The following is a 57,671-nucleotide window of genomic DNA, read 5'->3' as shown; positions in this document are numbered from 1 at the left end:
ATTTTTCCACCATATCGTTTGGAGACAAAAAGTCGGTTCCAACTAATTCATAGGTGGCATTGGCATGGCCAGGTTCTGATAAAACTTTTGCAGCAACTTCTGCCACATCCACAATGTCAACATAACCTAGTTTGGTAGTCTTAGTGTAGAAGCATTGATAAGCGTTTGAGGCCCAAACCATAGGAATAGAAAAATTATGCATGTAATGCATGGGCTGTAAAATTGTATAATTGAGATTGTCCGACAATCCTTTGTAAACTAAATGTTCTTCGGCCTTTAGTTTTTGAGTATGCTGCGGCAAAGTCGACATGTTAGGATGGGTAACTGTCATCATCACGAATTGCTGTATACCAGCTTGAACTGACGCATCTACAAAGCGATTGGCAATTTCTGCTTCGTCATAAATGAACATTGGCGGAATATAAAGTACTTTATCGCAACCTGATAAAGCCTTTTCCACGTCTGCTAATAATCGACCGTCACCAACAAAAGTTTCTGTGGCACCAATTTCTTTGAGCTCTTCTACTTTAGGATTAATATCGAAAGCCCGAATAGTTAATCCTCTTTTCGCTAATTCGGTGACGACTTGGCGTCCTACGCCTCCTGCTGCTCCTGTTACTAAAATCATTTGTCCATCTCTCCTTTTTAATTTATGAAAACCGTTCTTGAATTTACGCTATAATCAAACTAAGAGGTGAAAAAGCAGAATGAAAATAGAATACCTTCAATCATTTGTAACCTTGTCCAATACGTTAAATTATACGAAGGCTGCTGGAAGTCTGTATATTACTCAACCAACCTTGAGCCGTCACATCCAATTGTTAGAAACAGAGCTTGGTTGTTCATTGGTTGCTCGTAATACACGACAAGTTCAATTAACTGAAGAAGGTCGTATCTTTTTGAACTATGCAACGAACATGATCTTTGATTACAACCGCGCCACTCGGCAATTAAAGGAACTTCGTTATCAACCTGAACATCAATTGACAATTGGCTTCTTGCGAGGTGGAACAGACCATTATCTGCTACCAATGCTTCAGGCTTTTATCAACGATTATCCAGGATTCGAACTGCAACTCCAGGCTGGTACACATGATGAACTGGTGACAGAGCTTAGAGCAGGCAAGTTGGATTTGTGTATGACTATGGCAACTACCCTGATCGGTATCGAAAAAATTAAGCTGCATAAGGTAGGTGACTTAGCACTGGTGTTGGTGGTGCCAGACGATCATTTTTTGGCTCAGCATGAAACGGTGACCTTTGCTGATTTTGCCGAAGAATCCTATTTGTGTGTACAAAAGCAGCAGACTAAAGCTTGGTATGATTACATCATTAGTCTATTTCTTAGCCAAGGGTACTATCCGCTAGTCAATGACAGCTGTTCCAGTGTCAAAACGTTGTTGATGCAAATTGCTTTAGGTAAAGGAATCAGTGTCCTTACAGAAGGCTGCCGAAGCTCAGCACCTTCAAATATCCGATTGATTCCAATTGGAAATGTACCAACAATTCAAATGGTACTTGGCTATCGTGAGGATAATGAAAACCTCAGCCTGGATTTGTTCATCAGTTGGCTAAAGGAATATCTTCGTTAAGTATATGTGCAGATTTGAGGTTAGTGAAATAGAGAAAAGGCTGGATTTATGCAAGATGTGCATAGATGGAATGAATTTTAGATCAAATTTTTTCAACGATAAAAAAGGCTAAGAATTATAGGGAGATGATTCCTAATTATCCTGTTAAGCAAGAAAGATTCTGTTCTTTCTTGCTTTTTGCATTGTAACGAAGCAATATTCATGTTAGAATAAATATGTGAAAAAATTAACAAAGGAGACCTTCCATGGATCATTTAATTGAAAAACCCAAACTGTCAAAGGCTACGACAAAACGCTTGTCTTTGTATTTACGCAGCTTAAAGGAATTACAAAAAGAAGGCGTACAGCGAATCAAATCCTCGGAATTTAGCCAATTGACCCATGTAGGCTCCGCAACGATCCGTCGGGATTTTTCGCAGCTAGGAGAATTAGGGCGAAGTGGGTATGGCTATGACGTAAATTATTTGATCAGCGTCTTCAGCAGCATACTTGATACGATTGAAGAAAAAAGAATTGCGTTAATTGGTTGTGGAAATCTAGGTCAGGCTTTAGTAAACAACAACTTTCGCCGTAATGATAATCTGAATATTGTTTGCGCATTTGATAACGATCCTGAGAAAATTGGTTTAATCTTTAATGGTGTCGAGGTTTATTCTATGGATCGCTTAGATGACGTTTTGAAAAAGAAAAAAGTAACGGTAGCAATTTCAACTGTGCCTAGTCATCAATCTCAGGCAGCTGTGGAAAAAATTGTAAACAATGGAGTCACAGCGATTTTAAGCTTTGCTCCAGATCCAATTAAAGTGCCAGAGGGAGTTACTGTTCACTATATTGATCTAACAACTGAGCTGCAGACTTTAATTTATTTTGACGAGTTGGCTCAATAACAATGGGGTAGGGCTTTACAACTAGGCGGCTTCATTGTACAATGACTCATACAAAGATCAAGAGGAGTACGATTTTTTCCTGTTATAGAGAGAGAATGATTGGTGGAACATTCTTACAGCAGAAATCGGAAGGTAGCTTGGGAGTATTGCTTTTTGAAAAAGTAGGAAAGCACGAGTCATGACCGTTAGTTCATGTTTGAGCGGCAGAAAAATTTCTGCAATTTAGGTGGTACCGCGTAGATTACGTCCTAAAACACACACGTGTTTTAGGACTTTTTTTCGTTTTACTGCTTATATACATACCATTAAGGAGGAAACAACATGTCTGAAAATTTAGCAACAAAATTTAACCCGCAAGAAGTTGAAGCAGGGCGTTATCAAAAATGGCTAGACGAAGATTTGTTCAAACCATCAGAAGACCAATCGGCTAAACCGTATTCAATCGTCATCCCACCTCCCAATGTAACCGGAAAACTACATTTGGGTCATGCTTGGGATACTACCTTGCAAGATATGATTATTCGTCAAAAACGAATGCAAGGTTACGATACGCTATGGTTGCCAGGAATGGATCACGCCGGAATTGCTACGCAAGCTAAAGTAGAAGAAAAGTTGCGTGAGCAAGGGATTTCCCGCTATGACTTAGGCCGTGAGAAATTTGTGGATCAGGTTTGGGAATGGAAAGAAGAATATGCTGGACACATCCGTGAGCAATGGAGCAAATTAGGTTTGTCCTTAGACTATAAACGGGAACGATTTACTTTAGATGAAGGACTCTCCGATGCGGTTCGTAAAGTATTTGTTTCTCTATACGAAAAAGAGCTGATTTACCGTGGGGAATACATTATCAATTGGGACCCGCAAGCGAAAACGGCCTTGTCAGATATCGAAGTAATCCACAAAGATGTTGAGGGAGCCTTCTATCATTTATCTTATCCATTGGCTGATGGCAGCGGTGCACTTGAGTTAGCAACTACTCGTCCTGAAACCATGTTGGGAGATACGGCAGTGGCAGTTCACCCAGAGGATGAACGTTATCAGGATTTCATTGGTAAAACTGTTATTCTACCTTTGATGGATAAAGAAATACCAGTTATTGCCGATGAGTACGTAGATCGTGAGTTTGGAACTGGTGTGGTAAAGATTACCCCCGCCCATGATCCTAATGACTTTGAAGTAGGAAATCGTCATGACTTGCCACGAGTAAATGTTATGAATGAAGATGGCAGTATGAATGACTTGGCTGGCAAATACACGGGCATGGATCGTTTCACAGCACGTAAAGCGATTGTCAGTGATCTGAAAGAAATGGGTCGATTGATCAAAATCGAAAAAATGGTTCACAGCGTGGGTCACTCTGAACGGACCGGCGTCGTAGTTGAACCTCGTTTATCTACTCAATGGTTTGTCAAGATGAAACCATTGGCTGATCAGGCGATTCAAAATCAAAATACCGATGATGCGGTGAATTTCTTTCCACCACGTTTTAATCAAACCTTCCTAAGCTGGATGGATAATGTTCATGATTGGGTAATTTCTCGTCAATTGTGGTGGGGGCATCGTATACCAGCTTGGTATAACAAGCAAACGGGTGAAATGTATGTTGGGATGGAAGCCCCTGCCGATGCTGAAAATTGGGAACAAGATCCAGATGTTTTGGATACTTGGTTTAGCTCTGCATTATGGCCGTTTTCAACTATGGGTTGGCCGGATACGGATAGTGCAGATTTCAAACGTTATTTCCCAACGAATACACTGGTAACTGGATATGACATTATTTTCTTCTGGGTAAGCCGGATGATTTTCCAAAGTCTGGAATTTACGAATGAACGACCATTTGAAAATGTCTTGATTCACGGACTGATTCGAGACGAACAAGGCCGTAAGATGAGTAAATCACTTGGTAACGGAATTGACCCGATGGATGTGATTGATCAATATGGTGCTGATGCGTTACGCTGGTTCTTATCAACTGGCTCTGCTCCCGGCCAAGATGTTCGTTTTAGTTATGAGAAAATGGATGCAGCTTGGAATTTTATTAACAAAATTTGGAATGCTTCTCGTTTTGTCATCATGAACATTGAAGACTTTACTATTGATAATATTGATTTGACTGGTGAAAAGACCGTAGCTGATCGCTGGATTTTAACGCGTCTAAACGAAACCATTGAAAAAGTAACTAAGTTGTTTGATCAATTTGAATTTGGTGAAGCTGGTCGTCAGTTGTATAACTTTATGTGGGATGATTTCTGTGACTGGTACATTGAGATGAGTAAGGAAATTTTATATGGTGAAGACGAAGCTGCTAAGAAGACTACAAAGAGTATTTTGATTCATGTATTGGATCAAACATTGCGTCTATTACATCCAATTATGCCGTTTGTAACAGAAACTATTTGGGAGAAATTACCTCATGAAGGTGATTCGATAGTAGTTGCTGCCTACCCAACGGTTGAGGCGGAGTACAACGACGAAAATGCAGCCAAAGGCATGGAAGTGTTGAAGGAATTGATTCGCTCAGTTCGAAACATTCGAGCGGAAGTGAACACACCACTATCTAAGCCAATCACTTTGTTAATCAAAACAAGTGATCTGGCAGTAAATGCTTTCTTATTGGAAAATACTAGCTATATTGAGCGCTTCTGTAATCCCGATGAATTGGTGATTGATAGTGAGATCACTGCACCAGATTTGGCGATGTCCGCAGTATTAACTGGTGCTGAAATTTATTTGCCATTGGCTGGCCTAATCAATATTGAAGAAGAAATTCAACGATTGGAAAAAGAATTGGCTAAATGGACTGGCGAAGTGAAACGAGTTCAAGGAAAACTTGCGAACGAACGTTTCGTTGCCAACGCACCAGAAAAAGTTGTTGAAGAAGAACGTGCTAAAGAAAAAGATTATCTAGAAAAGCAAACAGCCGTTAGTGAGCGAATTGAAAGCTTGCGAACCATTCAATAGGATTAAATGACTAGTCGAAGGACTAGTCATTTTTTCAATGGAAAGAAACTGCAAGTATTTTATAAGTATCTATCTTAGTGTTACAGTATATGTGGTGACCAGCTTCAAAACTGAACGAGTTTGCGAAGCCTTTCTTATTAACCAATATAAAACTCTGTTATACTAGTATCGAGGTGATCATCAGTGACAATTGAAGAGACAATCGACTGGATTCACAGTCGCAAGAAATTTGGTTCTCGCCCTGGATTGGAACGAGTTCAAGCATTATTAGATAAAGCCGGGAATCCTGAAAAGCAGGTTCCGGTCATTCACATAGCTGGTACTAATGGTAAAGGCTCTACTGTTGCATACTTGCGAAGTATGTTGGCAGCGGCAGGATTGACAGTTGGAAGTTTCACTTCGCCATACATCGAAGAATTTAATGAGCGAATTGCCATCAATGGTGAACCGATCGCCGATGATGAGCTGATTACTTGGGTGGAGCGTTTTCAGCCTTTAGTAGCAAATCTGGATGAACAGCCTGAAATCAACGGTATTACTGAATTTGAGGTTTTGACAGCTATGGCCTTAGATTATTTTCTTGATCAGCAGGTAGATGTGGCAATTGTTGAGGTTGGCTTAGGTGGGCTGCTGGATTCGACCAATGTTGTTGAACCAATCTTAACGGCTATTACCACTATTGGCTATGATCATACCGATATTTTAGGAGAAACCTTACCGGAAATTGCTCATCAGAAAGCTGGGATTATAAAAAATAAAATTCCAGTTGTTACTGGGAATATTCCAACAGAAGCTTTGACTGTAATCAAGGACAAGGCTGAATCTGAGCAGGCAGCGATCTATCAATATGACAAAGATTACCAGGTGAAATATTTGCAGCCAGATGGCAATTGGGGTGAGCGTTTTGACTTTACCTCAGAGAGCGGCCGCTTAAGTAAATTAAAGATCAGCCTACTAGGCCGCCATCAAATTGAAAATGCTGGAATTGCCATCATGCTTTACCAATTATATTGTCAGAAAAAGCACTTGCCCGTTGAAGAAAAAGCAATACGCAGTGGATTACTGGCTGCTCAATGGCCAGCACGAATGGAGAAAATCAGTGATGAACCGTTGATTATCTTAGATGGCGCTCATAACGATCATGCCGTCAAACGTTTGGTGGATAATATGAGGCGCGAATTTAGCCAATATACTATCCATATTCTATTTTCAGCCTTAGAAACGAAAGATGTAGACAGTATGCTGAAGGATTTACATAAAATCCCGCATGCACATATGTATATAACCACCTTTGATTATCCTAAAGCTCTGAATCTTAGTCAGTATGATGATCAGGAGACCGAACAGTTTTCGATTGTATCTTTATGGCAATTTGGCCTAGCGGAGATTTTGGAATCAATGGATGCTGAAGATTTACTATTAGTTACCGGTTCTTTGTACTTTGTTTCTGAGGTACGTCAATTATTATTAAATGTGGGAGGAAGCGATGAAAGAAATTAAGGGAGTAATTTTTGATATGGATGGCTTGATTTTTGATACGGAAGCGATCTATTATCAAGCACAACAGCAGGCGGCAGATCATTACGGGATTCCTTTTGACAAGGATTTGTATCGGGAATACATTGGGATTGCGGATGAGGAGGCTTGGGAAAGTCTGCATCAGCGTTTTGCGGAACATGGTAGGGAAACTGTGCAAAAGTTTATCGATGACAGCTGGGGGGATGCGCATAAAATTTTTCATTCCGGGGAAGTTGATTTAAAGCCAGGAGTATTGGAACTGTTGCAATTTTTGGAAGATCAGGAAATCCCCAAGATAGTGGCTTCTAGTAATGTACGTCCTGTAATTGAAATTTTACTGGAGCATGCCGGAATTCGAAATCAGTTTCAAGAAATTGTTTCGGCAGAAGATGTGAAGCTAGCTAAGCCAAATCCAGAGATTTTTAATATCGCTCGTCAGCATTTAGGAACTATTGCTGAGGAAACATTGGTGTTGGAAGATGCACAGCACGGCGTACAAGCGGCAATCAGTGCAGGTATTCCTGTAATTATGGTCCCGGATATGATCCAACCAGCAGAGGAATTATCGAAGCAAACAGCAGCAGTTTTATCAAGTTTACATGAAGTAATCGACTATATACAAAAATAAATTTGACTCCTTTGCGTATCTTATATAAAAGATGCAAAGGAGTTTTTACATGGAGAAATCATTATTATTGAAAGAATTACCGGCCAGTTCTTGGCCGCGGGAGCGTTTGTTGAAGGAAGGTGAAAAGCATTTGACAGATCAGGAGCTGCTGGCGATTATTCTAAGAAATGGTTCACGTTCTCAGCATGTCATGGATTTGGCCGGTTTGATTTTGATGGAGGTTCCTAATTTATACGACCTTAAACAATTATCCATTGAAGAGTTGATGAGCTTCAAAGGAATTGGTAAAACTAAAGCGATTGAATTAAAAGCGGTAATTGAGTTTGGTGCACGTATTCATCGGTCCACTCAACCAAAACTAGGACGGGTAAGTTCTAGTTTTGCTTTAGGCAATCATTTAGTCGAAGAATTGAAAGGATTACAACAGGAGCATTTGATTGCGATGTTTTTGAATACGAAAAATGAAATCATTCAGCAGAAAACGATTTTTGTCGGATCGTTAAACCAATCGATTGCACATCCAAGGGAAATTTTCCGTGAAGCTGTTCGAGTAAGTGCTGCTCGGATTGCTTTGGCTCATAATCATCCTAGTGGAAATCCTCAACCCTCCCGAAATGATCTAGATTTTACTGCACGAGTGAGAAAATGTGGAGAGATGATGGGAATTGAAGTATTGGACCATATCATCGTTGGCGAAAATGAGTACATCAGCTTGCGAGAAGAAAATTACTGGGAGTAGTCAAATGGGAACCCTTGCATATTTTGCAGAACAAGTGGTAAACTATTTATGTAATTTTGTTTGTTGGAGTTGAACACTCGTCTCACCTCTGTCGTACGAGCAATGTTACAATTCATTAGGTGCTTTTCGCACGAGGAGGATAAGATTCATGGAAAATGGAACAGTAAAATGGTTTAACGCAGAAAAAGGGTTTGGCTTCGTCACTCGCGAAGATGGTAGCGATGTATTCGTACATTTCTCAGCTATCCAAGGTGATGGATTTAAAACTCTAGAAGAAGGTCAAGCAGTAACTTTTGATGTTGAAGAAAGTGATCGCGGACCTCAAGCAACAAATGTAGTTAAACAATAATTCTGAATCCGAAAGAGGCTGTGACATAAGTCTTAAAAAAATGCCGGTGAAATGACGATTATCGTTCATTTTACTGGCATTTTTGGGTAAAATAAAAGAGTATAGGTGGCCGCCTATACTCAAACTTTAATCCTCGAAAGGACCAAAACACATGACTAATTATAACATGGCTCAGCTTACTTTGAATATATCTACTTCCTATGTTCCAAAAAAAGAGAATACTGCCTGGTTTATTCATGAATTAGTTGAGGCTCTTCAGTTCAAGGAACCTTATCTTTTTGGTAGACCTCGGGAGTACGATCTTAGTTTAATGCTAAAACTCGTTTTATTTGCTTATACTCGCAGCGTATTTACTAGCCGTAAAATTGAACAACTTGCGGAAGAAAGTTTGCCAGCACGCTGGTTGACGCAGGAACGTGTGCCTTCTTATCGCACTATTGCACGTTTCCGTATTTCCAACGATGTAGAAACGTTAGTCAATCAAAGTCTGGAATCATTAACCAGCTATTTACGGGAACGTCAATTAATTGATGACGCCCTCTTTATTGATGGCACAAAGATTCTAGCCGATGCGAATAAATACAGTTTTGTTTGGAAAAAGAGCACACTTCGGTATGATCAAATGAATCGTGAAACGATCTTGACCTTGATGACCGAGTTAAAAGAAGCCTATCAAGTAAAACATATTCCTGAAGGTTCAGACCTTACCTTGGACCGATTGGATGAAGTTTTAACACGGTTAGAGCTGCGTTTAGAAGAGGTAGAACAGGAAATACAAGAGACCAAAAAGGTCTCTCCTAATCCTGCAAAACAACAACGTCGAACAGTGAAATCACAAAAACGAAAACTAACGGAACGTCGCGAAAAAATGGCTGAACATCACCTTCGTCTCACTCTTTGTGGAACTCGCAACAGTTATTCAAAGACGGATGTAGATGCTACTTTCATGCGGGTTAAAGAAGATCCCATGCATAATGGCCAGTTGAAGCCGGCCTATAATCTACAGCTGGCCACTTGTAATCAATATATAGTAGGTTATGATGTTTATCAAAATCCGACAGACACAAAAACGTTACTTCCATTTTTAGACAAAATGGATTTGGTTGAAGAAACCGTGATTGTTGCTGATGCAGGATATGGGTCAGAAAAAAATTATCGACAATTAGAGGATGAGTACGCACAGTATACTGCATTGATTCCTTATGCAACAATGCTCAAGGAACAAAGTAAGAAATGGAAAACGGATGAGCGAAAAGTCATGAACTGGACCTATTATGAAGAAGCCGATTATTACGTGGATCCAAAGGGTGTTCGTTTCAATTTTCATGCCTACCGTCAACGAATAGATGATGAAGGGTTCGTAAAAGATTTTAAAGAATATCAAGCGGAGAAATACGATCAGAATAAGCAAATTATTCCAGCCGCATTAACAAAAAAAGGATATACCAGAAAAATAAGTGTCAACCCTTCCTGGGAATATTTTAAAGCGAAACAAGTCACACTGCTTTCAACTCCTGAAACAGGAAAAATCTATGCACGAAGAAAAATCGACGTAGAACCTGTTTTTGGTCGGATGAAAGCTTGTTTAGGTTTCACTCGTTACCATGTTCGAGGTATGGAAAAAGTGAAGAGAGAAACTGGCCTCCTCGTGTTGGCCCTCAATATGATGAAGTTGGCAGTTGCAGGACGAACTTCAGGACTTCTTACATAGAAAAAATGACCCCCTCACTGAAAATCATTGATAGATTTTCGGGAGGTGGTCATTTTTTTATTCGTTTAGAGACTATTTATGTCACAGCCTCTTTTTGATAGTTCAACTATTTATTCATTTAACAAGGCTTGAAAATCATCGGTTACTTGATGATTTTCAGGAGTAGCGATAGCCAATACAGCTTTTCCGAGAACATATTGCCAGTAAACATTAAACAGATGTTCAGCGTATGGCTGTTGGAGCTGGTTGAAACTTTTCAGTGTGATCTCTTTAGACAACTGAAGAGTTGTGTTGTCTTGTAGAAAAAATCGATGAAACTCTTCAGGATAATCAGTAGAGTAGCTGATAATTGATCTAGTCAGTTGACTAAGTGTATGCGGTTCTTGATCTTCAAGAAAATCTTGATATTTATTCAATGTGCGTCTAACCATGAAAGCCCTCAAACTGGAAAGGTTCTCAAATTCACGATAGATTGGCTGTGGGGAACACTGCAGTCTTTCAGCGATGTTGCCAACGCGAAATTTTCCAAATCCTTCATCAATAATTAAGTTGTAGGTCTCTTCAATTATTTTTTCACGTTTTATTTTTGGTGTTCTCACCATAATTATCTTCCCCTAAATTGATTTAAAGACTCGCTACTCTTTTAAAATAACGAAAGTATTTAAATTATAGTTTTTCTAATCCTTATTGTGCAAATTATTCATACATTTGTCAATTGAAATACCTAAATAAAGTATTCAAAATATCGTAAGAATATCGTTAGAATTAAGTATTTAGACTAATTTACCAAATATTTTATTTTTTTGAAAGAAAAATACTCAAAAAGGATAAAAACCAAAAAAAACATCTGCCCTTAAAAAGAGCAGATGCTTTAGATTTATTGGTCTGGGGTCATAATCATTGGAATGATCATTGGGTGACGCTCTGTTTGGTCAAACAGGAATGGCTGCAAAGCTGAAACCATTGCATCTTTGAGTTTAGATTCATTGCAGGCTTTGTCATTTAAAGCTTCCCGCAAAGCATGGAATAAAATGCGTTGGCCTTCACTAATCATGTCACCAGATTCACGCATGTATACAAAACCTCGTGACAAGATATCCGGACCAGCTAGGACTTCTTTTTTTGCAATATCGATAGTAGCAACTGCTAAGACCAAACCTTCTTCTGAAAGAATACGGCGATCACGTAATACAACATTTCCTATATCACCGATGCCGCTTCCATCTACGTAAACATCATGGGCATTAAAATGACCAGCTGGACGGGCGCTGTCAGCAGTCAGTGCCAGCATATCACCATTTTCCATGATGAAGCAATTTTCCTCTGGAACGCCAGTGTCTTGGGCTAAACCAGCATGAATTTTCAGCATGCGAAATTCTCCGTGAATTGGAACAAAATATTTAGGCTTCATTAAGCGCAACATTAATTTTTGTTCTTGCTGACTTCCGTGTCCGGAAGTATGAATATTATTCACTTTACCATGGATGACATTTGCACCTGCTTCAGACAGCAGGTTAATCAAATGATTTACACTGGTAGTATTACCAGGGATAGGTGAGCTGGAAAAAATCACCGTATCATCTGGCTGAATTTGAATTTGACGGTGAGTTCCGTTGGCAATGCGTGACAAAGCTGCCATTGGTTCACCTTGAGACCCGGTACACAGAATCATTAATTCGTTGGCAGGAATTCGATTGATCTCATGTGCATCAACAAAAGTTTCATCAGGAACAGTGATATAGCCTAAGTTGCGGCCATTAACAATCGCGTTCTCCATACTGCGGCCAAAGACAGCAATTTTACGTCCAGTTGCAACAGCTGCTTCAGCTGCTTGCTGCAGTCGAGAAATATTGGAAGCAAAGGTAGCAAAAATGATGCGGCCATCCACTTTTTCTACAATTCGCTGGATGGACATGCCAATTGTTTTTTCTGATTTAGTGAAGGTGGGAACTTCTGCATTTGTACTGTCAGACAATAAACAAAGAACGCCTTCTTCACCTAATTTTGCCATTTTGTGCAAATCGGCAGGTTGCCCTACAGGTGTGAAGTCAAATTTGAAATCGCCTGTTTCTACGATATTGCCAGAAGGTGTTTTAACTACCACACCTAAAGGATCAGGAATACTATGGGTTGTACGGAAGAAACTGACCGATGTCTTACGGAAACGAATAACTGTATCTTCATCAATTTCGTGAAGTTCAGCATCCCGCAACAGGCCATGCTCATCTAATTTGTTTTTAATTAGTGCAAGAGCTAATGCACCTGCATAGACTGGTATATTGGCTTGCTTCAGTAAATAGGGTACGCCCCCAATGTGGTCTTCGTGACCGTGGGTAATAACAACTGCTTTTACCTTATTGATATTTTGAATGACGTAACTGTAATCGGGAATCACGTAATCAATTCCTAAAAGATCATCTTCTGGGAACTTGATCCCAGCGTCGATGATGATAATTTCATCTTGGAACTGAACCCCATACATATTTTTCCCGATCTCGCCTAGTCCGCCAATGGCAAAAACGCCAGTTTCGTTGTTTTTCAGCGAGAGTTTCATATTAAAACTCCGTTAGCTTAAAGTCGGCATTTTCTTTTTCATAATTTAAGTGATTGCCGTCCAAAGCTTGAATATATTCAACGTTATATGGGGTATTGTCACGCATCAAGTTATGAACAGCTTCTTCACTCTCCGCCTCTACATAAAGAGAAAGAGTTTGCTCACGTTTTGGGTTACGCTCTTTGTTTTCTTGGTAATAAACTTTATAAATCATTACATAATCTCCTTTATCTGCTCTCGCAGTTTTTTCCACAACAAAATGAGGGGGCTGAGCCACCTGAAAATTTATGCTCGAATGTTAGTCAATCTAACATTGCGAGAGGAAGCCTCGACTTTGCTTCCTGAGCTTACAAGCATTTTCACCGTACGTTGTGTTGTGAGTACAACAATTATATGTAGTTTATCATAGAATAAGAGAGAAGTATAGAAACTAGGTAGCGGAAATCTCTTGTAGTTGAAAAATTTCAGAAAACTAAAGAAAAAGAGAAAAGAAATTCATGAGAAGTACGGGCAAACCATTTTAATTTATGCTATATTGGAGACATTACGGTATAGAAAGAGGCGAGATGAAATGAAGTTAATGTGGCGTTACACACTACGCTATAAAAAGCTTTTATTCTTTGATTTTATTAGTGTTTTTGGGTTTATTCTAATTGAGTTAGGATTGCCTACCATTTTGGCAATGATGATTGATCAGGGAATAAGCAATCAAGATTTTGATTATATCAAAAGAATGGGAATATTGATGGTTGTAATTACGGTAATTGGGATCATCATGAGCATATCACTGCGCTACTTTAGCTCGCAGATCACTTCGCGCATGGTAGCAGCTATTCGTGATGACTTGTATGCGAAGGTGCAGACATTTTCTCATACTGAGTATGAAAGCATTGGAGTCTCCTCTTTAATTACTAGAACCACCAATGACGCCTATCAAATCATGCTCTTTATGCAGAATATTTTAACGGCTGGGTTTATGACACCGATGATGTTTGGCATGAGCTTGTACTTGATTATTCGGACAAGTCCTAGTTTGGGAATTTATGTGCTGGGATCACTACCGGTCTTATTGTTGGCAGTTATATTGATTGCCAAATATTCGGAGCCTTTATCCAGCAAGCAGCAAAAGAATTTGGATAATATTAACAGTATTTTGCGGGAAAATCTTTCAGGTTTACGAGTTATCCGAGCTTTCGTAAACGAAAAATTTGAAGAAATGCGTTTTCGTAAGGTAAATAATGCATATACTGATAGCTCTAAGAGCCTATTTCATTTAATGGCGGTTGCTCAGCCAGGATTTTTCTTCCTATTTAATGTAGTGATGGTTTTGATTATTTGGAATGGAACTATTCAGATTGATAGTGGACAATTGGAAGTGGGAACGTTGATTGCCTTTATCGAATATATTTTTCATGCCTTGTTTTCATTCATGATGTTTGCGACTGTGTTTATGATGTATCCAAGGGCTAACGTTTCTGCGTTGCGGATTCAAGAAGTTTTTGACCGCGACCCTGAAATAAAAGATAATCCCGAAGGCATTGAAATGCCAGAACAAAAGGGCTACGTAGAATTTAAAAACGTGACCTTTGCTTATCCAGGACACTCTGAAAGTCCAGTTATTCGTAACGTCAGTTTTACTGCAAGTCCAGGAGAAACAGTCGCATTTATTGGTAGTACCGGTTCTGGGAAATCAACCTTGATTCAGTTGATCCCACGATTTTATGATGTAACTGAAGGACAGGTATTGGTAGACGGCGAAGATGTTCGGGCATACAAATTGAAGGATTTACGTGAAAAAATCGGTTATATCCCTCAAAAAGCCCAACTATTTACCGGAACGATTGCTGAAAATATGCGCTACGGTAAGGAAGATGCTACTCCAGCTGAAATGCGCGAAGCGGCGGACATTGCTCAAGCAACAGATTTTATTTCACAAAAGCCAGATGGCTATGATGAAATATTATCCGAAGGCGGAAGCAACTTCTCTGGTGGTCAAAAACAACGTTTAGCTATTGCTCGTGCGGTAATTCGTCGTCCAGAAATTTATATTTTTGATGACAGCTTTTCAGCTTTGGATTATCAAACAGATGCTAAACTACGTGCTCGTCTGAAAAAAGAAACGACGAAATCAACAGTGATGATTGTAGCCCAACGTGTAGGAACAATTATGCATGCTGACAAAATTATTGTTTTAAATGAAGGTGACGTAGTCGGTATTGGCACACACCGTGAATTACTTGAAACTTGTCCAATTTATTATGATATTGCAGCATCACAATTATCAGAGGAGGAATTAGCATGAAAAAAACCCTCTCTTCTTTAAAACGACTGATGCACTATGTAAATCCTTACAAAGGAACTTTCGTATTAACACTGATTTTAACAATAGTTACTTTAGTCATGAATACCTTAATGCCTTATATATCAGGACTGCCGACAACTGAAATTACTCGGAATATCCAACAAAATGAAGCAATTAACTTTGATTATGTTCTTAAATGTTTAGTTGCTATTTTAATTGTAGGGGTAGTCTACAGCGGTGCGCAATTGGGCAGCGGCTGGCTGATGGCTAACGTTGTCCAATCAGCTATGCGAGATTTACGGGAAGACATTGAAACGAAAATTAATCGTTTGCCAGTTTCTTATTTTGATCGTAATCAGCAGGGGAATATCCTCTCTCGTATCACTAACGATGTAGATGCTGTCAGTAATGCAATGCAGCAGGCGATCATCAAATTGGTCAATGCAGTATTGGGTATTATCTTTGCAGTTAGTATGATGTTTTATATTAACCCAATGATGGCGGTTATCTCGATGGTTATGATTCCTGCCTCATTGTGGATTTCAAAAAAAATTGTTCATATCTCTCAAAAGGACTTCCAGTCGATGCAAAATGCTTTGGGGGATATGAATGGTTATGTGCAAGAAAACATGACAGGCTTTAGTGTATTGAAATTGTATGGCCGTGAAGAAGAAACCTTGGAAGGGTTTAAAAAAGTCAATCATACTTTACGGCGTTATGGTTTCCGGGCGGCCTTTGTTTCTAGTTTGATGCAGCCGTTAGTTCAATTAACTGCTTATGCGACTTATATTGTTATTGCCGTATTAGGAAGCTGGAATGTTATTGCAGGTGTGATTTTGGTAGGTCAACTGCAAGCTTTTATCCAATATATTTGGCAAGTAAGTCAGCCAATGGGTGAAATTACCCAGCTGTCATCAATGATTCAAAGTGCCTCAGCTTCAGCAAAACGAGTATTTGAGATTTTGGATGAAGCAGAAGAAAGAGAAAACAAAGTAGATGAGCAACTTCCTGAACCAGTTCATGGCAATGTTGTCTTTGACCACGTGAAGTTCAGTTATGATTCGAAAAAACCATTGATTGAAGACTTGAGCTTTGAAGTCAAAGCTGGGGAGACTGTAGCAATTGTTGGGCCTACAGGTGCCGGCAAGACGACGCTAATCAATCTTTTAATGCGCTTTTACGATATTGACAGCGGAGGGATTCTGATTGATGGAGTAAACACCCAAGATATGAATCGTTCAGATGTTCGGTCACTTTTTGGCATGGTACTGCAAGATGCTTGGCTGTATGAAGGATCAATTGCTGATAATATTCGTTTTGGACGTTTAGAAGCTACTGATTATGAAGTGGTCGATGCTGCTAAAACGGCGAATGTAGATCACTTTATTCGTACAATGCCTGGTGGATATGAAATGACTATTAACTCTGAAGGTGACAATGTCTCCTTAGGACAGAAGCAATTACTAACCATTGCTCGGGCGGTTATCTCTGATCCGAAAATCTTGATTCTTGATGAGGCAACCAGTTCAGTGGACACTCGATTGGAAGGCTTGATTCAAAAGGCAATGGATCGCGTGATGCAGGGCAGAACCAGCTTCGTAATTGCTCACCGATTGTCAACAATCCGCGATGCAGATTTGATTTTAGTTATGAAAAACGGCTCGATTATCGAACACGGAACACATAATAGTTTACTAGAAAAAGGCGGCTTTTATGAGCAGTTGTACAATAGTCAATTTGCTGAAGATGCTGAATAAATAAAAAAGTGGCTCGAAATGTCAATTGGCGTTTCGAGTCACTTTTTTATAGCTCTATCAAGTAAACCAGGGAGAAATTTTGCCAATAATAGAAAACGGATTTGAACTCGACCCTTTTTTATGTTTATCTTATATAGAAGAGCATTTGACAGGTGTTTCGTAAGCGAATACACTGAACTTATTCTAGGAAGAGGGTTTGTATATGAAATTTTGCACGTTTCGCCAGAAAGATGTAGAGCAAGTCGGCATAGTTTCGTCAGACAATCGGGCTGTTTATGCGTTAAAGGAATTAAACACCACTATCAATAAAATGGAAGAATTGATTGAAAACTATACGGCTTTAAAAGAAGAAATTTTAACAAATCGTGATCAATTGACACCAATTCCTTTAGACCAAGTGGAGTTACTCGCACCAATTCCTCATCCAAAGCATGATGTACTTTGTGTCGGCTTAAATTATCAGCTGCATGCCTTGGAGTCTGCTAAATTTGCTGGTAGAGAATATCAAAAACCAGAGCATCCGGTATATTTTTCTAAACGTGTGAATCAAGCGGTAGGCCCAAATGGTAGGATTCCTGCTCATGCAAACATTACAGAAAAATTGGATTATGAAGTAGAATTGGCAGTAATTATGGGCAAAACATGTTCCAAATTAGCACCAGAAGAAGTGTTTGATGCAATTTTTGGCTATACTATCGCCAATGATGTCTCTGCTAGAGATATTCAAATGGCTTACGGTCAATATACGTTTGGAAAAGGATTAGACGGTTTTGCACCAATGGGTCCCTGGATTGCTACCAAAGATGAATTTCCTGAGCCACCTCATTTGAATTTGAAAACGTACGTTAATGGAGAGTTGCGACAAGATAGCAATACCTCTGATTTAATATTTGATTTACCTTATATGATCAGTGAATTATCACAGGGTATGACCCTAGAGACAGGGGATATTTTAATGACCGGAACACCAGCGGGAGTTGGGATGGGCTTTATTCCGCCTAGATTTTTAAAGGCTAGAGATGAAGTAATTTGTGAAGTTGAAGGCATCGGACAATTAAGAAATACTGTTGGATAAGAAAGAGGTATAAAAAATGACACAATTTATAGCAGGCAGTGCTGATATATACGGGGATGTTACGATTGGCAAAGGTTCAACAATCTGGTTTCAGTCAGTGATTAGAGGAGACAGCAACTCGATAAAAATTGGCGAGATCACTAACATTCAAGATGGTACAGTTGTCCATGTGGACCATGATGCATCAGTTGTTATTGGGGATTACGTGACCGTGGGACATGGCTGTATTATACATGGATGCACAATTCATTCAGGAGCCTTGATCGGTATGGGAAGTACCGTCCTAAATTACGCAGAAATTGGGGAAAATAGTCTAATTGGTGCCGGATCATTAGTTACTGAACACACAATAATTCCACCAAATTCCTTAGCTTTTGGTTCACCAGCGCGTGTAGTTCGTGAGCTAACACCTGAGGAAATTGATAAAAATCGTCAAAATGCTCTGCACTATCAAGAACAGGGAAATGCTTATTTAGCACGACAGTTCTCTGCTTATTCAGGTGACATGTAATGAATGAGGATGGATTTCTTCAATTGTACTGCGAACTGCAAAAAATCTTTTCTGAAGAAGATTTGCAGGAGTTATTAATCTATCCTGATGATCAGCAACGTTTTTTAGTTTTCCATGAGAAGGGCATGTATGTATTAGAGAATACAGTCAAAAAACCTTTTCGCTATTATCCAACTAGTTTGTTGAAGCCTTGCAGTGTCTATTCCTGCGGGGGGAGCTTTCAATTGGTCATCGAGACAATTGGCGGACATACATTTAAACTCCTATTTGAAGAGCAGTCTAAAGCTTATCAGGTAATGATTGCCTTAATGGAAATTATGATCTGATGGACACTTTAATGTATCTTTTTTTGAATAATTGATATAATTAAAAAAAAGGAGAGAGCTGACTATGAAGGGCAATCAAATAAACGGGGAAGCCGTTACGGCAGAAATGCTAGAAGCTGATGGTTATAAGAAGTATCATGGTGAAGATATTGATATCTACTACAACAAAGATATTTGCGCACATATTGGCAATTGTGTACGAGGTAATCCAGACGTATTTGAGGTTGGCCGACGACCTTGGATCATTCCTGATAATGGTAGTGCAGAGAATGCCGCTTACGTGGTGGAAACTTGTCCAAGTGGTGCATTAAAGTTTATTCGAAAGGAAGCTTAAGCATGGAAATAAAAGAAGAAAAAAATCGCTTAGTTTTACTAAATGAAGAAGGTCAAGAAGCAGGCGAAATGACTTGGTCTGATGCAGGAGAAGAGATTATGATTATTGATCATACCTTTGTTGATCCTGCCTATCGTGGTCAAAAATTAGCTGAGAGTTTAGTACGCAAAGGTGTTGAAATTGCGCGTCGTGAGCATAAGGAAATTATCCCTTTATGCCCATTTGCTAAACGTGAATTTGAGCTGAAAAGCGAATACAGTGATGTATTAAGAAAATAAACAAAAAGCGACTCCCCCTAGTCAAACGCTCAGAATTGTGCTAAAGTAATTCTGAGATAGTTTGGGATAAAGGAGGAGCTTTTTTGTACAATATTATTTTAGGTGTGATTTTGGTATTATCAGTCATTATTATCATTACGATCATGATGCAACCAAGCAAACAAAATAGTGCGGCAAGTGCATTTACTGGAGGAGCCGATCAGTTATTCGGTAAACAAAAGGCACGTGGTTTTGAAGCAGTAATGCAGCGGACTACAGCTGTTTTAGGTGCAGTTTGGATGATACTTTTATTCGTTTTGATGTTTTTATCAAGCAAATAAAGCAAAAACCTCTCGCTAAGGAGAGGTTTTTTTATTTGATGGAACCCAAATAGTTACTCATTTGTTGAAACAAGTTCGATTTTTTCAATCGAATTTCCCGGTAATTGTGGCGGGATAGACATTGTCATAATAGGCAGTCCCTTCAGAGTGCACTGAATGCGGCTCCCTTCTGACAGTTGTTCAGGGGTCAATTCTCCGAGGTTGTCAGTAGACACATGTATAATCACTCCATCATTTTCAAAGGCGGGAACGATGGAATCAGGATCACTGACCGCTTCGACTGAGCGAAGAACAACACTCACCATAGAAGGATCGGACTCTGTTGTAAATGAAGAAGTAATTTCACCTGTAAACACTGTTTTCATAGCAATCGCCTCCGTGGATGATGATGTTTGCTCCGTTGCTTGAGTATGTTTCTGTTCAGATTGCTTATTGCTGCAAGCTGTTAATGAAAGCAAAGCAAGCAGAAGGATAAGGTGTTTCATATAGTGCTCCTCCAAATCTCTCTTTAAGATTAGTCAATTATACGAGAAAAGATTTCAAATTTACAATAATATATCTTTTAATATAGGGAGAAATTTTTCAGTAATATAGCGTTTTTATTCACTGAATCGTAAAAATAAAGTATCATCAAAGGTGTGTTAGAATGAATCGAGGAGTTGAGTGATATGATCCAAATGAGAGCGCCAAAAACTATTTTTTTGCCCCACGGATCCAAAGCTGTTCTCTTACTGCATGCGTATTCTGGAAGCCCCAATGATGTTCGTATGTTGGCTCGCGCATTGGAAAAGCTGGACTATACGGTTTATGCACCTATGTATGCGGGACATGGAACGACAGATCCATTAGATATTTTACAACAACCCCCTGAAATCTGGTGGCAGGAAACCAAAGCGGCAACAGCTTTTCTACAAGATAAGGGCTATGCTAAGATTGCTGTTTTTGGTCTTTCGATGGGTGGAGTGTTTGCCTCTCGGTTGCTAACTGAAAATCAGGCTGGGATAATCGGTGGTGGCTTTTTCTGCTCACCCATTGCACCAGTAAAAACCACAGTAGTAGAGAGCTTTTTAGCTTATGCTGAGCAACTTCTAGAGGATAATGAACCTGCAGATACAGCGGAACGTTTAAGAGAATATCAACCGTTAGTAACAAGACAGTTGGCAAAAATCGAAGAACAGGGGAGTCTAGCATATCAAAGACTATCAGAGGTTCAACAGCCATTTTTTATGGCCCAAGCTGGACAGGATCAAATGATTGAGCCAGAAGGGGTATTTAAAACAGCTGAAGAATTGAAACAAGCCCGTTTTCAATTAAATTGGTACCCTGAGAGCGGTCATGTAATCACTGTTGGTCCAGAACGAAGACAATTAGAGCAAGATGTGGCTGATTTTTTGGCCGTTCTTGATTGGAGAGAATGAAATGACAAGAAAAACAATTAAGGAAGAAATTATGAACTTTTTGCATGAAGCAAAGAAAAAGAGCTTCTCAGTGGAAGAGCTAGCTCAACACATGGGCATGCAAAAAAGTAGTGACTATAAATTACTTGTTCAAACAATTGCGCAAATGGAGCGAGAAAAAAGTATCGAATTTAATAACAAGGGGAAAATTAAACTGCCATTTGTACCTGCAATGGTTGAGGGGACTTTTCGGATGAATGAACGAGGCTTTGGTTTTGTAACCATTGATCCGGAAGAGCCCGACGTGTATATTTCCAGCGATGCGACTAATTATGCGATGAATGGCGATACGGTTATGATTGATATCGTGAAGAACGCTGATCCATTTGGTGATCGTGGTGCAGAAGGTCGAGTGGTCTCAATTAAGAAGAGGGCCATCCAGCAAGTGGTGGGTGAATTTACCGCTTACACACCAGCTGAGAGAGAGGAAACTGATCTTTATGGTGTCGTAACACCGAAAGATAAGAAAAATGCGCCATTCAAGGTATTTGTAGCCGCTGAAGGGATTCAGCCTGTGGATGGAAGCATCGTCGTTGTAGAAGTAACTCATTATCCTGAAAAAGGTTATGCCTCCAGTTTGGAAGGATTAGTAAAGAAAGTAGTTGGACATAAAAATGATCCTGGAATGGATATTTTATCAGTAGTAGTTGCTCAAGGTATACCTACCAGTTTTCCTGACGAAGTTCTGGAAGAAACTGACCAAGTACCTGACCAAATTAGGGATGAAGATCTTACTGGCCGTCGTGATTTGAGGAATCAAACGATTGTAACGATTGATGGAGCTGATGCTAAAGATTTGGATGATGCAGTAACGGTTCGCAAACTAACCAATGGAAATTACTTCTTAGGCGTTCATATTGCGGATGTTTCATATTATGTCACTGAAGACAGCCAATTGGATCGTGAGGCTTTTGAGCGTGGAACCAGTGTCTATTTAACAGATCGAGTGATTCCTATGATTCCTCAGCGCTTATCTAATGGTATTTGTTCCTTGAATCCGCAAGTGCCCAGGCTGGCGATGAGCTGCGAAATGGAAATTGATAGAAACGGTAAGATTGTCTCTCACGAGATTTTTCCAAGTGTCATTCAAACAGCGGAAAGAATGACCTATTCTGCTGTAAATGGAATACTGGAAGAGGAAGATGCGGAGTTAATTAAACGCTATGAACCTTTGGTACCTATGTTTACTCTAATGAAGGAATTGCACGGAATTTTAGAAGCTCGCCGTGTTAATCGTGGGGCAATAAATTTTGAAGATCGCGAAGCCAAAATTTTAGTGAACGAAGAAGGCGCGCCATTAGCAATTGAGATACGTTCTCGTGGCGTAGGTGAAAGGCTGATTGAATCATTTATGCTAGCAGCCAATGAAACTATTGCGGAACACTACAATCAATTGAAGCTACCATTTATTTATCGGATTCACGAACAGCCGAAGGAAGAAAAAATGCAGCGTTTCTTTGACTTTGCTGCAGCACTGGGTATTTTAGTTAAAGGTACGAAGGAGAGTATTACCCCTAAAGACTTGCAGCAGGTAATTTCAGATGTAGAGGAAAAACCAGAGTCAGCAGTTATCAATACAATGTTGTTAAGAAGTATGCAACAGGCACGTTATTCTGAGGATAATTATGGACATTATGGACTGGCTGCAGAATATTACACGCATTTTACCTCTCCGATTCGCCGTTATCCAGACTTAATCGTCCATCGGCTAATTCGTACCTATGAGAAGAATCAAAGCGAACAGGTTAAGGAAAAATGGGCAGACGCCTTGCCGGAAATTGCTAAACACAGCTCAGACATGGAGCGTCGTGCAGTTGATGCCGAGCGGGAAGTAGATAGCTTGAAGAAAGCAGAATATATGGCTGATAAAGTTGGGGAAGAATTCGATGGAATCATCAGCTCTATTACTAAATTCGGTATTTTTGTTGAATTACCGAATACGATTGAAGGATTAATTCACTTAAATGAGTTAAAACAGGACTATTTCCATTTTATTGAGAATCAATTAGCATTGGTTGGGGAACGAACTCGCCAAACCTTTAAAATTGGTCAAAAGGTAAAAATTAAAGTAACGAAGGCTGAACCAGAAACACGGGAGATTGACTTTGAACTTCTAGAAGCGGAAGAAATTCCTGCTTTGGAGCCACCAACCCGGAATCGTCGCCGTGAACGTAAAGAAAAGACTTCTAATAAGAAAAATAATAGAGAGAAAAACCAACCACGCAAGAATAAGAAAAAACCAAAAGGGAAAAAGCCTTTTTACAAAACCGTAGCTAAGAAGAAAAAAGGCGGCAGAAAGAAGGGGTAGTATGCCAAAAGGTGAAGGAAAATTAATTGCACAAAACAAGAAAGCTCGTCATGATTATACGATCATTGATACCGTTGAAGCAGGTATCGTTTTACAAGGAACTGAGATTAAATCAATTCGTAATAGTCGAATCAATTTAAAGGATGGGTTTGCTCGTGTGCGTAATGGGGAGATGTATCTATACAACGTGCATATTAGCCCTTACGAACAAGGCAATATCTTTAACCATGATCCTCTGAGAACTAGAAAGCTACTTTTGCATAAGAAACAAATTGATCGGCTAGTAGGCGAAACGAAGAATACTGGGGTAACCATCGTGCCATTAAAAGTGTATTTAAAGGATGGCTATGCTAAGGTGTTATTAGGCTTAGCAAAAGGAAAGCATCAGTATGACAAACGAGAAGCGTTGAAACGAAAAGATGTAGACCGACAGATTAGCCGTACACTGAAAAATTATAGCCGCTAAATAAATATCCTTTTTCGCATATTTGATAAGAATTTCTTTACTTAATTATGAATTTTGATACGATTAGTAATTATCATAATAGCTCTATTACGGGCTAAAATGCTTGGTGTTATCACTTTTTTTCGTGAGTCTCTTTCTATTAAAAAAAGAAATAGATTTTATTCGTTTTTTTTCATGAAAATCCTTTGAAATTTACGGACGATGGTGGTAACATACGGTAGTATTTTGCCTGGTATGCCAAATACGACGAATACGAGCATCAGGTTACTGGGAAAAGAGGTGAAATGGATTGGATGAAAAATCTTGGGTTTTTCATATTGGTCCAATATGGTTTGACGGGACTGTAACAACAATGATTCTGTTGACTTGCTTGATTGTTTTTCTTCTAGTGTTCTTTTTTACGAGAAAGCTTTCAATGAAGCCAACAGGCAAACAAAATGCTATTGAGTGGTTGGTCGATTTTACCTCAGGAATAGTTGGCGACAATATGCCGCGAAAAGAAGTGAATAATTTCAGTCTTTTATCTTTTACACTATTTCTATTCATTTTTGTTGCCAACCAGATTGGTTTGGTTACAAAGATCGTTACACCAAATGAGGTATCTTTATGGAAGAGTCCAACGGCTGACCCCTTTGTAACAATGGGATTGGCAATGATGGTATTAGTATTATCGAACCTCCTAGCATCAGAACGCTTTGGCCTTCGCGGGTATGTTAAGAATTCGTTCTTATCGCCGATGCCAATGCTGTTGCCGATCAAAATTATGGAAGAGTTCACGAATGTAATTACGTTGGGACTACGTCTTTACGGAAACATTTATGCCGGCGAAGTATTACTGACATTGATTGCCAGCATGATAACAAGTCTAGGCTGGATCGCTATTCCAATTGCTATTCCATTGGAAATGATCTGGATTGCATTCTCATTATTTATTGGCAGTATCCAAGCATTTGTCTTTACCACTCTATCTATGGTGTACATTAGTCACCAGATAGAAGTAGAAGAATAATCAAGAAAACAAACATTTTAGGAGGATTTTTAATTATGAACTTTATCGGTGCGGGAATCGCAATTTTAGGAGCAGCAATTGGTGCTGGTTATGGTAACGGAAAAGTTATTTCAAAAGCAATCGAGTCTATGGCACGTCAACCAGAAATGTCAGGTCAAATTCGCTCAACTATGTTTATTGGTGTTGGTTTGATCGAAGCTGTGCCTATCTTGGGTGTCGTATTAGCTATGCTAATGGTCTTCAACAGCTAATAGTAACGAATTTCGTTGCTATTTTTTGTCTAAAAGCAAGATGTTACTTACCAGAAAGGAAGACCGAGTATGCTGAATCTAGTTATCGCTGAAGCTCCCAACACTACGCTCGGTAACTTAATTGTCGTTACAGGATCATTTTTGATCCTTTTACTTCTATTAAAGAAATTTGCTTGGAAGAGCGTTATCGAGATTTTAAAGAAACGGGAAGAAAAGATCGCCAATGATTTAGATTCTGCTGAACAATCACGCATTAAAGCAGCGCAATTAGCGGAAGAACGTGAAACACAATTGCAAAGCTCTCGCAGTGACGCAGCAGACATCATCAAGAATGCCAAAGAAAACGGTGAATTAAGCCGTCAAAACATCATCAAGGATGCGAAAGAAGAAGTAACTCTTTTGAAGGATCGCACAAAAGTCGAGATTCAAGAGGAACGCGAAAATGCCTTAACGTCTGTTAAAGATGATGTGGCAGACCTTTCCTTGCAAATCGCTGAGAAACTTTTGAATAAAGAATTATCTGGCGATGCGCATCAAAAGTTAATCAATGAGTACATTGATAGACTAGGAACAACTAAGCATGAAGCTTGATAAATACACAGTTGGTAAACGTTATGGCAAAGCTTTGTTTGAGCTGGCGGTCGAAAAACAGGCTACCAATGACATTTACAACGATTTATTGACGATTCGTCAAATTTTTAAAGAAGTACCGGATTTAGGTAACATCCTATCCGATGTACGCTTAACTGGTGATGAAAAAGAAGCGATTATGCAAAAATTTGCCCAAGGTTTTGAAGGAATTATTAATAACTTCTTATGGGTTGTTTATGACTATAATCGAATCGATGATCTTTTGTTTATGATCGACGAATATGAGCGTCGCTACGACAGTTTAAATCAAGTTGCTTTAGGAACGATTACCACAGCAGTGCCGCTCTCTGAAGAGAAACAACGAGAAATTGAAGCAAAAGTCGCTGATATTTTTGGCTACAAGAAGGCCAATCTAACCCCCTTAATTGATTCAACGATTATGGGCGGTGTCATTGTGGAAGCCGATCATCGAGTGATCGACGGCAGCCTCGCCAGCCAATTAAATGGCCTACGAGCAGCACTTAGCAAAAAGTAAGAAGAGGTGAAATGAATGGCCATCAAAGCAGAAGAAATCAGTGCATTGATCAAAGAACAGATCGAGAACTATGATAACAAACTGTCTGTGGAAGAAATTGGCACAGTCACATACGTAGGGGACGGGATCGCTCGTGCCCACGGACTAGAAAATGCAATGAGCGGCGAGTTGTTAGAATTCTCTAACGGCTCTTACGGAATGGCCCAAAACTTAGAAAGCAATGATGTCGGTATTATTGTTTTAGGAGAGTTTGAAACCATTCGTGAAGGCGACAAGGTAAAACGTACCGGAAAAATCATGGAAGTCCCTGTTGGGGATAATATGATCGGCCGAGTAGTAAATCCTTTAGGCCAACCAGTCGATGGGCTAGGTCCAATCGAAACAAGTAAAACACGTCCAGTTGAAACATTAGCGCCAGGCGTTATGCAACGTAAATCAGTTAGTGAACCAATGCAAACCGGTTTAAAAGCAATTGATGCATTAGTTCCAATTGGCCGTGGTCAACGAGAACTGATTATCGGTGACCGTAAAACTGGTAAAACTTCTATTGCAATTGACACAATTATTAATCAAAAGGGACAAGACCTAATTTGTATTTACGTAGCAATTGGTCAAAAAGAATCAACTGTCCGTTCACAAGTTGAAACGTTGCGTAAATTTGGCGCATTGGATTATACAATTGTAGTAACGGCAGGGGCTTCTCAACCAGCACCATTACTATATATTGCTCCTTACGCTGGAACGGCAATGGGCGAAGAATTCATGTATAACGGTAAGCACGTATTAGTTGTTTTTGACGATCTGTCAAAACAAGCAGTAGCTTATCGTGAATTGTCTTTACTATTGCGTCGTCCTCCAGGTCGTGAAGCTTATCCAGGGGATGTTTTCTATTTGCATTCACGCCTATTAGAGCGTGCAGCAAAATTATCTGATGAATTGGGCGGCGGTTCTTTAACTGCTTTACCATTTGTTGAAACACAAGCGGGAGATATTTCCGCCTATATTCCAACTAACGTTATCTCAATTACTGACGGACAGATTTTCTTGGAAAACGATTTGTTTTATTCAGGAATTCGTCCAGCTGTAGATGCTGGTTTATCTGTTTCCCGGGTGGGTGGTTCTGCACAAATCAAGGCAATGAAAAAAGTTGCTGGTACATTACGTTTAGATTTGGCCAGTTTCCGTGAATTAGAAGCCTTTACTCAGTTTGGATCAGACTTGGATGCTGCAACACAAGCTAAATTGAATCGCGGACGTCGGACTGTTGAAGTACTAAAACAACGTTTGCATGATCCGCTGCCAGTGGAAAAACAAGTGGTGATTCTTTATGCACTGACTCATGGTTTCTTAGACAGTATTCCAGTGAACAATATTTTAGATTTTGAAGCACAATTGTTTGAATACATGGATGCGAATCATCAAGACTTATTTGATACTATTCGTACAACGAAAGATTTGCCTGATACAGATCAGTTGGATCAAGCAATTCAAGCATTTAAAGATATTTTTGATGCAGCAAATACTAAACAAAACCCAGCATAATCGAGGTGAAATAGCTATATGGCATCCTTAAATGAAATCAAAACGCGAATAGCGTCAACTAAAAAGACCAGCCAGATCACTAATGCGATGCAAATGGTATCAGCTGCAAAATTAACTAAATCGGAAGCCTATTCTGCCCGTTTTCAGATTTATGCCTCAAAAGTGCGGGAAGTACTGACTCACTTAACAGCTAGCGAATTGGAAGAAATTGCAACAGCCGACCATGAAATCAATGGTATCAATTACCATAGTATGTTGATTAACCGTCCTGTTAAGAAGACTGGCTATATTGTAATCACTTCTGATGGCGGTCTTGTAGGCGGCTATAACAGTTCTATTTTGAAACAGACCATGACTATGCTGGAAGATGACCACGATTCACAAGATGAGTATGTCTTGTTAGCAATCGGTGGTACAGGTGCGGACTTTTTCAAGACTCGTGGGGTGAAACTGGCCTACGAATTGAGAAACTTATCTGACCAACCCAGCTTTGACGAAGTTCGTAAGATTGTTTCTATGACAACTAGCATGTATGAGAATGAAGTGTTTGATGAGTTATATGTTTGTTATAACCATCATGTGAATTCGTTGTCTAGTCAATTTCGAGTAGAAAAAATGCTGCCAATATCCGATTTAGATCCGGATGAAGCAGAAACTTATACACAAGAATATATTTTCGAACCTTCTAAAGAAGCGATATTGGATCAATTATTGCCACAATATGCTGAAAGTTTGATTTATGGAGCGATTGTCGATGCCAAGACAGCGGAACATGCTGCAGGTATGACAGCGATGAAGACGGCGACTGATAATGCCAAATCAATTATTGGTGATTTGACTATTTCATACAACCGTGCACGTCAAGCGGCGATCACTCAAGAAATAACGGAAATTGTTGGCGGGGCTTCCGCGTTAGAATAATTTCGAGATTGGAGGAAAAAACATGAGTTCAGGCAAGATTGTTCAAGTAATTGGTCCCGTTGTTGACGTGGAGTTTTCTTTAGACCAATCCTTACCAGATATCAACAATGCGTTGATCGTATACAAAAATGACAAAAGTAAAGTCGTACTTGAAGCGGCATTAGAACTCGGCGATGGTGTAATTCGGACCATTGCAATGGAATCTACAGATGGTTTGCAACGAGGCATGGAAGTTGTGGATACAGAAAAGCCAATCTCAGTCCCAGTTGGAACCGAAACATTAGGACGGGTATTCAATGTCTTAGGGGAAACAATCGACAACGGAACACCATTTCCTGAAAATACTGAAAAAAGCGGTATCCATAAAAAGGCGCCAGCTTTTGATGAATTAAGCACTAGCAATGAAATCCTAGAAACAGGGATCAAGGTTATTGATTTACTGGCACCCTACCTTAAGGGTGGTAAAGTGGGTCTTTTTGGTGGTGCCGGTGTAGGAAAAACAGTGTTAATTCAAGAGCTGATCCACAACATTGCGCAAGAACACGGCGGAATTTCTGTGTTTACCGGAGTTGGTGAACGAACTCGTGAAGGTAACGACTTATACTTTGAAATGAAGGAATCAGGCGTTATAGAGAAAACAGCCATGGTTTTTGGTCAAATGAATGAGCCACCAGGTGCTCGGATGAGAGTTGCATTAACTGGTTTAACCTTAGCTGAATATTTCCGTGATGAGCAAGGACAAGATGTTCTATTGTTCATTGACAATATTTTCCGCTTTACTCAAGCTGGTTCAGAAGTATCTGCCTTATTGGGGCGGATGCCATCCGCTGTTGGTTATCAGCCAACCTTAGCGACTGAAATGGGACAATTGCAAGAACGGATTACCTCGACTAAAAAAGGATCAATTACATCTATCCAAGCAATTTATGTTCCAGCGGATGACTATACGGATCCAGCTCCAGCTACTGCCTTTGCCCATTTGGATGCGACAACCAACTTGGAACGTAAACTAACCGAGCAAGGGATCTATCCTGCGGTGGATCCATTGGCATCATCTTCTAGTGCTTTAGCACCTGAAATTGTTGGCGATGTTCACTATCAAGTGGCGACTGAAGTCCAACGTGTCTTACAGCGTTATCGTGAATTACAGGATATTATTGCGATTTTAGGGATGGATGAATTGTCAGACCAAGAAAAAGTAATTGTTTCTCGCGCACGTCGAATTCAATTCTTCTTGTCACAAAACTTTAATGTTGCTGAACAGTTTACGGGACAACCAGGATCATACGTTCCAGTTGAAGAAACTGTTAAGGGATTTAAGGAGATTTTGGAAGGCAAGTACGATGATCTTCCAGAAGATGCCTTTCGTAACGTAGGGAAAATCGAAGAAGTAGTCGAAAAAGCAAAATCTTTAGGCTACTAGAAAGAGGTGCCCTATGGAAAATAAAGAAGTGCTTAATGTAAACGTAGTGACGCCTAACGGGCTTATTTACGACCACCATGCAACAATTGTAGTGGCTAAGACTGTCTCAGGTGAACTGGGAATTTTACCAAAACATGCACCGATTATTGCGCCATTGTCGATTGATGAAGTACGTATTCGTAGAACAGACGCAGACACTCATGTGGACTGGATTGCGGTCAATGGTGGTATTTTAGAAGTTCGGGACAACCAGGTAACCATTATTGCCGATTCGGCAGAGCGTGAACGTGATATTGATGTCTCACGTGCCGAACGTGCTAGACAGCGTGCTGAACAACGTATACAGGAAGCAAAAGCACAGCAAGACAGTGATCAGCTTAGTCGAGCTGAGGTTGCTTTGCACAGAGCAATGAATCGAATTAAAGTATCAAAGCATACGTAAAAAAAGTGCAGATTCTAAAGTTGGAATCTGCGCTTTTTTGATTTTGGTTGCGTTACATAGATATGACAAAAAATGAGAAGAATGAATTTCTATTTTCTAAAAGTTTTTTTAAAGTCTTATAGAGCTTTAAACCATTCTACTTTCTTAAAAACTATGATATAATCCGTTTGTTGATTTTTTTGAAAGGAAGAAAAAGATGCAAGTATATGGTATGGATGCAATCATTCGAATTGTTTCACATTTTGCTTTTATTTACTTGGCCTTTTGGGCATTGCGTTCGATAAGGACAGAAAAGCTGTTTAAAGCATTCCATGAAACACAGATCCGAATGGTCATCATGATGGCATCTGTAGCACTGGGTTTTATATTCAGCACTTTCTTTTTAGAAATTATCATCTTATGTAAAAATATCTTTTTAAGTTATCAATAATACTAACTAAGTACATACAAATGTGTGAATCGGTTATAGCGATTTTTTTGGAGGGAACGTAATGGAAGAGATCATCGTTCGAGGTGGCAGAAAATTAAACGGTACAGTAGAGATCGAAGGTGCGAAAAATGCGGTATTGCCTATCTTAGCTGCAAGCTTATTGGCTGAAGAAGGAATAACAAAATTAAGCAATGTACCGATATTATCTGATGTATTTACGATGAATCAAGTGATTAGTTACTTAAATACAGAAGTAGAATTAGACGAAACAGCAAAAGAAATTACAATAAATGCAACAAAACAATTGGAAGTTGAAGCTCCCTATGAATATGTAAGTAAAATGCGAGCTTCGATTGTTGTTATGGGTCCTTTATTAGCCCGTAATGGACATGCCAAGGTTGCTCTGCCAGGTGGTTGCGCTATTGGCAAACGTCCGATTGACTTGCATTTGAAAGGATTTCAAGCTTTAGGTGCGAAGATTATTCAAAAAAATGGTTATATTGAAGCAATTGCTGATGAGTTAACAGGCAGCAATATTTATTTGGATTTTCCAAGTGTTGGTGCAACACAAAACATCATGATGGCTGCTGTTAAGGCTAAAGGAACGACTGTCATCGAGAACGTGGCTCGCGAACCTGAAATTGTTGATTTAGCGAACTTTTTAAATAAAATGGGTGCTCGTGTCTATGGTGCGGGTACAGAAACAATGCGTATCGAAGGTGTGACTCATTTGCATGCAGTAACACACCCAATTGTACAAGATCGAATCGAAGCGGGTACGTTCATGGTAGCTGCAGCTATGACTGAAGGGAATATTCTCATTGAAGAAGCCATCTCTGAACACAATCGTCCGTTAATCTCAAAATTAATGGAGATGGGTGCAGTAATCACAGAGGAAGAAAATGGCTTGCGTATTGTTGGACCTAAGAACATCAAAGCTACTGATGTGAAGACAATGCCTCATCCTGGCTTCCCTACAGATATGCAAGCACAAATGACTGCTATTCAAACAGTCGCTGACGGCATCAGTACAACGGTTGAAACAGTATTCGAAAATCGGTTCCAGCATTTAGAAGAAATGCGTCGAATGAATGTCGATGTAAAAATCGATAATAACGTAGCAATTATTAAAGGCAATACCAAACTACAGGGAGCGGAAGTGTACGCGACTGATTTGCGCGCAGCAGCAGCCTTAATTTTAGCTGGCTTGCGTTCTGAAGGTATCACACGTGTGCGCAATTTGAAATACTTGGATCGTGGCTACTATAAATTCCATCAAAAATTACAATTACTTGGTGCAGACGTTGACCGAGTAGATAGCGAAACTGGTGAAACTGTAGTACAATCTGCTGTTTTTTCTTAAGGAGTGAAGACTTATGAGTTCAAGTGATCATATTTTACGTAGTCTAATAAAGATTGTCGGTATTTTGTTGGCAGGTGTTATCCTGTTTATTGTCGGCAGTATGATCGGCTATGGAGTCATGGGCGGTGGAAACCCTTTTGGTGTATTACTTCCAGGTGTTTGGCGTCACATTTTAGATTTTGTTCAATAAAGGGCCTAGCATAGGCCCTTTTTTACTTTTTGAAAGGAAACTTCAGAATGATTAAGAATGGATTGATTTTGCTTGTACGAGGCTATCAGCGCTTTATATCACCTTTATTTCAACCATCCTGCCGCTATTACCCTTCGTGCTCCAGTTACATGATTCAAGCCTTGAAGGTTCATGGAGCGATTAAGGGGCTTTTAATGGGGATTTCTCGTATTCTAAGATGCAATCCATTTGCCCGGGGTGGAATTGATTATGTACCAGTAAATTTTTCTCTACGTAAAAATTTATTAGATGAAGAGCCGCCCAATTATGACGAGAAAAAGAAATGATTCGTTTTCTAAGTTAACTTGAGGAATGTTCTAAAGGATTACTGCTGACTGACCACGAAAAGAAAGGTTGGCGATCCTTGTATGACGGACAGTTTCATTTTTGTTGCTTAAAGTATCCAATATCTAATCAGCAATACTTTTCTACAAAAAAATCATCAGTATATTAGATAGAAGAAAAAATTGTAGTTGCGGTAGTTTATCGGAATAAAGATAGTATACAAACTTTGTTTGCCCAACTTTTCATGTAAGTAAAACAACTTTAGAAATTTGAAGGATATTGATTAGGACAGGTGAGACATCGGAGCATTAGTAAAGGTTGAAGGTCACAAAAGTGGATTGCAAGTCAGATCATTTTATAAGGCAGCAGCAGGAACTGGTTTTTGAAGTGATAAACGAGAAAGCGAACTAAATAATTTTAGAAAAATCTGTACATTTGAAAATCACGTGTACAGGTTTCTTTTTTTATTCTTGGACATTTGTAAGCGGTATGAATTATTCAATATTCGCGAATTATTAAAATATTCAGAAAATTTAATTGACAGTGAGAAAGAAATCCGATATATTGATACTTATCTTACCGTTCTATCATTATTTTATTAGGGGGAAATAGGATGAAAAAAAGTGTATTTGTTGCGTTAGCAGCAGGATTGTTCTTGTTTGGCGCATGCGGCTCACCTTCAGCAAATTCTAATGGAGACAGCGGTGGCGGCAGTAGTGCTGACAGCGATACAATTAAGATTGGTGGAAATTTCGAATTATCAGGCGCGACAGCAGCTTACGGCGAAGCTGAAAAAGAAGCGGTTGAATTAGCAATCGAACAAATTAATGCGGATGGCGGAATTTTAGGCAAAGAAGTTGAATTTGTTTCTAAAGACAATAAATCAGACAACAATGAAGCAGCTTCGGTTGCAGCAAACTTAACAACTAAGGATAACGTAGTAGCAGTTGTAGGACCCGCTACTTCTGGTGCAGTAAAAGCAACCCTACCAAACTTAACAAAATCTGAAATTCCAGCAGTAACACCTTCTGGAACCGATGATGCGATTACTGTGCAAGGAGACAAAGTACAGCCATATATCTTCCGTGCCTGCTTCCAAGACAGCTTCCAAGGGGTTGTATTAGCGAAATATGCACAGGAAAATATGAATGCACAAAAAGCAGTTATCTTTGGTGACAACGCTAGTGATTATGCTGATGGTTTAACTAAAGCTTTCAAGAAAACTTATAAAGGTGAAATTGTTGCTGAAGAAAAATTCTCAGCTGGCGACAAAGATTACCAAGCAATGTTGACAAAAGTTAAGGACAAAGATTTTGATGTCATCTTCATTCCCGGTTATTACACAGAAGCTGGTTTGATTATCAAGCAAGCACGTGAAATGGGAATTGACAAACCAATTATTGGTGCAGATGGATTTGGTGATGAGAAATTAGTTGAAACAGCCGGTGCCAGCAACGTATCTAACGTTTACTACACTGGACACTTCTCAACTGAAGCTCCAGCGACTGACAAGGTTCAACCATTTATTGAAGCCTTCAATAAAAAATATGGACGTCAGCCATCTTCATTCAATGCTTTAGGTTATGATGCTGTTTACATGATCAAACAAGCAATTGAAGATCAAAATGAAGCTTCACCAGCTGCAATTACTGAAGGATTGGCAAACTTGAAAGACTTTGAAGGAGTAACGGGAAAAATCACAATGGATAAAGAACATAATCCTGTGAAATCAGCCGTAGTTCTTGGTCTAACAGATGGAAAAGAATCTTCTGCTGAAACTGTAAATCCTTAATTGTTTAAGCAGGCAAGGCAAGACAAGCATGCTTGTCTTGCCTTTATTATTTGAAAAGAGAGTGATTAGATGGAAATATTCATCCAGCAATTAGTAAACGGCCTGTTCCTAGGCAGTATTTATGCACTGATGGCTTTAGGATATACCATGGTTTATGGAATTATCAAACTGATTAATTTCGCCCATGGGGATATTTATATGATTGGGTCGTTTATCGGCTATTTTTTGATTAACCAATTTAATATGGGATTCTTTCCAGCACTGATTTTATCTATGCTTGGAAGTGCAGTACTGGGAATCGTAATTGAATTTCTAGCTTATCGACCATTAAGAAATTCAACGCGTATTGCCGCATTGATTACGGCAATTGGGGTGTCTTATTTACTGCAGAACACCATGATTTATTTCTTTAGTTCAACAACGAGACCTTTCCCGCAAGTTATTCCGTTGCAGACTTATCATATCGGATTTTTGCAGGTATCGAATATTCAATTATTAATTTTGGGCATTTCCTTATTGTTAATGATCTTATTGAATTTAATTGTACAAAAGACCAAAATGGGTAAAGCAATGCGGGCTGTGAGCGTTGATGCTGATGCAGCACAATTAATGGGGATTAATGTTAACCGGACGATCTCATTTACTTTTGCCTTAGGTTCAGCTTTAGCAGCTGCTGGCGGGATGATGATCGGTCTTTACTATAACTCAATTGACCCAATGATGGGCTACATTCCAGGTCTTAAATCATTTATAGCTGCAGTATTAGGTGGTATTGGACTGATCCCTGGTGCAGCAATCGGAGGGTTTGTGATCGGTTTGATTGAAACCTTAACAACAGCACTTGGTTTTTCTGATTTTAAAGATGCTGTTGTATACGCAGTATTGATTTTGATTTTGTTGGTACGTCCTGCCGGAATTTTAGGCAAGAACATCAAAGAGAAAGTGTAGGTGAATCAAAATGAAAAAGAATTTAAAATACAATTTGATTTGGCTCGCTTTGATCATTATTGGCTACTTAGCTTTATACATTAGTTATTCGGCTGGAATGATCAATTTGTTTTTAGATAATATCATTGTTCAAATTGGAATTAATGTTATTTTAGCTGTAGGATTAAATTTAATCATCGGTTTTGCTGGACAGTTTTCTTTAGGTCATGCTGGATTTATGGCAATCGGCGCTTATGCTGCTGCTTTAATATCAATGAGTAATCCAACCTATGCTGGATTCTTTTTGGGAATGGCTGTAGGGGTTGTCTTAGCTGGTGTCGTAGCGGTCGTTGTGGGAATTCCAACCTTGCGTCTAAGCGGAGATTATTTGGCGATTGCTACATTAGGTGTTGCGGAAATTATCCGTATTTTGATTATTAATATGAAAGACATCACTAATGGGCCTTCAGGTATCTTTGGTATCTTACCATTTGTTGACTGGCAGATGGTTTACGGTTTTATGGCAGTAACAACATTGATTGTCGTCAACTACATTCATTCTGGTGCTGGTCGAGCAACTACGGCCATTCGTGAGGATGAAATTGCGGCAGAATCAATGGGGGTAAACACCACTAAATATAAAGTAATTGCTTTTGCGATTGGTGCAATGACGGCCAGCGTAGCTGGAGCGCTTTATGCTGGGTACTTGCAGTCAATTGCGCCCAAAGATTTCGCCTTTACGAAATCCATCGATATTCTCATTATGGTTGTATTAGGTGGTATTGGTAGTGTTACCGGCAGTTTTATCGCAGCGATTTTACTTGGAGTTATCAATATGTACTTGCAGGATTTTGGTGCACTTCGTATGATTATTTACGCATTGGCTCTGATTATTCTGATGATCTTCAAACCTGGTGGCTTATTAGGTACAAAAGAGTTGTCGGTGAAGAAAATTTTCAACAAGTTTAAAAAAGGAGATGACCAAAATGCCTCTATTGGAAATTAAAGATTTGACAAAAAATTTCGGCGGGCTGGCGGCTGTCTCTAATGTAAATATGCAATTGGACAATAATCAGCTGATCGGCTTGATTGGACCAAATGGTGCAGGAAAAACCACGCTGTTCAACTTGATCACGGGCGTTTATGAACCAAGTGAAGGTGATGTGCTGTTAGAAGATAACGGCCAGGCTGTGCGCTTGAATGGCAAGAAACCATACAAAATTGCCGATTTAGGATTGGGCCGTACCTTTCAGAATATTCGTCTTTTCAAAGATTTAACGGTATTAGATAATGTATTAATTGCCATGAACAGTAAAAATCCAGAAGGTTTTGTTTCTAGCATCTTCCGTTTACCCAGCTTCTACAAAAAAGAAGACAGCTTAAAACAAGAAGCTATGAAATTGTTAGCAATTTTCGATCTGCAGGGCAAAGCAGATAACTTAGCTAAGAATTTGCCTTATGGGGAGCAGCGGCGTTTGGAGATTGTTCGTGCCTTAGCTACCCATCCTAAAATTCTTTTTTTGGATGAGCCGGCAGCTGGTATGAATCCTCAGGAAACAGCTGAACTAACTGAATTAATTCGTAAAGTTCAAAAAGAGTTTCAAATTACAATTCTTTTGATTGAACACGATATGAGCTTAGTTATGGAAGTATGCGAACGTATTTATGTTTTAGAATATGGGCGAGTACTGGCTGAAGGAACACCGGATGAAATTAAATCCAATCCAGAGGTAATCAAAGCCTATCTGGGAGGTGACCTATAATGCTGAAAATTGAAAAACTTTCTGTACATTATGGTGTAATTCAAGCAGTTCGTGACGTGAATTTTGAAGTAAATGAAGGTGAAATTGTTTCATTAATCGGAGCCAATGGTGCAGGTAAAACAACTATTTTGCGGACAATTTCCGGCTTGATCCAACCTTCAAATGGTAAAATTACTTTTGAAGGAGAAGAAATTCAGAAGCGTCAGCCGCAAAAAATTGTTGCCAAAGGAATTTCTCAAGTTCCTGAGGGCCGACATGTTTTTTCAGGGCTAACGGTACAAGAAAACTTGGAGATGGGAGCCTTCTTACGTAAAGATGGCAATTTAAGTGCTGAATATGAGGCGATTTTCCAAAAATTCCCAATCTTGAAGGAACGTCGTACACAGGATGCTTCTACTTTGTCTGGTGGGGAGCAGCAAATGCTGGCAATGGGTCGGGCACTAATGTCTAAACCGCGTTTGTTACTTTTAGATGAGCCTTCTATGGGCTTGGCACCAATCTTCATTAAAGAAATATTTAATATTATCCAAGAAATCCAGCAACAAGGAACAACGGTTCTGCTGATTGAACAAAATGCAAAAATGGCTCTATCAATTGCTAATCGTGGATATGTGTTGGAAACCGGCAAAGTTGTTTTAGAGGGGACTGGCGAAGAGCTCTTGGCTAGTGATGAAGTGAAGAAAGCATACTTAGGAGGATAAAAATGAGCGTAAAAGATTTTATGTCCGCTGATTTAATTGTGGTTGATCCGCAAACCAAGATCTTTGATGCGGTGGATTTGATGAAAAAGCATGATATTCATCGTTTACCAGTTGTAAACAACGGTAAATTGGTAGGTTTGATTACTGAAGGTACCATTCAAGAGGCTTTACCTTCTAAAGCAACTTCCTTAAGTGTTTATGAAGCAAATTATTTGCTAAACAAAACAGTTGTTGCTGATGTAATGATTAAAGAGGTAAAAACGATCCAACCTAAAGCTCAGCTGGAGGATGCAGTCTATGCGATGCGTCAAAATAATATTGCTGTGTTGCCCGTTTTAGACGAGGAAAAATTGGTAGGGATTATCACCAATAATGATATTTTTGATGCTTTCTTGAAGCTAGCTGGCTATTATGAGGGTGGCAGCCGTATTCAAGTACGGATTCAAGAAGACAAGAAGGGTGTCTTGGCAGAAATTGCTAAGGTTTTAGCCGATAATGATTACAGTATTCTAACCGTAATTATTGATCACGTCGAAGGTGCAGCGATTGTTGAATTACAAATGCAGGCGAAAGAGCCTGAGAAAATTAAAGCTCTACTGGAACAAGCAGGCTTTGAAGTAACCGAAGCCGTATTAACTAACCCTTAAACCATTAAACTAACTGACTGCCTTCAGCAGTCAGTTTTGTTTTCAAATGCAGGTTATGCTACAATGGATTTCGCGAGGTGAAAGAAATGGCAAAAAAAAACAAAGACATCCAAGTACAGATTCAAGATGCTCAAAAGCAAGTGAACGGAAAAATTATCGAGATAGTTCAGTTGGTGATTGGTAAAAAAGTAATTGGTGAGCTGGTTCCAGATGGAAAAAATTTCCAAATTTTTGCTGACGGTAATTCTTTAGGTAGTGCAAAGTCCCTTGATGACGGGATTGAAGCTGTTATTCGCAATTGGAATCTTCACGATTAAAAAAATGAAGAAAAGTACTTGCATTTTATTTTGAAATTCGGTATTATAACTGAGTCGGGTTTTTAAGAAACCTTTCTGAGAATGCAAGTTCTAGCTTTGGGATTTGTTTTAAATATGGAGGAGTAGCGAAGTGGCTAAACGCGACGGACTGTAAATCCGTTCCTTAGGGTTCAGTGGTTCGAATCCACTCTCCTCCATCATTGGGGTATAGCCAAGCGGTAAGGCAAGGGACTTTGACTCCCTCATGCGTTGGTTCGAATCCAGCTACCCCAGTACTTTCAGTCAGACAATGGTCTGGCTATTTTTTTACCATTTTTTGCTTTTCTCAGTTTACAAAAGTAGTACTAGTTTAGAAAGTTCAATCAAAAATGCAACAATAAAAAATAGTAAACGAGAAATTGATATGAAATGAATACTTAAGCAAGCTCCCTCTGTTACACATAATTTTCCTTAATCAGCCGTTACCTAAGCGCTAAAAAACAAAATATAGTAAAATAATGGTAAGGAAAGAAAAATCTATATTTTATGTCGGGGGCGATTAAGATGGAACGAGCAAAGAGAATTAAGGAAATAGTTACTGAAACAGCAGAGCACGTATATGAACTGTTAAGGGACAACCAAGTGGAGGTAACGTTAGATACTAAAGATAGAAAAGGTGTGAAGGTACGAAAAATACGTCCTACACAACATACGATTAAGTGGAGAGCTAAAAACCATTAGTTAAAAAAGCGGCGAACAAAAAATTTTTGTTCAGCCGCTTTTTAATGTTCAATTTCAATTCCTAGAATAGTTAGATGACCATTACCTACAAGCTTGATAACTAGTTTGGCTAAATGATCGGCAGGCATTTCAGTATCGCTAGTAATCCACCAGTGCAGAGTACCTACAAAAATAGAGGTCATATATTCTAAGATGAAATCCATAGGTACTTCAATATCATTTTCTGTAATTTTTAATCGATTAAAGATATGAGCATATTTTTCATCTAAAATATCCTCAATTTGTTTTCGCAGCATTTCATTCGCAGAACTATCCATGATTGTAAGAAAGAATTTACGATTTTCTTGAATTCTTTTATAGATATTGGTCAAGACAATTTGAATCTGTTTGACTTTTAATCGATTGCCTTGAACAATTTGATCGGGATCCAGCACAGAAGCAAAGGCTTCAACAGCATTGTGAAAAATATAGTCATACAAATCTTGTTTATCTCTAAAATGAGCATAGAAGGTAGCACGGTTAATCATTGCTTCATCTGCAATTTCTTGGACTGTAATATTTTCGTATCCTTTTTGCTCCACAAGGTGAACAAATGCTTCGACAATCATTTTATGAGTGCGCTTTACACGTAAATCTAATTTTTTTGCCATGTAATTTCCTTTCTTTTTAACGACAGGTAGTTGTGAAATGTTGCTTATCTCACAGATGTAGGCGTTTTGCTTGTTGCTTTCTAATCAAAATCTTTTTAGAATATACGTGAGTAGTATAACAAACACGATGTAAGATAATCAACATGTGTCGCAAAAAATAGAAGGTAGGAAATAAAATGACATTACGTGCCGGAATCGATGTTGGCTCAACCACAGTCAAACTAGTCATTCTAGATGAAGAGAATCGGAGCCTGTTTTCAAAATATGAACGTCATTTTTCAGATGTGAAAGCTGCCACAGAAAGGGTTCTGAGAGAAGCACAGACAGTGGTACAGAAGCGTTCGTTAACGATGAATATTACTGGATCTGGTGGTATGGGCCTAGCTGACGTGCTACAGATTCCCTTTGTACAAGAAGTAATCGCCTGTACTCGAACAGTGGAAGAGGTAATTCCTCAAACAGATGTAGCAATTGAATTAGGCGGGGAAGATGCAAAAATTACTTTCTTTGAAGGTTCCTTGGAACAGCGGATGAATGGAAGCTGTGCGGGAGGAACAGGGGCCTTTATTGATCAGATGGCTGTTCTTTTGAAGACCGATGCGAATGGTGTAAATGAATTAGCCAAGAATTATAAAACCCTTTACCCAATCGCTTCGCGTTGTGGTGTGTTTGCCAAGACAGACGTACAACCTTTAATTAATGAAGGTGCTGCTAAAGAAGACCTTGCAGCGAGTATTTTCCAAGCAGTGGTCAACCAGACAATTGCGGGATTAGCTGCTGGACGTAAAATTAAAGGGAACATTGCATTCTTAGGCGGCCCTTTGTATTTTATGTCAGAATTGCGTAAACGATTCATTGAAACGCTGGATATCGCACCTGAAAATATTGTATTCCCAGAAAATCCACAATTATTTGTGGCGATGGGCGCAGCTTTTTATTCAGAGGATGCTGAAGCTACGACACTTGAACAATTGATTAATTATTTGACTACGGCTGACGAAGGACACTTGTCACCTTCAGATCGATTGACTCCTCTATTCAAGGATGAAAAAGAATTAGAAGAATTTCGTACTCGTCACAGTCAAGCGCTGGTTGAAGAGAAGGATTTGCAAAAGCACCATGGAGTGGCCTTTTTAGGGATTGATGCCGGATCAACGACAACAAAGGTTACCTTGATTGATGACAGTGGTCGTTTGATGTATTCCTTTTATGGAAATAATCAAGGCCAACCTTTAGAAACAACGATGACAGTGCTGAAGGATCTATATAAGAAACTTCCAAAAGATGTTTTTATCGGAAAAGCAGCGGTTACTGGCTATGGTGAGCAGTTAATTAAAAATGCTTTAAAAGTAGATATTGGGGAAGTAGAAACAATGGCCCATTACAAAGCGGCCAATCATTTTCAGCCTGGTGTGGATTTCATTTTAGATATCGGTGGTCAGGACATGAAGGCAATGACTATAAAGGATGGTGCGTTGTCTTCGATTCAGCTGAATGAAGCGTGCTCCTCAGGGTGTGGATCTTTTATCGAAACTTTTGCCAAGTCGTTAAACTATAAGGTAGAAGATTTTGCTCAGGCGGCTGTGAAATCACAAGCACCAGTTGATCTGGGTTCTCGCTGTACAGTGTTTATGAATTCTAAAGTAAAACAGGTTCAAAAAGAAGGTGCTTCTGTGGGGGATATTTCTGCAGGACTTTCTTATTCAGTTATAAAAAATGCTATCTACAAAGTAATCAAAGTACGTCGACCAGAAGAACTGGGCGCTAAAATTGTCTGTCAAGGTGGGACCTTTTACAATGAAGCGGTTTTACGGGCTTTCGAGTTAGTGACTGAGCGAGAAGTAGTTCGTCCATCAATCGCTGGTTTGATGGGTGCTTATGGAGCAGCTCTGATCGCTTTGGAAAATTACGAAGTTGGGGTAGTCAGTCAGACACTTTCATTAACTGAATTGGATGAATTTACTGCGGAGAAAGAATTTACTCACTGCGGATTATGTGAAAATAATTGTATGATGACTGTGACAATTTTTTCTGATGGACGAGAATTCATTACAGGAAATCGTTGTGAACGAGGAGCACGGATTAAAATCAAACGTGAGGATCGTAAAGTAAACTTGATCGACTATAAATACCGTCGACTGTTTAAGTACCGTCCGTTACGTAAAAAAGAAGTTACTCGCGGCACAGTAGGGATTCCTCGGGTTCTGAACATGTATGAGAATTATCCACTGTGGCATACTTTCTTTACAGAGTTAGGGTTCAAAGTAGAGCTGTCACCACGTTCAAACAAAGAATTGTATGAACAAGGAATGGAAACTATCCCAAGTGATACGGCTTGTTACCCAGCTAAAATCGCCCATGGTCATATTCAGGCTTTAATCGACAAAGGGATTCCCATGATTTTTTATCCCGGAGTAGTTTTCGAACGGGAAGAATCAAAGAATGCGGACAATCATTTTAACTGTCCGATCGTACAAAGCTATCCTGATGTTATTCGTAATAATGTGGATGACATTCGTGAAGGAAAAGTGGATTATCGCAATCCGTATTTGAATTTAGGCAATGAAGCTGCTGTTGCTAAAGTATTGAGTCGTACCTTCCAAGATTTGGGAATTACCGAAGCTGAAATTACTCAGGCGCTGCATCACGGTTACCAGGAGTTGGAAGCCTTCAAGCAGGACATTCGTACGAAGGGTGAAGAAACTCTGCTGATGCTGAATCAAAAGGGAGAAAGAGGGATTGTCTTATCAGGCCGCCCTTATCATTTAGATCCTGAAATCAATCATGGAATTGCTGAGGTCATCACGCAAGAAGGGTTCCACGTCTTGACCGAAGACAGTGTTTCACACTTGAGTGATGTAGGTAATCTGCGGGTTGTTAATCAATGGGTCTATCATTCTCGCTTATATGCTGCGGCACGGGTAGTAGCCAAAAGTAAAAATCTTGAACTGGTCCAATTGAACTCCTTTGGCTGTGGCTTAGATGCTGTTACTACAGACCAGGTAGAGGAAATTATGGATCAATATGGAAAAATTTATACGGTCTTGAAAATTGATGAAGGTTCAAACCTAGGAGCAATTCGGATTCGGTTACGCTCACTAAAAGCCGCGGTTAATGAAAGAGACAAGTCTAATTTTGAGCCTGTTCAGCGTTTTGAAGAGCCAGCTAAAATTACTTTTACAAAAAATATGCGTAAAAAACATACATTGCTATTACCAATGCTAAGCCCCATTCATCAAAGCGGCTTGTTCGATGTCGCCTTAGAGGCTTCCGGGTACAATGTTGTTTGTTTGCCGGCTATGGATCGCGAAGCTGTCAATGTTGGGTTGAAATATGTAAATAATGACGCTTGTTATCCAGCGATTATCTCAATTGGGCAATTAGTCGAAGCTTTACAAAGCGGCAAATATGATTTGGATAATGTCAGCGTGATGATGAGTCAAACCGGCGGCGGCTGTCGCGCAACTAACTATATTCCGTTGCTGCGTAAGGCGCTGGCAGATGCTGGATTTGGTCAAGTCCCCGTTGTTTCCGTATCATTGGGGAATAAGGGTGTGGAGTCCAATCCAGGCTTCAAGTTTACGCTGCCTATGATCAAACGAGCGGTTGTAGCAATCCTTTACGGCGATCTTTTCGAGCGGGTGGTTTACCGAACCCGACCATATGAGTTGGAAAAGGGTCAGATTGATGCCTTACATGAAGAGTGGTTGAAGAAAGTAGAGAGCAATGTTAGAAATGGCTCACTAACGCAATTTAATCGCAACATGAAAAAAATCATTAAGGACTTTGATACGATACCAATTTCTGATGAGGTCAAACCAAAAGTTGGAGTAGTGGGAGAGATATTAGTCAAATACTCACCTACTGCGAATAACGACATCGTTCGCTTGCTGGAAGAAGAAGGAGCAGAAGCCGTCGTACCTGATCTAGTAGGTTTCATGAACTATTCCTTATATAACCAAATTTGGAAGCATGACAATATGGGAATGCCGAAGAAGAGTAAAAATATAGCGGAATTTGTCATTAAACTAATTGAGGTAGTTGAAAAGCCAATGGATAAAGCTCTGCGAAGTTCTCAGCGTTTTACTGGAATTCACTCGATTTATCAGTTGGCTGAGGATGCTAGCAAAATTCTTTCTATCGGCAACCATACTGGTGAAGGCTGGTTCTTAACCGGAGAAATGATTGATCTGTTGAAAACAGGTGTTAATAATATCGTCTGCATGCAGCCGTTTGGATGTTTGCCAAATCATGTAGTGGGTAAAGGTGTCATTAAAGAGCTGCGTCACCAATATCCCAAATCTAACATTGCAGCGATTGATTATGACCCTGGAGTTTCGATTGTCAACCAGCTGAATCGGATTCGTTTGATGATGGCTACAGCCAACAAAATGCTAAAAGAAGAAAAGGTAGAACTTTAAAAACACTGATAAATATAGGGGTAGATCATTTTTTTCGGAAATGGTCTACCTTTTCTTATTGAGAATGAGGTATATACCAGTTATAATAGAGAAAAAAAGAGGAGCGATCGAAATGGCTAATCAAGTACCGGTTTATATTCAAATACATGATCAATTAAAAGATGAAATTGAAAAAGGTGTTTGGAAAGTCGGAGATCGTTTGCCGTCCGAACGGGAATTATCAGTGAAATTTAAAGTCAGCCGAATGACTTTGCGGCAGGCTATCCAAACATTGGCAGACGAAGGGATTTTGGAACGAAAAATTGGTTCAGGAACTTATGTAGCAAATGAAAAAGTTCAGGAAAAAATGAGCGGGACCACTAGTTTCACCGATATTATGGAATCACAAAATCGTATTCCTTCTAGTAAAACGATTTCCTTTTTCCATTCACCAGCCAGTTCAAGTGAAGCTGAAAATTTAGGTTTAACAAAAGGTGATCAGATTCTGCGGATGGAGCGTATTCGTTATGCGGATAATGTTCCTATCTGTTTTGAAGTTGCCAGCATCCCGGCTAAAATTGTCAAAGGATTCAGTAAAGAAGAAATTACGGACTCCTTTTATCATACATTGAAGCAGAAAGGCATGGAAATCGGTCGTGCAAATCAGACAGTTTCTGCTATTCTAGCTTCTGAACAAATCGCCGATTATTTGCAAATCAAACGAGGAGAGGCCATCTTGCGCTTGCGTCAAATATCTTATTTAGCTGATGATCAGCCTTTTGAATATGTTCGAACACAATATGTCGGCAGCCGTTTTGAGTTTTATCTTGAAAAATAAAGGAAGCTGCTAGTCTGCTTCCTTTACCAATTGTTCGAAATATGCGATTTCTCCGGTTGTAAAATCTGCTTGACCGCTCATCAGATCAATTACTTGAGCTTCAAATTCAGTGATGCCAGGTTCATCAATCATACAGGTCACCACTACCTGATCAGTGAATTGAGTATCTTTTACAGCAATCTGTTGGCTTTCAATAAAATTTTCCATTTTACTCCAGTTGGCATAGCTAAGAGTGACTAAGACTTCTTGTTGCAGTCGACCTTCGACGATGCCGGTTTCCCGAATTGCGTTGGCAACTGAACCAGAATATGCACGGATCAATCCGCCAGCACCTAGTTTAGTTCCACCAAAGTAACGAGTGACAACGGCAACCACGTTGATCAGTTCATTTTTCTTTAGAACCTCCAACATGGGAATACCGGCAGTGCCACTGGGTTCTCCATCATCACTAGTTCGTTGAATTTCCTGATGATCACCTAACACGTAAGCACTGCAATTATGATTGGCTTTCCAATGCTCCTTTTTTACGGATTGAATGAAAGCCTTTGCTACTTCTTCGGTTGTTACACGTTTTAAGGAACAAATAAACTGGGATTTTTTGATCTCGGTTTCATGAATACTATCTTGCTGAATAGTTCGATAATTTTGCAACATTTTATCACCTCAAAGTATAGTATAGTGGAACCATCCTAAAAAAGAAATGAATCGTCGAAAAGGAGGAACAGATAATGGTCCGAGCCAAAAAATATGATGGAATTACTCATTACTTAAAAAGTAATGGTGGTTCACAAGTAACATTAACTTTTACTCAATACGACGAATTGTTGTTTCCCAGCAGTGGACTGCCCAAAACAGCTCGGGAGGATTTGGATTGGTGGGCAAATGATTATCGTCATCCTGAAAAAGGTGCATATGGTTGGTTGAATGCCGGTTATGAAGTAGTACATGTGAGCTTAAAAAAAGAATATGTGGTCTTCAATCGATTAGTTAAATCTAACTGGTTATTCAAAAAGTGAGCGAAAATAAAATTTTGTTCACTTTTTTTGCGTACATTACTTTGAGGTGAATGAAATGAATGCATATGAAGGCCAACGATTATTAAAAAGTGAGTGGGAAACCTTTTATCCAACCGTCAATATAGCTAAGGCGCAAAAGATCCCAGCTATGAATGAGGCTGATAAAGAAGGCAGATGCTGTCAACGCTGTGGCAGCACTTCTAGTGAGCAAGTTCCAGCCGGATTTTACTATTGTCCATTTTGTATTAGTTTAGGCCGTATTAGCAGTAATCAATTTCTATATACTTTCCCAGCAACCCCCTTGACGAAGCGAAGTGTATCTTGTCAATGGACAGGAACATTGTCGCAAGCCCAAAATGAGATAGCGCAACAGTTGGTGAGGGATCAATCACAGGCTAATACATTTCTAATTTGGGCGGTCACTGGGGCGGGGAAAACTGAAATGTTGTTTCCTTTGATTCAGGATTATTTGTCACAAGGTAAACGAATCGCTGTTACATCTCCACGAGTAGACGTTTGCAACGAACTGCATCTGCGCTTTACCCAGTCCTTCCAACAGGAAAAAATTAGTCTCTATCACGGTAGTAAACGAATTGACGCTGGAAATCAGTGGATTTTTTGTACTATTCATCAGTTGTTTCGCTATCATCACACATTTGATCTAATTATTTTAGATGAAGTGGATGCATTTCCTTATGCCAATAATCCGTTTTTAGAGCAAGCAATTGCCCGCAGCAAACAATCGCAAGGAAGCATTGTTTATTTAAGCGCAACACCTTCTAAACTGCTGCTGCGTTCAGTAGATTACTGCTACCGGCTGCCTGGACGATACCATAGAAGACAGTTGCCCGTACCCAAAGTACTTTTATCCTTATTTTTAAATAAAAAGCTGGATCAAGGTAAACTACCTAAAGCTGTTACTAACGAGTTAATGCGTTTATTGGAAAAAAATGATGTGCTGTTTTTTTGTCCCAGCATTCCTTTGTTGGAAGTTGTTAAAAATCAATTGCTGGGCAAGGAACCTAATTTAGCCGTAACTACAGTTTTTGCTAATGATGAAGAACGTTTAGTCAAAGTAGAAAATATGCGGGATAGCCAGTATCAAATTTTGATTACCACTACCATTTTAGAACGAGGAGTCACTTTTGAAGGTGTCTCAGTTATGATTTTAGATGCTGCCCATCAAGTCTTCAACAAGGCAGCTTTAGTTCAGATTGCAGGAAGAGCCGATCGCAAGGGATTGTTTCGCAAAGCAGAAGTTTGTTTTGTAACAAGTGAATGGACTCGAACCATTAAGCAGGCTGTAAAAGAGATTGAAGAAAACAATCAATTAGCGAAGAAAGCGGGGTTGATTGGATGAAATGCAGGAACTGCCAAACGGATATTATTGAAAATTTAACACTTATCGAATGGTTTAAAACACCTGAGGTATTGTGTTTTCGTTGCGAGCAACAATTTTCTCGTTTGAAAGGTAAAATAACTTGTCCAGGCTGTGGGAGAATAAATGACGGAGAGCTTTGTGCAGATTGTCAAAGATGGCAGAAAATTCAAGGGTATACTTTACAAAATCAGGCATTGTTTGCATATGATGAGGGCTTCCAGCAATGGGTGGAGGCCTATAAATTCAAGGGAGATTATCGTTTACGAAAAGCTTTTGCCAGGGAGTTGAAGCAAGAGCTAAGGAATTATTCAGATTTTTTGTTTTGTCCGATTCCTTTATCAAAGGAACGATTCAGCCAGCGAGGATTTAATCAGGTGATTGCCTGTTTAGAGGCAGATGATTGTTCCTACAAAATTCTTTTGGAAAGAAAAAAAGATGACCGTCCACAGTCGATGAAAAATCGTTTCGAGCGCTTGCAAATGCCGCAGCCATACAAATTAAAAGGAGACGAAAGTAAAATTAAAGACAAAAAGATTCTTATAATTGATGACGTTTATACTACAGGAAGAACTTTGTTTCACGCATCAGAAATTCTATATAAAAATGGCGCTAAAGCAGTGCAAAGCTTGACTTTTGCAAGGTAAGGATTTCTGGTTTTGAACAAAAAAATGATAGCGATTTACTTTGCAAACCGATTAGAGTTGGTTATAATAGAGGTAAGAAGTGGGGCGAAGAGTGGTCCTTCCCCTTATCTTCAGTTGGTAGACGAAAGGGGCAATTTGTATGTTTAGATATAACGTTCGAGGAGAAAATATCGAAGTTACTGAAGCAATTCGTGATTATGTAGAGAAGAAAGTGGGGAAATTAGAACGCTACTTCACTGATGTGCCCGATGCAACTGCACACGTGAACTTGAAAGTTTATACTGAAAAAACTGCCAAAGTTGAAGTAACGATTCCACTTCCTTACTTAGTGCTACGTGCCGAGGAAACTTCACCAGATTTATATGCAAGTATTGATTTGGTTGTGGATAAATTAGAACGTCAAATTCGTAAATTCAAAACAAAAATCAACCGTAAAGCACGTGAAACTTCTTTGCCAACCCGTGAGGTAGCAGTAGAGTTGAATGATGAAGCAGAAGAAACTTCAGAATTAGAAATCGTGCGTACAAAACGTCTTTCTTTAAAACCAATGGGCAGCGAGGAAGCGGTATTACAAATGAATATGTTAGGACACAATTTCTTCATTTTTGAAGATGCTGAAACTAACGGAACTAGTATTGTTTATCGTCGTAAAGATGGCAAATACGGTTTAATTGAAACAGATTAATCTTATTAACCTCAGCTTAGGCTGAGGTTTTTTTATTTTGGGATAATTTCTTGTTTATAATTAGGGTCATAATTTTCTTATGAAAAAATTCGAATGATTAAATCTATCACTAGAAACCGCTAGTTTTTTACTAAAAGGAGTAAATCGGGCGTTTTTTTACCAAAATAGTAAAAGTAGGTGGTACTTTTTGTAAAGATATTCTTTTTATTCCTGGGATAAGTTTCTTTTCCATGGCACTAATGATAAAATAGACTAGCAGATTTGTAGACAAATCAAAGAGAGCACAAAGGAGTAAGAAAAACGAATGGCAAACTTTCTAAGAAAGATGATCGAAAACGATAAAAAAGAACTGAAGCGTTTAGACGGTATCGCGAATCAAGTCGAGCGCCATGCTGAAGATATGGAGAAACTCTCCGATGAACAACTTCGAGCAAAAACAGATGAGTTTAGAACCCGCTACAAAAACGGTGAAACCTTGGATGAACTATTACCTGAAGCTTTTGCGGTAGTTCGAGAAGCTGCTAAAAGAGTATTAGGTTTGTATCCTTACCATGTACAATTAATGGGTGGGGTCGTACTACACGACGGGAATATTCCAGAAATGAAAACTGGTGAAGGTAAGACCTTGACCGCTACCATGCCGGTTTATTTGAATGCTCTAACTGGGGAAGGCGTTCACGTAGTTACAGTTAATGAATATTTGGCAACACGGGACTCTACTGAGATGGGAGAACTGTATAATTTCTTAGGCTTGAGTGTTGGCTTAAATATTAACTCAAAAACGGCTGATGAAAAACGTGAAGCGTATGCCTGTGATATTACCTATAGCACGAATAACGAACTTGGTTTCGATTATTTAAGAGACAACATGGTAGTTTATCGTAGTCAAATGGTTCAGCGACCATTAAATTATGCAATTGTTGATGAGGTTGACTCTATCTTAATTGACGAAGCTAGAACTCCATTGATCATTTCAGGAGCTGCTGAGAAATCAACCGCTCTTTATACTCGTACAGATAATTTTATTAAGCGATTGCGGGAAGATGATGATTATAAGATCGATGTTCAATCAAAAACAATTGGTTTAACCGAACAAGGAATCGAAAAGGCAGAAGATAACTTCGGCTTGGAGAACTTGTATGATTTAGAAAATACTGCATTGACACACCATTTAGATCAAGCATTGCGTGCAAATTATATTATGATTCGTGATATTGATTATGTGGTTCAAGAAGGTAAAGTTCTAATCGTCGACCAATTTACTGGTCGGATTATGGACGGCCGTCGTTATTCAGATGGTCTGCACCAAGCGATCGAAGCCAAAGAAAGCGTGGAAATCGAAGACGAAACGAAAACTATGGCTACCATCACATTCCAAAACTATTTCCGTATGTATAAGAAACTGTCTGGAATGACTGGTACTGCGAAGACCGAGGAAGAAGAATTTCGTGAAATCTACAACATCGAAGTTATTCAAATTCCGACGAATCAGCCGGTTATTCGTGAAGATCACGCGGATCTACTGTACCCAACTTTGGAAAGTAAATTTAAAGCAGTAGTACAGGACATCAAAGAGCGTCACCGCAAAGGACAGCCGATTCTGGTAGGTACCGTAGCAGTTGAAACTTCTGAACTATTATCAGATATGTTGAATAGCGAAAAGATTCCTCATGAGGTGTTGAATGCTAAGAACCACTTCAAGGAAGCTGAAATTATTATGAACGCCGGCCAAAAGGGTGCTGTAACTATCGCGACTAACATGGCTGGTCGAGGTACAGATATTAAATTGGGCTTAGGCGTTGTTGAATTAGGTGGATTAGCGGTTATTGGTACCGAACGTCATGAATCACGTCGTATTGATAACCAGTTGCGGGGACGTTCAGGACGTCAAGGAGATCCAGGTGTTTCACAATTTTATCTATCTCTAGAAGATGATTTAATGAAGCGTTTCGGATCGGAACGAATCAAAGCCTTCTTGGACCGCATGAAAGTGGAAGAAGAAGATGCAGTTATTCAAAGTAAAATGTTGACGAAACAAGTTGAATCCGCTCAAAAACGGGTGGAGGGTAACAACTACGATACTCGTAAAAATGTCCTGCAATATGATGATGTTATGCGGGAGCAGCGGGAAGTTATCTATAAACAGCGGCAAGATGTAATTATGGAAGAAAAGGATCTTTCTTCACAATTATTGAACATGGTTCGCCGGACAGTTTCTCGTGTAGTTGATAGTCATACTCAACTTGAAAAAGATAACTGGACATTAGAAAGTATCATAGATTTTGCTGGTAATGCTTTGGTCCATGAAGATTCTATTTCTGTGTCTGATTTAGAAGGTAAAACGCCAGAAGAAATGAAAGATCTGTTGTTTGATCGGGCGAAAGAAGTATTTGAGGCTAAAGCTTCTCAGCTTCATAGTCCAGAACAACTGTTAGAATTTGAAAAAGTAGTTATTTTGCGAGTAGTAGATACTAAATGGACGGATCACATTGACGCAATGGATCAATTACGTCAATCAATTGGTCTTCGTGCTTATGGACAAAACAACCCATTAGTAGAATACCAAACTGAAGGTTATACAATGTTTGAGGATATGGTTGGGGCCATTGAGTATGAAGTTACTCGTCTGTTCATGAAAGCTGAGATTCGCCAGAACGTTCAGCGGGAGCAAGTAGCAGAACCACAAGAAACTCATCCAGTTGAAGCAGATGGCGATCCGAAAAATTTAACTAGTACAAAGAGAATGCCGAAAAAGGTTCAAAAAGTAGGACGAAATGATCCGTGTCCATGCGGCAGTGGGAAAAAATACAAGAACTGCCACGGTAAGGGAGAATAATATCCTAACTATCGGACGGGACATAGTAGCTTAACAGCTATGTCTCGTCTTTCTATGTAAATTGATCCAAGATGAAAGAAGGAATGACTTTGGAAAACGCAGAGATCAGAAACTTGTTAGATACAATCCAAGAGCAAGTGGCCAGCTTTAGGGGGTCTCTTTGACCTTGATCGGTTAGAGGAGGATATTGCTGAAGCTGAGCATCAAATGGCAGATCCGGGCTTTTGGGATGATTCCGAAAAGGCTCAAGAGCTAATTAACAAAAATAATTTAGAAAAGGAAACCTTTACTAAATTTAACGATATCAAAGAAGAAGCCGAAGAGCTGAATTTAATGGTTGAAATGCAGCAGGAAGAATATGATCCAGAATTGCAAACAGAGCTGGTGAATCGGCTGCAGCAACTAAAGGAACAGGTAGCTGGTTTTGAACTGTCCTTACTCTTAGATGCTCCTTATGACAAAAACAATGCGATTGTAGAACTTCATCCAGGGGCTGGTGGAACTGAGTCACAGGACTGGGGTTCTATGTTGTTAAGGATGTATACTCGCTGGGCGGAACAGCATGGTTTTAGTGTGGAAACTATTGATTATCAAGCTGGTGATGAAGCCGGAATTAAAAGTGTTACTTTGATGATCAAGGGATTAAATGCTTATGGCTATTTAAAATCAGAAAAGGGCGTTCATCGGTTAGTGCGTATTTCGCCATTTGATTCCGCAAATCGCCGACATACTTCTTTTTGTTCAATGGATGTTATGCCAGAACTGGATGGTACAATTGAAGTAGAAGTAAATCCTGATGATTTGAAGGTGGACGTTTACCGGGCTAGTGGTGCTGGTGGTCAGCATATTAATAAAACTTCCTCAGCTGTTCGTATTACGCATTTACCTACGGGTACAGTGGTTGCTAGTCAAGCGCAACGCTCACAATTTCATAACCGGGAAACGGCTATGACCATGTTGAAAGCGAAACTCTATCAAATGGAATTGGATAAAAAAGAACAGGAAGCTGCTGCCTTGCGTGGGGAACAAATGGATATCAGTTGGGGCTCACAAATTCGTTCTTATGTTTTTCATCCATATTCTATGGTTAAGGATCATCGAACAAATTATGAAACTGGAAATGTGCAAGCAGTCATGGATGGTGATCTAGATCCCTTTATTGACGCTTACTTAAAATGGCATTTGGGTCAAAGCAACTAAGTCAAATGAAATCAAATTGTAAACTACTGAAAGCCTGTTGCAATGTTTCCGTGCTATAATAGCTAAGAATTTAAGAGGATATGGAGAGATAACCATGATTGAAATGCAAGATGTGGTGAAAAAGTATCCCAATAAGACTACGGCGGTTCGCGGTCTTACGGTCAATATTGATCAAGGGGAGTTTGTATACGTTGTAGGACCCTCTGGAAGTGGGAAATCAACCTTTATCAAATTGATGTACCGGGAAGAAAAAGCAACTTCAGGAAAGAAATTAGAAGTTGCCGGACATGATTTGCTAAAAATTAAGAACCGAGATGTACCTTACCTGCGCCGGGATGTTGGTGTGGTTTTCCAAGATTTCAAATTACTTCCACGGAAAACGGTCTATGAAAATGTTGCTTATGCAATGCAAGTAATCGGACGTAAACCTCGCGATATTAAAAAACGAGTAATGGAAGTGCTAGATTTAGTCGGCTTGAAGCATAAGGTTCGTGTCTTCCCAGGTGAATTATCTGGGGGCGAACAACAGCGGGTATCTATTGCCCGGGCGATCGTTAATACACCTAAAGTGTTGATTGCCGATGAACCAACTGGGAATCTTGACCCTGAAACTTCATGGGAAATTATGAAATTGTTGGAGCGCATCAATGCGCAGGGAACAACCATTGTAATGGCGACTCACAATAAGACAATCGTGGATACCATGCGTCACCGGTTGATTGCGATTGAAAATGGCTTGATTGTTCGAGATGAAGCGGGAGGAGAATACGAATTCGATGATTAGAAATTTCTTCCGACATTTGTTGGAAAGTATCAAAAGCTTAAAACGTAATGGCTGGATGACTTTGGCGTCTGTCAGTGCAGTAACCATTACTTTAACATTAGCTGGTGTCTTTCTGGCAATTATTATGAACGCAACAAAATTGGCACAAGATGTTGAGGGCAATGTTGATGTGACAGTCTTTGTAGACATCGGTACTAGTGAGAAGGACTTAAAAGAGTTAAAAACCGATTTGGCTGACATTTCCCATGTAGAAAAGGTACAATTCTCTAGTAAAGAAGATCAGCTTAAAAAGATTCAAACAGCATTAGGTGATGCTTGGGATTTATTTGAAGGCGACAACAATCCTTTGTATGATGTGTATATTGTCAGCGCGACAGATTCACAATACATTAAACCGGTTGCTAATCAAGCCAAAGAATTACCAAATGTCAATCGCGCTGATTACGGTGGTAGTTCAGCTGATCGTATTATTACAATTGCAGGAGTTGTTAGGACCTGGGGATTAGCTGCAGCGGCCTTACTAATTTTTGTGGCAATATTCCTAATTTCCAATACTATTCGTATCACAATCATTTCCCGTAAACGTGAAATTCAAATTATGCGTTTAGTAGGAGCTAAAAATGGTTATATCCGTTGGCCATTCTTCTTGGAAGGTGGTTGGATTGGATTAATTGGTTCGATTGTTCCTATTCTAATTTTGACGTATGGCTACCAGCAAATTTATGAGTTGGCTGCACCGTACTTGTTGCAGTCTAATTTAAACTTGCTCGCTCCAAACAGCATTGTTTGGAAGCTTGATATTCTGATGGCTGTTGGCGGGTATTTGATTGGAGCATTAGGCTCGATCATTTCAATGCGTCGTTTCTTAAAAATTTAAAACAAAGGAAAGTGTTGGTGATTCATTTCGCCAACACTTTTTATTTGTTTCGGGTTAAGGGAACCGCTAAAATAACTATGTTTTTTGTTTACAATCGGGACCTTCTTCGCTATTCTTTAAAGGAAGGAGTGGAGCATGGTGAGTTTTTTGTTGGGACATATGGGGCTAGTTTTCCTAATCGTGAACACGATATTATCATTAATTATTGTCTTTCGAGAGCGGAAAGATACGGTTACGACTTGGGCATGGCTGCTAATTTTGACATTTTTACCGGTGGTCGGTTTCATTATGTACATATTTTTAGGTAAGGGAATTTCGAAGGAACGAATTTTTGACCTGAAGATGCAAACGAAGGTCGGAATGAATGTTGAGATTGAACAGCAGCAGAGAGCACTGAATCGAGGGTTATTCCCTAGACCTTCTACAAATCAAGTGAACCCTAAGCAGTTAATTTATATGTTAACTATGTTTGAAAGTTCACTTTACACGACGAATAACGAGGTTACCCTGTATACTGATGGCAGAGAGAAATTTGATGCGCTGTTAGCAGACATTCAAGAGGCAACCTTGCATATTCATATGGAATATTATATTTACCGCAGTGATGCCTTAGGAATAGAAGTGAGAGATGCTTTGGTTGATGCAGCTAAACGTGGAGTAAAAGTTCGACTTTTATTGGATGCTTGGGGATCTACTCAAGTAAATCGCAAATTTTTTGCTTCGTTGCTAGAGGCTGATGGCGAAGTAGAATTTTTTTTCCCGTTGTTTGTACCTTATTTAAATCCCCGTATGAATTATCGCAATCATCGTAAAATTGTTGTCATCGATGGTAACATTGGATATACCGGTGGTTTTAACGTCGGTGATGAATACTTGGGTCTTGTCGAAAAATTTGGGTATTGGCGCGACAATCATATTCGTGTATGTGGCGATGTGGTTTATTCCTTGCAGAATCGTTTTTTAATGGATTGGAATTCTCAACATAAAAACGAAGTACTGTATGAGCCGATCTATTTTCCAGAAATTGAATCTGGAGGTCATTGTGCTTTGCAAATTGTAACCAGTGGACCAGATAGTGAGCACGAACAAATTAAGATGACTTATTTGAAAATGATTAATTTAGCAAAGAAAGAAATTCTGATTCAAACACCTTATTATATTCCAGATGATTCTATTCATGAAGCGTTAAAATCTGCCTTACTTTCAGGTGTAAAGGTTCGTATTCAAATTCCTAATAAGCCAGATCACATTTTAGTTTATTGGGCTACCTATTCTTTTGCTGCTGAACTTTTGGAATATGGAGCTATTATTGAGACCTATGAGAATGGTTTTATTCATGCAAAAACCATGATTATTGATGAAGGAATTGCTTCAGTCGGTTCGGCAAATATTGATGTTCGCTCTTTCCAACTGGATTTTGAAGTGAACACGGTTATTTATGACAGTCATTTTGCTACAGAAGTTCGGAATGCTTTTTTCAACGATTCCGAAAAATCACAAGTATTAACCCAAGAACGTTATGACCAGAGAGGGCTGGTAATTAAATTTAAGGAAGGAATTGCCCGCTTGATCTCTCCACTACTGTAAATAACTCTTGCTCTTTAAAAATGAAATGGTACAATAAATTAGCTTATTTCTATTAAAAGGAGAATTCCAATGAAAAAATGGTTACTGCCCCTCTTAGGGACTGTACTTTTATTATCAGGCTGTTCTAAATGGATTGATCGTGGTGAATCAATTACCGCAGTTGGTTCATCCGCACTGCAGCCTCTGGTAGAAACAGTTGCTGAGGAATACCAAAATGAGAACCCCGGCAAATTTGTTAACGTCCAAGGCGGCGGAAGTGGTACTGGATTAAGCCAAGTGCAATCTGGTGCGGTTGAAATCGGTAATTCGGATGTGTTTGCGGAAGAAAAAAGTGGGATCAATGCTGATCAGCTAACGGATCACAAAGTTGCGGTTGTAGGTATTACCCCTATTGTAAATAAAGATATCGGTGTAAAAGATATTTCTTTAGAAAATCTACGCAAAATCTTTTTAGGTGAAATCACCAACTGGAAAGAAATTGGTGGTACAGATGAAGATATCGTCATTCTAAACCGGGCAACTGGCAGTGGCACACGTGCTACCTTTGAAAAATGGGTGCTGGATGGCCAAACGGCTGTTCGAGCACAGGAGCAGGATTCTAGTGGCATGGTCCGCCAAATTGTTGCGGATACTCCAGGTGCTATCAGCTACACTGCATTTTCGTATGTAAGTGACGATGTACAAACATTAAGCATCGATGGTATTGAACCAACAGATGAGAACGTTGCTGAAAATAAATGGCAAATTTGGGCGTATGAGCACATGTATACCAAAGGCAAACCAAGTGAGCTGAGCGCTGAATTTTTGGCATA

57 protein-coding genes, 2 tRNA genes, 1 pseudogene and 1 other annotated feature (2 of these 61 running past the window's edge) are annotated in these 57,671 nt (G+C 39.4%); of the genes and pseudogenes, 53 read left to right on the top strand and 7 right to left on the bottom strand.

Annotated features, from left to right (window positions below):
• Positions 1-628, bottom strand: the 5' portion of a protein-coding gene (locus IGI49_RS09675) for an SDR family oxidoreductase (RefSeq protein ID WP_429964316.1). The gene continues 242 nt to the left of window position 1, outside the view; only the first 628 of its 870 coding nucleotides appear in the window; the start codon lies at positions 626-628; its stop codon lies off the left edge, out of view.
• Between the two features lie 79 nt (positions 629-707).
• Between IGI49_RS09675 and IGI49_RS09670 the strand changes: the two genes are divergently transcribed.
• From IGI49_RS09670 to IGI49_RS09635, 8 genes and pseudogenes are all read left to right on the top strand, one after another.
• Entirely contained in the window at positions 708-1,592 is an 885-nt protein-coding gene (locus tag IGI49_RS09670; RefSeq protein WP_429964315.1) for a LysR family transcriptional regulator, read from the top strand.
• 245 nt (positions 1,593-1,837) lie between these two features.
• Complete coding sequence (locus IGI49_RS09665) at positions 1,838-2,479, top strand: redox-sensing transcriptional repressor Rex (RefSeq protein ID WP_207700951.1); 642 nt, start codon at positions 1,838-1,840, stop codon at positions 2,477-2,479.
• Positions 2,480-2,523: 44 nt separating this feature from the next.
• Positions 2,524-2,733, top strand: a binding site (T-box leader).
• Positions 2,734-2,800: 67 nt separating this feature from the next.
• The gene (locus tag IGI49_RS09660) at positions 2,801-5,440 is read left to right on the top strand and encodes a valine--tRNA ligase (RefSeq protein ID WP_429964314.1); all 2,640 of its coding nucleotides are present in this window, start codon (positions 2,801-2,803) and stop codon (positions 5,438-5,440) included.
• A gap of 183 nt (positions 5,441-5,623) precedes the next feature.
• A complete protein-coding gene (locus IGI49_RS09655; RefSeq protein ID WP_429964313.1) occupies positions 5,624-6,940 on the top strand; it encodes a bifunctional folylpolyglutamate synthase/dihydrofolate synthase in 1,317 nt (438 codons plus the stop codon).
• Entirely contained in the window at positions 6,927-7,586 is a 660-nt protein-coding gene (locus IGI49_RS09650) for an HAD family hydrolase (protein WP_429964312.1), read from the top strand. Before IGI49_RS09655 ends, IGI49_RS09650 begins: the two co-directional genes overlap by 14 nt.
• Before the next feature lie 49 nt (positions 7,587-7,635).
• Entirely contained in the window at positions 7,636-8,325 is a 690-nt protein-coding gene (gene radC, locus IGI49_RS09645; RefSeq protein WP_207700955.1) for a RadC family protein, read from the top strand.
• 148 nt (positions 8,326-8,473) lie between these two features.
• Entirely contained in the window at positions 8,474-8,674 is a 201-nt protein-coding gene (locus IGI49_RS09640) for a cold-shock protein (RefSeq protein WP_207674701.1), read from the top strand.
• A gap of 151 nt (positions 8,675-8,825) precedes the next feature.
• Positions 8,826-10,483: pseudogene (locus IGI49_RS09635) on the top strand (IS1182 family transposase).
• A gap of 12 nt (positions 10,484-10,495) precedes the next feature.
• On the opposite strand, the gene IGI49_RS09630 reads toward IGI49_RS09635, so the two are convergent.
• From IGI49_RS09630 to IGI49_RS09620, 3 genes are all read right to left on the bottom strand, one after another.
• Complete coding sequence (locus IGI49_RS09630; protein ID WP_207700956.1) at positions 10,496-10,987, bottom strand: TetR/AcrR family transcriptional regulator; 492 nt, start codon at positions 10,985-10,987, stop codon at positions 10,496-10,498.
• Positions 10,988-11,262: 275 nt separating this feature from the next.
• Positions 11,263-12,939 (bottom strand): ribonuclease J1, encoded by a 1,677-nt coding sequence (gene rnjA, locus IGI49_RS09625; protein ID WP_207700957.1) that lies wholly within the window; start codon positions 12,937-12,939, stop codon positions 11,263-11,265.
• Position 12,940: 1 nt separating this feature from the next.
• Positions 12,941-13,153 carry a DNA-directed RNA polymerase subunit epsilon gene (locus tag IGI49_RS09620; RefSeq protein ID WP_207700958.1) on the bottom strand — a complete coding sequence of 71 codons (213 nt, stop codon included), beginning with the start codon at positions 13,151-13,153 and terminating at the stop codon, positions 12,941-12,943.
• Positions 13,154-13,510: 357 nt separating this feature from the next.
• Between IGI49_RS09620 and IGI49_RS09615 the strand changes: the two genes are divergently transcribed.
• The 8 genes from IGI49_RS09615 (at position 13,511) to secG (ending at position 19,842) form a co-directional block, all read left to right on the top strand.
• Positions 13,511-15,241: an ABC transporter ATP-binding protein gene (locus tag IGI49_RS09615; protein WP_207700959.1), complete on the top strand. Its 1,731-nt coding sequence runs from the start codon at positions 13,511-13,513 to the stop codon at positions 15,239-15,241.
• Positions 15,238-16,998, top strand: coding sequence for an ABC transporter ATP-binding protein (locus IGI49_RS09610; RefSeq protein WP_429964311.1), 1,761 nt, complete (start codon positions 15,238-15,240; stop codon positions 16,996-16,998). Before IGI49_RS09615 ends, IGI49_RS09610 begins: the two co-directional genes overlap by 4 nt.
• 202 nt (positions 16,999-17,200) lie before the next feature.
• Positions 17,201-18,073, top strand: a complete 873-nt coding sequence (locus IGI49_RS09605; RefSeq protein WP_429964310.1) for a fumarylacetoacetate hydrolase family protein — start codon at positions 17,201-17,203, stop codon at positions 18,071-18,073.
• Positions 18,074-18,089: 16 nt separating this feature from the next.
• On the top strand, positions 18,090-18,584 hold the full coding sequence (locus IGI49_RS09600; protein WP_429964309.1) for a gamma carbonic anhydrase family protein: 495 nt from the start codon (positions 18,090-18,092) through the stop codon (positions 18,582-18,584).
• Entirely contained in the window at positions 18,584-18,910 is a 327-nt protein-coding gene (locus tag IGI49_RS09595) for a hypothetical protein (protein WP_207700963.1), read from the top strand. The genes IGI49_RS09600 and IGI49_RS09595 overlap by 1 nt, the downstream gene beginning before the upstream one ends.
• Before the next feature lie 64 nt (positions 18,911-18,974).
• The gene (locus IGI49_RS09590) at positions 18,975-19,244 is read left to right on the top strand and encodes a (4Fe-4S)-binding protein (RefSeq protein ID WP_207700964.1); all 270 of its coding nucleotides are present in this window, start codon (positions 18,975-18,977) and stop codon (positions 19,242-19,244) included.
• 2 nt (positions 19,245-19,246) lie between these two features.
• Entirely contained in the window at positions 19,247-19,522 is a 276-nt protein-coding gene (locus tag IGI49_RS09585) for a GNAT family N-acetyltransferase (RefSeq protein WP_429964308.1), read from the top strand.
• A gap of 83 nt (positions 19,523-19,605) precedes the next feature.
• Positions 19,606-19,842, top strand: coding sequence for a preprotein translocase subunit SecG (gene secG, locus IGI49_RS09580; RefSeq protein ID WP_207700966.1), 237 nt, complete (start codon positions 19,606-19,608; stop codon positions 19,840-19,842).
• 53 nt (positions 19,843-19,895) lie between these two features.
• Here secG and IGI49_RS09575 read toward each other — a convergent pair whose 3' ends face one another.
• Positions 19,896-20,327: a hypothetical protein gene (locus tag IGI49_RS09575; protein ID WP_429964307.1), complete on the bottom strand. Its 432-nt coding sequence runs from the start codon at positions 20,325-20,327 to the stop codon at positions 19,896-19,898.
• Between the two features lie 183 nt (positions 20,328-20,510).
• Here IGI49_RS09575 and IGI49_RS09570 point away from each other — a divergent pair, with 183 nt between their 5' ends.
• From IGI49_RS09570 to IGI49_RS09450, 25 genes are all read left to right on the top strand, one after another.
• Positions 20,511-21,260 carry an alpha/beta hydrolase gene (locus IGI49_RS09570; RefSeq protein WP_429964306.1) on the top strand — a complete coding sequence of 250 codons (750 nt, stop codon included), beginning with the start codon at positions 20,511-20,513 and terminating at the stop codon, positions 21,258-21,260.
• Position 21,261: 1 nt separating this feature from the next.
• Positions 21,262-23,607, top strand: coding sequence for a ribonuclease R (rnr, locus tag IGI49_RS09565; RefSeq protein WP_429964305.1), 2,346 nt, complete (start codon positions 21,262-21,264; stop codon positions 23,605-23,607).
• A gap of 1 nt (position 23,608) precedes the next feature.
• On the top strand, positions 23,609-24,073 hold the full coding sequence (gene smpB, locus IGI49_RS09560; RefSeq protein ID WP_207700970.1) for an SsrA-binding protein SmpB: 465 nt from the start codon (positions 23,609-23,611) through the stop codon (positions 24,071-24,073).
• Between the two features lie 289 nt (positions 24,074-24,362).
• Positions 24,363-25,082, top strand: coding sequence for a F0F1 ATP synthase subunit A (atpB, locus tag IGI49_RS09555; protein ID WP_429964304.1), 720 nt, complete (start codon positions 24,363-24,365; stop codon positions 25,080-25,082).
• Between the two features lie 35 nt (positions 25,083-25,117).
• Positions 25,118-25,333: an ATP synthase F0 subunit C gene (gene atpE / locus IGI49_RS09550; RefSeq protein ID WP_207700972.1), complete on the top strand. Its 216-nt coding sequence runs from the start codon at positions 25,118-25,120 to the stop codon at positions 25,331-25,333.
• Between the two features lie 69 nt (positions 25,334-25,402).
• The gene (gene atpF, locus IGI49_RS09545) at positions 25,403-25,924 is read left to right on the top strand and encodes a F0F1 ATP synthase subunit B (RefSeq protein WP_207700973.1); all 522 of its coding nucleotides are present in this window, start codon (positions 25,403-25,405) and stop codon (positions 25,922-25,924) included.
• Positions 25,914-26,459, top strand: coding sequence for an ATP synthase F1 subunit delta (gene atpH / locus IGI49_RS09540; protein ID WP_429964303.1), 546 nt, complete (start codon positions 25,914-25,916; stop codon positions 26,457-26,459). The genes atpF and atpH overlap by 11 nt, the downstream gene beginning before the upstream one ends.
• Positions 26,460-26,474: 15 nt before the next feature.
• Positions 26,475-28,001 carry a F0F1 ATP synthase subunit alpha gene (gene atpA / locus IGI49_RS09535; RefSeq protein WP_207700975.1) on the top strand — a complete coding sequence of 509 codons (1,527 nt, stop codon included), beginning with the start codon at positions 26,475-26,477 and terminating at the stop codon, positions 27,999-28,001.
• Positions 28,002-28,019: 18 nt separating this feature from the next.
• Positions 28,020-28,922, top strand: a complete 903-nt coding sequence (locus IGI49_RS09530) for a F0F1 ATP synthase subunit gamma (RefSeq protein WP_207700976.1) — start codon at positions 28,020-28,022, stop codon at positions 28,920-28,922.
• Between the two features lie 22 nt (positions 28,923-28,944).
• Positions 28,945-30,345, top strand: coding sequence for a F0F1 ATP synthase subunit beta (gene atpD / locus IGI49_RS09525; protein WP_207700977.1), 1,401 nt, complete (start codon positions 28,945-28,947; stop codon positions 30,343-30,345).
• A gap of 13 nt (positions 30,346-30,358) precedes the next feature.
• Complete coding sequence (locus tag IGI49_RS09520; RefSeq protein ID WP_207700978.1) at positions 30,359-30,787, top strand: F0F1 ATP synthase subunit epsilon; 429 nt, start codon at positions 30,359-30,361, stop codon at positions 30,785-30,787.
• A gap of 196 nt (positions 30,788-30,983) precedes the next feature.
• The gene (locus tag IGI49_RS09515; RefSeq protein ID WP_207700979.1) at positions 30,984-31,217 is read left to right on the top strand and encodes a DUF1146 family protein; all 234 of its coding nucleotides are present in this window, start codon (positions 30,984-30,986) and stop codon (positions 31,215-31,217) included.
• A 61-nt stretch (positions 31,218-31,278) separates the two neighbouring features.
• Entirely contained in the window at positions 31,279-32,580 is a 1,302-nt protein-coding gene (murA, locus tag IGI49_RS09510; protein ID WP_429964302.1) for a UDP-N-acetylglucosamine 1-carboxyvinyltransferase, read from the top strand.
• 13 nt (positions 32,581-32,593) lie between these two features.
• Positions 32,594-32,770, top strand: coding sequence for a DNA-directed RNA polymerase subunit beta (locus IGI49_RS09505; RefSeq protein ID WP_207700981.1), 177 nt, complete (start codon positions 32,594-32,596; stop codon positions 32,768-32,770).
• Positions 32,771-32,817: 47 nt separating this feature from the next.
• Positions 32,818-33,096 carry a membrane protein insertion efficiency factor YidD gene (gene yidD / locus IGI49_RS09500; RefSeq protein WP_429964301.1) on the top strand — a complete coding sequence of 93 codons (279 nt, stop codon included), beginning with the start codon at positions 32,818-32,820 and terminating at the stop codon, positions 33,094-33,096.
• A 611-nt stretch (positions 33,097-33,707) separates the two neighbouring features.
• Positions 33,708-34,886, top strand: coding sequence for an ABC transporter substrate-binding protein (locus tag IGI49_RS09495; RefSeq protein WP_207700983.1), 1,179 nt, complete (start codon positions 33,708-33,710; stop codon positions 34,884-34,886).
• Positions 34,887-34,955: 69 nt separating this feature from the next.
• Positions 34,956-35,834, top strand: a complete 879-nt coding sequence (locus tag IGI49_RS09490) for a branched-chain amino acid ABC transporter permease (protein ID WP_207700984.1) — start codon at positions 34,956-34,958, stop codon at positions 35,832-35,834.
• A 10-nt stretch (positions 35,835-35,844) separates the two neighbouring features.
• Complete coding sequence (locus IGI49_RS09485; RefSeq protein WP_429964300.1) at positions 35,845-36,819, top strand: branched-chain amino acid ABC transporter permease; 975 nt, start codon at positions 35,845-35,847, stop codon at positions 36,817-36,819.
• Positions 36,800-37,576 carry an ABC transporter ATP-binding protein gene (locus IGI49_RS09480; protein WP_429964299.1) on the top strand — a complete coding sequence of 259 codons (777 nt, stop codon included), beginning with the start codon at positions 36,800-36,802 and terminating at the stop codon, positions 37,574-37,576. Before IGI49_RS09485 ends, IGI49_RS09480 begins: the two co-directional genes overlap by 20 nt.
• Positions 37,576-38,277 (top strand): ABC transporter ATP-binding protein, encoded by a 702-nt coding sequence (locus IGI49_RS09475; RefSeq protein WP_429964298.1) that lies wholly within the window; start codon positions 37,576-37,578, stop codon positions 38,275-38,277. Before IGI49_RS09480 ends, IGI49_RS09475 begins: the two co-directional genes overlap by 1 nt.
• Positions 38,278-38,279: 2 nt before the next feature.
• Positions 38,280-38,924 (top strand): CBS and ACT domain-containing protein, encoded by a 645-nt coding sequence (locus tag IGI49_RS09470; RefSeq protein WP_207700988.1) that lies wholly within the window; start codon positions 38,280-38,282, stop codon positions 38,922-38,924.
• 86 nt (positions 38,925-39,010) lie between these two features.
• Complete coding sequence (locus IGI49_RS09465) at positions 39,011-39,241, top strand: DUF2969 domain-containing protein (RefSeq protein WP_207700989.1); 231 nt, start codon at positions 39,011-39,013, stop codon at positions 39,239-39,241.
• 116 nt (positions 39,242-39,357) lie between these two features.
• Positions 39,358-39,438: transfer RNA gene (locus tag IGI49_RS09460), tRNA-Tyr, on the top strand.
• Between the two features lie 4 nt (positions 39,439-39,442).
• Positions 39,443-39,514: transfer RNA gene (locus tag IGI49_RS09455), tRNA-Gln, on the top strand.
• Positions 39,515-39,784: 270 nt separating this feature from the next.
• Positions 39,785-39,961 carry a hypothetical protein gene (locus tag IGI49_RS09450; RefSeq protein WP_429964297.1) on the top strand — a complete coding sequence of 59 codons (177 nt, stop codon included), beginning with the start codon at positions 39,785-39,787 and terminating at the stop codon, positions 39,959-39,961.
• A gap of 41 nt (positions 39,962-40,002) precedes the next feature.
• Here the strand turns inward: IGI49_RS09450 and IGI49_RS09445 are convergent, their stop codons facing one another.
• Positions 40,003-40,611, bottom strand: a complete 609-nt coding sequence (locus IGI49_RS09445) for a TetR/AcrR family transcriptional regulator (protein WP_207700991.1) — start codon at positions 40,609-40,611, stop codon at positions 40,003-40,005.
• Positions 40,612-40,787: 176 nt separating this feature from the next.
• On the opposite strand from IGI49_RS09445, the gene IGI49_RS09440 reads away from it, so the two are divergent.
• Complete coding sequence (locus tag IGI49_RS09440; RefSeq protein WP_429964296.1) at positions 40,788-45,032, top strand: acyl-CoA dehydratase activase-related protein; 4,245 nt, start codon at positions 40,788-40,790, stop codon at positions 45,030-45,032.
• A 112-nt stretch (positions 45,033-45,144) separates the two neighbouring features.
• Positions 45,145-45,849 carry a GntR family transcriptional regulator gene (locus IGI49_RS09435; protein WP_429964295.1) on the top strand — a complete coding sequence of 235 codons (705 nt, stop codon included), beginning with the start codon at positions 45,145-45,147 and terminating at the stop codon, positions 45,847-45,849.
• Between the two features lie 9 nt (positions 45,850-45,858).
• Here the strand turns inward: IGI49_RS09435 and IGI49_RS09430 are convergent, their stop codons facing one another.
• Positions 45,859-46,503 (bottom strand): YigZ family protein, encoded by a 645-nt coding sequence (locus tag IGI49_RS09430; RefSeq protein WP_429964294.1) that lies wholly within the window; start codon positions 46,501-46,503, stop codon positions 45,859-45,861.
• 74 nt (positions 46,504-46,577) lie between these two features.
• Here IGI49_RS09430 and IGI49_RS09425 point away from each other — a divergent pair, with 74 nt between their 5' ends.
• The 10 genes from IGI49_RS09425 to IGI49_RS09380 all read left to right on the top strand — a co-directional run.
• Positions 46,578-46,865, top strand: coding sequence for a DUF7662 domain-containing protein (locus tag IGI49_RS09425; protein ID WP_429964293.1), 288 nt, complete (start codon positions 46,578-46,580; stop codon positions 46,863-46,865).
• 55 nt (positions 46,866-46,920) lie between these two features.
• The gene (locus tag IGI49_RS09420) at positions 46,921-48,225 is read left to right on the top strand and encodes a DEAD/DEAH box helicase family protein (RefSeq protein WP_429964292.1); all 1,305 of its coding nucleotides are present in this window, start codon (positions 46,921-46,923) and stop codon (positions 48,223-48,225) included.
• Positions 48,222-48,890 (top strand): ComF family protein, encoded by a 669-nt coding sequence (locus tag IGI49_RS09415; RefSeq protein ID WP_429964291.1) that lies wholly within the window; start codon positions 48,222-48,224, stop codon positions 48,888-48,890. Before IGI49_RS09420 ends, IGI49_RS09415 begins: the two co-directional genes overlap by 4 nt.
• Before the next feature lie 139 nt (positions 48,891-49,029).
• Positions 49,030-49,575, top strand: coding sequence for a ribosome hibernation-promoting factor, HPF/YfiA family (hpf, locus tag IGI49_RS09410; RefSeq protein ID WP_010759975.1), 546 nt, complete (start codon positions 49,030-49,032; stop codon positions 49,573-49,575).
• Positions 49,576-49,879: 304 nt separating this feature from the next.
• Positions 49,880-52,411, top strand: coding sequence for a preprotein translocase subunit SecA (gene secA, locus IGI49_RS09405; protein ID WP_429964290.1), 2,532 nt, complete (start codon positions 49,880-49,882; stop codon positions 52,409-52,411).
• A gap of 89 nt (positions 52,412-52,500) precedes the next feature.
• Positions 52,501-53,611, top strand: a protein-coding gene (prfB, locus tag IGI49_RS09400) for a peptide chain release factor 2 (RefSeq protein WP_429964289.1) whose coding sequence is annotated in 2 segments (ribosomal slippage) — positions 52,501-52,572 and positions 52,574-53,611 — 1,110 coding nt in all. Because the reading frame shifts where the segments join, the coding sequence is not laid out codon by codon here.
• A gap of 94 nt (positions 53,612-53,705) precedes the next feature.
• Positions 53,706-54,395 carry a cell division ATP-binding protein FtsE gene (gene ftsE, locus IGI49_RS09395; RefSeq protein WP_207701000.1) on the top strand — a complete coding sequence of 230 codons (690 nt, stop codon included), beginning with the start codon at positions 53,706-53,708 and terminating at the stop codon, positions 54,393-54,395.
• Positions 54,388-55,272: a permease-like cell division protein FtsX gene (gene ftsX / locus IGI49_RS09390; protein ID WP_207701001.1), complete on the top strand. Its 885-nt coding sequence runs from the start codon at positions 54,388-54,390 to the stop codon at positions 55,270-55,272. The genes ftsE and ftsX overlap by 8 nt, the downstream gene beginning before the upstream one ends.
• A 135-nt stretch (positions 55,273-55,407) precedes the next feature.
• Positions 55,408-56,859 carry a cardiolipin synthase gene (gene cls / locus IGI49_RS09385; protein WP_207701002.1) on the top strand — a complete coding sequence of 484 codons (1,452 nt, stop codon included), beginning with the start codon at positions 55,408-55,410 and terminating at the stop codon, positions 56,857-56,859.
• 69 nt (positions 56,860-56,928) lie between these two features.
• Positions 56,929-57,671 carry the 5' portion of a phosphate ABC transporter substrate-binding protein PstS gene (locus IGI49_RS09380; protein ID WP_429964288.1) on the top strand. It continues 106 nt past the right edge of the window, so only the first 743 of its 849 coding nucleotides appear in the window; the start codon lies at positions 56,929-56,931; its stop codon lies off the right edge, out of view.

Source organism: Enterococcus sp. AZ071, from assembly GCF_050499065.1.
In the GTDB taxonomy this organism is placed as follows: Bacteria; Bacillota; Bacilli; order Lactobacillales; family Enterococcaceae; genus Enterococcus_A; species Enterococcus_A ferrettii.
This window is presented reverse-complemented; position numbering and strand designations above follow the sequence as displayed.

Excerpts from the sequence above, each read along its gene's own strand:
- atpE (WP_207700972.1), top strand. The coding sequence starts at position 25,118 with ATGAACTTTATCGGTGCGGGAATCGCAATTTTAGGAGCAGCAATTGGT.
- IGI49_RS09440 (WP_429964296.1), top strand. The coding sequence starts at position 40,788 with ATGACATTACGTGCCGGAATCGATGTTGGCTCAACCACAGTCAAACTA.
- IGI49_RS09415 (WP_429964291.1), top strand. The coding sequence starts at position 48,222 with ATGAAATGCAGGAACTGCCAAACGGATATTATTGAAAATTTAACACTT.
- IGI49_RS09530 (WP_207700976.1), top strand. The coding sequence starts at position 28,020 with ATGGCATCCTTAAATGAAATCAAAACGCGAATAGCGTCAACTAAAAAG.
- IGI49_RS09615 (WP_207700959.1), top strand. The coding sequence starts at position 13,511 with ATGAAGTTAATGTGGCGTTACACACTACGCTATAAAAAGCTTTTATTC.
- IGI49_RS09570 (WP_429964306.1), top strand. The coding sequence starts at position 20,511 with ATGATCCAAATGAGAGCGCCAAAAACTATTTTTTTGCCCCACGGATCC.
- murA (WP_429964302.1), top strand. The coding sequence starts at position 31,279 with ATGGAAGAGATCATCGTTCGAGGTGGCAGAAAATTAAACGGTACAGTA.
- IGI49_RS09595 (WP_207700963.1), top strand. The coding sequence starts at position 18,584 with ATGAATGAGGATGGATTTCTTCAATTGTACTGCGAACTGCAAAAAATC.
- IGI49_RS09430 (WP_429964294.1), bottom strand. The coding sequence starts at position 46,503 with ATGTTGCAAAATTATCGAACTATTCAGCAAGATAGTATTCATGAAACC.
- atpF (WP_207700973.1), top strand. The coding sequence starts at position 25,403 with ATGCTGAATCTAGTTATCGCTGAAGCTCCCAACACTACGCTCGGTAAC.
- IGI49_RS09665 (WP_207700951.1), top strand. The coding sequence starts at position 1,838 with ATGGATCATTTAATTGAAAAACCCAAACTGTCAAAGGCTACGACAAAA.
- IGI49_RS09475 (WP_429964298.1), top strand. The coding sequence starts at position 37,576 with ATGCTGAAAATTGAAAAACTTTCTGTACATTATGGTGTAATTCAAGCA.
- smpB (WP_207700970.1), top strand. The coding sequence starts at position 23,609 with ATGCCAAAAGGTGAAGGAAAATTAATTGCACAAAACAAGAAAGCTCGT.
- rnjA (WP_207700957.1), bottom strand. The coding sequence starts at position 12,939 with ATGAAACTCTCGCTGAAAAACAACGAAACTGGCGTTTTTGCCATTGGC.
- IGI49_RS09575 (WP_429964307.1), bottom strand. The coding sequence starts at position 20,327 with ATGAAACACCTTATCCTTCTGCTTGCTTTGCTTTCATTAACAGCTTGC.
- hpf (WP_010759975.1), top strand. The coding sequence starts at position 49,030 with ATGTTTAGATATAACGTTCGAGGAGAAAATATCGAAGTTACTGAAGCA.
- ftsX (WP_207701001.1), top strand. The coding sequence starts at position 54,388 with ATGATTAGAAATTTCTTCCGACATTTGTTGGAAAGTATCAAAAGCTTA.
- IGI49_RS09480 (WP_429964299.1), top strand. The coding sequence starts at position 36,800 with ATGCCTCTATTGGAAATTAAAGATTTGACAAAAAATTTCGGCGGGCTG.
- atpH (WP_429964303.1), top strand. The coding sequence starts at position 25,914 with ATGAAGCTTGATAAATACACAGTTGGTAAACGTTATGGCAAAGCTTTG.
- atpD (WP_207700977.1), top strand. The coding sequence starts at position 28,945 with ATGAGTTCAGGCAAGATTGTTCAAGTAATTGGTCCCGTTGTTGACGTG.
- radC (WP_207700955.1), top strand. The coding sequence starts at position 7,636 with ATGGAGAAATCATTATTATTGAAAGAATTACCGGCCAGTTCTTGGCCG.
- IGI49_RS09585 (WP_429964308.1), top strand. The coding sequence starts at position 19,247 with ATGGAAATAAAAGAAGAAAAAAATCGCTTAGTTTTACTAAATGAAGAA.
- IGI49_RS09465 (WP_207700989.1), top strand. The coding sequence starts at position 39,011 with ATGGCAAAAAAAAACAAAGACATCCAAGTACAGATTCAAGATGCTCAA.
- IGI49_RS09630 (WP_207700956.1), bottom strand. The coding sequence starts at position 10,987 with ATGGTGAGAACACCAAAAATAAAACGTGAAAAAATAATTGAAGAGACC.
- atpA (WP_207700975.1), top strand. The coding sequence starts at position 26,475 with ATGGCCATCAAAGCAGAAGAAATCAGTGCATTGATCAAAGAACAGATC.
- secA (WP_429964290.1), top strand. The coding sequence starts at position 49,880 with ATGGCAAACTTTCTAAGAAAGATGATCGAAAACGATAAAAAAGAACTG.
- IGI49_RS09470 (WP_207700988.1), top strand. The coding sequence starts at position 38,280 with ATGAGCGTAAAAGATTTTATGTCCGCTGATTTAATTGTGGTTGATCCG.
- IGI49_RS09505 (WP_207700981.1), top strand. The coding sequence starts at position 32,594 with ATGAGTTCAAGTGATCATATTTTACGTAGTCTAATAAAGATTGTCGGT.
- IGI49_RS09495 (WP_207700983.1), top strand. The coding sequence starts at position 33,708 with ATGAAAAAAAGTGTATTTGTTGCGTTAGCAGCAGGATTGTTCTTGTTT.
- IGI49_RS09435 (WP_429964295.1), top strand. The coding sequence starts at position 45,145 with ATGGCTAATCAAGTACCGGTTTATATTCAAATACATGATCAATTAAAA.
- IGI49_RS09425 (WP_429964293.1), top strand. The coding sequence starts at position 46,578 with ATGGTCCGAGCCAAAAAATATGATGGAATTACTCATTACTTAAAAAGT.
- IGI49_RS09600 (WP_429964309.1), top strand. The coding sequence starts at position 18,090 with ATGACACAATTTATAGCAGGCAGTGCTGATATATACGGGGATGTTACG.
- IGI49_RS09590 (WP_207700964.1), top strand. The coding sequence starts at position 18,975 with ATGAAGGGCAATCAAATAAACGGGGAAGCCGTTACGGCAGAAATGCTA.
- IGI49_RS09515 (WP_207700979.1), top strand. The coding sequence starts at position 30,984 with ATGCAAGTATATGGTATGGATGCAATCATTCGAATTGTTTCACATTTT.
- IGI49_RS09605 (WP_429964310.1), top strand. The coding sequence starts at position 17,201 with ATGAAATTTTGCACGTTTCGCCAGAAAGATGTAGAGCAAGTCGGCATA.
- IGI49_RS09450 (WP_429964297.1), top strand. The coding sequence starts at position 39,785 with ATGGAACGAGCAAAGAGAATTAAGGAAATAGTTACTGAAACAGCAGAG.
- cls (WP_207701002.1), top strand. The coding sequence starts at position 55,408 with ATGGTGAGTTTTTTGTTGGGACATATGGGGCTAGTTTTCCTAATCGTG.
- IGI49_RS09520 (WP_207700978.1), top strand. The coding sequence starts at position 30,359 with ATGGAAAATAAAGAAGTGCTTAATGTAAACGTAGTGACGCCTAACGGG.
- IGI49_RS09640 (WP_207674701.1), top strand. The coding sequence starts at position 8,474 with ATGGAAAATGGAACAGTAAAATGGTTTAACGCAGAAAAAGGGTTTGGC.
- IGI49_RS09445 (WP_207700991.1), bottom strand. The coding sequence starts at position 40,611 with ATGGCAAAAAAATTAGATTTACGTGTAAAGCGCACTCATAAAATGATT.
- IGI49_RS09670 (WP_429964315.1), top strand. The coding sequence starts at position 708 with ATGAAAATAGAATACCTTCAATCATTTGTAACCTTGTCCAATACGTTA.
- IGI49_RS09490 (WP_207700984.1), top strand. The coding sequence starts at position 34,956 with ATGGAAATATTCATCCAGCAATTAGTAAACGGCCTGTTCCTAGGCAGT.
- ftsE (WP_207701000.1), top strand. The coding sequence starts at position 53,706 with ATGATTGAAATGCAAGATGTGGTGAAAAAGTATCCCAATAAGACTACG.
- IGI49_RS09620 (WP_207700958.1), bottom strand. The coding sequence starts at position 13,153 with ATGATTTATAAAGTTTATTACCAAGAAAACAAAGAGCGTAACCCAAAA.
- yidD (WP_429964301.1), top strand. The coding sequence starts at position 32,818 with ATGATTAAGAATGGATTGATTTTGCTTGTACGAGGCTATCAGCGCTTT.
- IGI49_RS09420 (WP_429964292.1), top strand. The coding sequence starts at position 46,921 with ATGAATGCATATGAAGGCCAACGATTATTAAAAAGTGAGTGGGAAACC.
- rnr (WP_429964305.1), top strand. The coding sequence starts at position 21,262 with ATGACAAGAAAAACAATTAAGGAAGAAATTATGAACTTTTTGCATGAA.
- IGI49_RS09610 (WP_429964311.1), top strand. The coding sequence starts at position 15,238 with ATGAAAAAAACCCTCTCTTCTTTAAAACGACTGATGCACTATGTAAAT.
- IGI49_RS09660 (WP_429964314.1), top strand. The coding sequence starts at position 2,801 with ATGTCTGAAAATTTAGCAACAAAATTTAACCCGCAAGAAGTTGAAGCA.
- IGI49_RS09485 (WP_429964300.1), top strand. The coding sequence starts at position 35,845 with ATGAAAAAGAATTTAAAATACAATTTGATTTGGCTCGCTTTGATCATT.
- IGI49_RS09650 (WP_429964312.1), top strand. The coding sequence starts at position 6,927 with ATGAAAGAAATTAAGGGAGTAATTTTTGATATGGATGGCTTGATTTTT.